A 55083-nucleotide genomic window follows, 5' to 3' on the forward strand; every position below is an offset into this window, starting at 1 on the left:
CGGGCACAACACCCTCGGGCAGGACCGCACCCGGCGTCGGGACGACGTGGTGGAGACGGATCCGCACCGGCGTGCCCAGCAGGATCTCGCCGGCGTCGAAGGCCATGCGGGCTTCATAGACGGTCGAGAAGACACGGCCCTCACCCTGGCTGCCCTCGATGGGCGACGTCAGGTGGAACAGGCCGATGATCATGTCCTGGGTCGGCATGGTGACGGGGCGACCGTCAGCCGGCTTGAGGATGTTGTTGCTCGACAGCATGAGGATGCGGGCCTCGGCCTGCGCCTCTGCGGAGAGCGGCACGTGCACGGCCATCTGGTCACCGTCGAAGTCCGCGTTGAAGGCGGTGCAGACGAGCGGGTGGATCTGGATGGCCTTGCCCTCGACGAGCTGAGGCTCGAAGGCCTGGATGCCGAGGCGGTGCAGCGTGGGTGCACGGTTGAGCAGAACCGGGTGCTCGGTGATGACCTCTTCGAGGACATCCCACACGACGGAACGGTGACGCTCGACCATGCGCTTGGCCGACTTGATGTTCTGCGCGTGGTCGAGGTCGACCAGACGCTTCATCACGAACGGCTTGAAGAGCTCGAGAGCCATCTGCTTGGGCAGACCACACTGGTGCAGCTTGAGCTGCGGGCCGACGACGATGACCGAACGGCCGGAGTAGTCGACGCGCTTGCCGAGGAGGTTCTGGCGGAAGCGCCCCTGCTTGCCCTTGAGCATGTCGGAGAGCGACTTCAGCGGACGGTTGCCGGGACCCGTGACCGGGCGACCACGACGGCCGTTGTCGAAGAGGCTGTCAACGGCCTCCTGCAGCATCCGCTTCTCGTTGTTGACGATGATCTCGGGAGCGCCGAGGTCAAGCAGTCGCTTGAGGCGGTTGTTGCGGTTGATGACGCGACGGTAGAGGTCGTTGAGGTCCGAGGTCGCGAAGCGGCCACCGTCGAGCTGCACCATCGGGCGCAGGTCCGGCGGGATGACCGGGACGGCGTCGAGAACCATGCCGGCCGGCTTGTTCGTCGTCGTCATGAAGGCCGAGACGACCTTGAGGCGCTTGAGCGAGCGGGTCTTCTTCTGACCCTTGCCGGTGGCGATGATCTCACGCAGGAGCTCGGCCTCGGCGTCGAGGTCGAAGGACTCCAGACGCTTCTGGATCGCCGCGGCACCCATGCCACCCTCGAAGTACAGACCAAAGCGGTCACGCATCTCGCGGTAGAGGATCTCGTCGCCCTCGAGGTCCTGGACCTTGAGGTTCTTGAACCGGTCCCACACCTGCGCGAGACGCTCGACCTGAGCGTCCGCACGCTTGCGGATCTGGTTCATCTCGCGCTCGGCGGAGTCGCGAACCTTGCGCTTGGCGTCGGACTTGGCGCCCTCGGCCTCGAGAGCGGCAATGTCGCCCTCGAGCTTCTTGGCGCGGGTGTCGACGTCGGCGTCGCGGCGGTTCTCCAGCTCCTTCTTCTCGACCTCGATCTGGGCCTCGAGCGAGGGCAGGTCGGTGTGACGCTGCTCCACGTCGACGCTCGTGATCATGTAGGCGGCGAAGTAGATGACCTTCTCGAGGTCCTTCGGCGCGAGGTCGAGCAGGTAGCCCAGGCGTGACGGGACGCCCTTGAAGTACCAGATGTGGGTGACGGGGGCGGCGAGCTCGATGTGGCCCATCCGCTCACGACGCACGGCCGCACGGGTCACCTCGACGCCGCAGCGCTCACAGATGATGCCCTTGAAGCGGACGCGCTTGTACTTGCCACACGCACACTCCCAGTCCCGGGTCGGACCGAAGATCTTCTCGCAGAAGAGTCCGTCCTTCTCAGGCTTGAGGGTGCGGTAGTTGATGGTTTCGGGCTTCTTCACCTCGCCATGGCTCCACTCACGGATGGAGTCGGCGGTGGCGAGGCCAATGCGCAGTTCGTCGAAGAAGTTGACGTCGAGCACGTGGTTCCTTCTCTCGTTGCTCTTGCTAAATCTGGAAGTTGGTCAGAAACAGGCTGGGGTATGCCGTGTGCTCACCACGCGCTGTCAGCGCGACGGGAGCACACGGCATACCGATCAGACCTCTTCGACCGAACTGGGCTCGCGACGCGACAGGTCGATCCCGAGCTCCTCCGCCGCACGGAAGACGTCTTCCTCGGCGTCGTGCATCTCGATCGCCTGGCCATCACTGGACAGGACCTCGACGTTGAGGCACAGGCTCTGCATTTCCTTGATGAGCACCTTGAAGGACTCGGGAATGCCGGGCTCGGGGATGTTGTCGCCCTTGACGATGGCCTCGTAGACCTTCACGCGACCGTTGACGTCGTCCGACTTGATGGTGAGCAGCTCCTGCAGCGCGTAAGCCGCGCCGTAGGCCTCCAGTGCCCAGACCTCCATCTCACCGAAGCGCTGGCCACCGAACTGGGCCTTACCGCCGAGCGGCTGCTGGGTGATCATCGAGTACGGGCCCGTGCTGCGCGCGTGGATCTTGTCGTCCACGAGGTGGTGCAGCTTGAGGATGTACATGTAGCCCACCGACACCGGCTCCGGGTACGGCTCGCCGGAGCGACCGTCGAAGAGCGGCGTCTTGCCGGAACCGTCGATGAGACGGACACCGTCACGGGTCTCGCGGGTGCTGTCGAGCAGACCGACGATCTCGTCCTCGCGGACACCATCGAACACGGGCGACGCGACACGAGTGCCGGGCTCCGCGGAACGGGCGTCGTCGGGGATGAGGTTGGCCCAGTCGGGGTTGCCCACGATCTCCCAGCCGCGGCTCGCGGCCCAACCCAGGTGCAGCTCGAGGATCTGGCCGATGTTCATTCGACCGGGGACACCGAGCGGGTTGAGCACGACGTCGACCGGCGTGCCGTCCTCGAGGAACGGCATGTCCTCGACGGGGAGGATCTTCGAGATGACGCCCTTGTTGCCGTGACGACCGGCGAGCTTGTCACCGTCCGTGATCTTGCGCTTGTTGGCAACGTGGACGCGCACCAGCTGGTTGACGCCCGGGGGCAGCTCGTCGCCCTCGTCCTTGTCGAACACCTTCACGCCGATGACCGTGCCGGTCTCGCCGTGGGGCACCTTGAGGGACGTGTCGCGAACCTCGCGAGCCTTCTCACCGAAGATCGCACGGAGCAGACGCTCCTCCGGGGTCAGCTCGGTCTCACCCTTGGGCGTGACCTTGCCGACGAGGAGGTCGCCATCGCGAACCTCGGCACCGATGCGGATGATCCCGCGCTCGTCGAGGTCCGCGAGGACCTCCTCGGAGACGTTGGGGATGTCCCGGGTGATCTCCTCCGGCCCGAGCTTGGTGTCGCGGGCGTCGACCTCGTGCTCCTCGATGTGAATCGAGGAGAGGACGTCGTCCTGCACCAGACGCTGGCTGAGGATGATCGCGTCTTCGTAGTTGTGGCCTTCCCACGGCATGAATGCCACGAGGAGGTTGCGACCCAGGGCCATCTCGCCACCGTCGGTCGCAGGACCGTCGGCGATGAGGCCACCCTTTTCGACGCGGTCACCCTCGGAGACGATGACGCGCTGGTTGTAGCTGTTGCCCTGGTTGGACCGGGTGAACTTGTCGATCCGGTACGTGCGGGACGTGCCGTCGTCGGCTGCGACGGTGACGAGGTCCGCAGAAACCTCAGTGACCACGCCCGCCTTCTCGGCGATGACGACGTCACCGGAGTCGACTGCGGCGCGCAGCTCCATGCCGGTTCCGACGAGCGGGGCCTCGGCCTTGACCAGCGGCACCGCCTGACGCTGCATGTTGGAACCCATGAGCGCACGGTTGGCGTCGTCGTGCTCGAGGAACGGGATGAGCGCGGTTGCGGCCGAGACCATCTGGCGAGCCGAGACATCGATGTAGTCGACGTCGTCAGCCGGGATGTACTCGACCTCGCCACCCTTGACGCGCACGAGCACGCGCTCGCTGGTGAAACGCTCACCAGCAGCGTCGAGCGCCGCGTTCGCCTGGGCGATGACGTGCTCGTCCTCTTCGTCGGCCGACAGGTAGTGGATCTCGTCGGTGACCCGACCCTTGGTGACCTTGCGGTACGGGGTCTCGATGAAGCCGAACGCGTTGATGCGGCCGTAGGACGCGAGCGAGCCGATGAGCCCAATGTTCGGGCCCTCAGGGGTCTCGATCGGGCACATGCGGCCGTAGTGCGACGGGTGAACGTCGCGCACGTCCATGCCGGCACGGTCACGGGACAGACCACCCGGGCCCAGCGCGGACAGGCGACGCTTGTGCGTCAGTCCGGAGAGCGGGTTGTTCTGGTCCATGAACTGCGACAGCTGCGAGGTTCCGAAGAACTCCTTGATCGAGGCCACCACGGGGCGGATGTTGATCAGGGTCTGCGGCGTGATCGCCTCGACGTCCTGGGTCGTCATCCGCTCGCGGACGACGCGCTCCATCCGGGACAGGCCCGTACGGACCTGGTTCTGGATGAGCTCGCCGACGTTGCGCAGGCGACGGTTGCCGAAGTGGTCGATGTCGTCGGTCTCGACGCGGATCGCGACGTCTTCACCCTTGCGACGGCCCGGGAGGGTCTCGTCACCGTTGTGGAGAGCCACGATGTACTTGATCGTCGCGACGATGTCGTTGACGTTCAGCGTCGAGTCGGTGAGCTCGCTCTCGATACCCAGCTTCTTGTTGATCTTGTAGCGACCAACCTTGGCAAGGTCGTAGCGCTTGCCGTTGAAGTAGAGGTTGTCGAGCAGGTTCTGCGCGGCCTCGCGGGTGGGCGGCTCGCCCGGACGAAGCTTGCGGTAGATGTCGAGCAGCGCGTCGTCCTGGCCCTCGGTGTTGTCCTTGTCGAGGGTGAGCTCGATGGACTCGTAACCGGCGAACTCCTCGCGGATCTGCGCCTCGGTCAGACCGAGCGCCTTGAGGAGGACTGTGACCGACTGCTTGCGCTTGCGGTCGACGCGGACGCCGACCATGTCGCGCTTGTCGATCTCGAACTCGATCCACGCGCCACGGCTCGGGATGATCTTCGCGGTGTAGATGTCCTTGTCGGACGTCTTGTCGGGGGTGCGCTCGAAGTAGACGCCCGGGCTTCGGACGAGCTGCGAGACGACGACACGCTCGGTGCCGTTGATGATGAACGTGCCTCGCTCGGTCATGAGCGGGAAGTCGCCCATGAACACGGTCTGGCTCTTGATCTCACCCGTGGTGTTGTTCATGAACTCCGCGGTGACGAACAGGGGCGCGGAGTAGGTCTGGTCGCGCTCCTTGCAGTCCTCGATGGAGTACTTGACCTCTTCGAAGCGGTGGTCGCGGAACGAGAGCGACATGGAGCCGCTGAAGTCCTCGATCGGGGAGATCTCTTCGAAGATGTCCTCGAGACCCGAACGCTCCGGGACGTCGTCGCGGCCGGCGGCGCGTGCCTGTGCGACACGCTCCTGCCAACGCTCGTTGCCGAGGAGCCAGTCAAAGCTCTCGGTCTGCAGGGCGAGGAGGTCGGGGACCTCCATGGGCTCACGGATCTTGCCGAACGAAAGTCGGCCCGAAGCCGTCAATGCGGTGGTCACGGTCTTGGACGCGGTGCGCGAGGCAGCCAAGGATGGTCCTTCCACTGGCCATGTGTTTTTACGGTGGTCGCACGACCCACGGCACCCGATCCCCTCTTCGTCGGTGAGCCGGACACGTGCAGTAGCCGAGATGCGGCGGGGGCACGGCGGAGGTCGCTCGACGAGAGCGGTGGAGGTCATGGGCAGGGCAAAGCAACAGTCTAGACCTAAAAGGGCGCAACAGTCCAACCCTGTCCAATCCCACAGGGTGCGTGGGACGCGGGTCCGGTCAGCCGTCGTGTGCGTGAAGCACACGGTGTGACCCGGAAAGGATGACTGGCGCAGGCGCGCACGTCAAGCGCCCACCCGGCATACACCGCCTTTTGGGCGGGAACTGAGCCTGGACATGCGGAACGGGCGGGACCGATCCAGTGGATCGATCCCGCCCGTTCGCGGAAGTGCTCAGCCTTGGTGGAGGCTCAGGTCACTTGACCTCGACGGTCGCGCCTGCGGCCTCGAGCTGCTCCTTGGCCTTGTCGGCCGTGGCCTTGTCGACCTTCTCGACGACAGCCTTGGGGGCTCCGTCAACGAGGTCCTTGGCCTCCTTGAGACCGAGGGAGGTCAGCGAACGGACCTCCTTGATGACGGCGATCTTCTTGTCGCCGGCAGCGGTCAGGATGACGTCGAACTCGTCCTGCTCGTCAGCGGCTGCGGCGGCGTCGCCGCCACCGGCTGCTGCGACACCGGCAACCGCGACGGGCGCGGCGGCGGTGACGTTGAAGGTCTCCTCGAACTGCTTCACGAACTCGGAGAGCTCGATGAGGGTCATCTCCTTGAAAGCCTCAAGGAGCTCGTCGGTGCTGAGCTTGGCCATGATGGCGCCTTTCTACTTCTGTGTATGCCGTGAGTGGCGGTGGTGTGTTTCCTGGAACCTCAGCAAAATGCTGGGGTCTCAGGCTTCGTCGCCACCCGTGGCGACGTTTTCGGTGGCCTCGACCGCAGGTGCGGCGTCGGCGGGGTTCTCCTCAGTGGCAACCTCGGCCTCGGCCTCGGGAGCGGCAACAGCCGGACCCTCGGACTCGACCTTGGCACGCAGCGCGTCGACGACCCGAGCGGTCTGCGACAGCGGCGCGGCGAAGAGGTAGACAGCCTGGGTGAGCGACGCGTTCATGGCGCCGGCCAGCTTGGCGAGAAGCACCTCGCGGGACTCGAGGTCCGCGAGCTTGGTGATCTCCTGCGCGGTGAGAGCCTTGCCGTCAAGCAGGCCGCTCTTGATCACGAGGAGGGGGTTTGCCTTGGCGAAGTCACGCAGGCTCTTGGCAGCCTCAACCGGGTCACCGTCGACAAATGCGATGGCGGACGGTCCCACGAGCTGGCCGTCGAAGGCCGTGACTCCGGCCTCCTTGGCGGCGAGCTCGGTCAGCGTGTTCTTGACCACGGCGTAGGTCGCGTTGCCACGAAGGGCGCCACGAAGGTCGGTGATCTGCTTCACCGAGAGCCCGCGGTACTCCGTCAGAACAGTGGCGTTGGAGCTACGGAACTTGTCCGCGAGCTCGGCAATCGCCGCCGTCTTGTCTGCACGAGACATTGGGCCTCCTTCCGTCTGGACGACCTCTGGCTGAAGGCCCGACAAAAAGAATGAGCCCCGGCGCACGGCGCGGGGCTCGAGGTGATGCAGTCGCGAGCGACGCACATCTTCGAATCTCGTCCTGCGCTGGTTGCCCGCTCTCGCGGAACCTTCGATCTGGTGCGGGTGCACCAGACAACCGGCGGTCTTTGGTCAAGGGACACAGTACGGGCGCATCGCCCCGACGACCAAATCGGTCGCCCTGTGATCGACTTCGTGCGGGGCACGAAGTCGATGGCTCAGCTGGAGGGGAAGCTCATCGGGCCGACCTGGTCGGCGGGAGGCTCCGTGATGTCGACCTTCTTGCCCCAGTCGCTGTAGGTGACCTTGATCGACTGGTCCGCGACCTTGGTCGAGATGGTGACCGGACGGTCGTCCTTGTCGAGGACGTAGGTCATCGTCAGGGCCTGCGCCGAGGCGCTAGGAGATGGGGCCGGGGTGGCGGTCGTGCCGAGCGCCTTGGCCGAGTCGACGGTGAACTCGTAGGTGGAGTTGCCGCCATCCTTGGACTTCAGCGTTGCCTTGGTGCCCTTGAGGTTCTCCGCCATCTTGGTCGGGTCGCTGATGCCTCCCTCGGCGATGCCCTTGAACATCTGGCTGACCGGGTCGCTGGCCTTGGGGTCGATCTTGACCCACGGCTTGGCCTGGCCGGGCAGACCCTTGAGGTAGACGAACTCGCCGACGGAGATGATCTCCATCTCGGAGCCCTCGACCGGGACCTTGGTGTGCTGCTGCAGCTTGCCGTCGACGTACTTGAAGTCGCCAGAGGCCTTTTCGCCGCCGGTGTCCATCGTCATGGTGCCGCTGCCGGCCTTCTCCATCGCCGCGACCATGCGGCCCGCGAGGTCGCCGGCGTCGACGGTGTCGCCCTTCGCCTGGCTCGCGCTGGAGTCGGCGGTGCCCTCGGACGAGCCGCAGGCGCCGAGCGCGAGCAGGCCGGTGAGGGCTAGGGCCGCGCCGCTGGAGCGGCGCATCGAGATCTTCATGGGTTCCCTCCCAGTTGAGTGCCTCGAGCGTAACGGCGCGGTCGGGTGAGCCGCGAACATGCTGGTCAGTAGGCCTTGAGGGACGAGACGAGCCAGCGGTTGCCCGACCTGGTCATCGTGGCGATGACGCGGTTCTGGTCGATCGACGGTTCCTTCTGGGTGTCGCTCGTGCGGGCCTGGTTGACGAACGCCTGGACCGTGACGGTGTCGTCGGTCTGCGACATGACGCCGGCCTCGTAGACGCGGGCCTTGACCACGGTCTTGTCCTTCTGGGCCAGCGGGACGATCGTCTTGGTCATCGTCTCGCCGAACTCCTGCTTGAAGGTGCCGGTGAGCAGTGCCTGGCTCGCGGGGAGCTGCTGGGTCATCGTTGAGTAGTTGTAGCTGAGAACCTGCTCGAGGGCGCTGCGAGCCGTGGCGGTGGCGGCGCTGGCAGCGCGGGCCCGCTCCCCCGGGTCCTTGTGCGTGACGACGAGGACCGTGGCCAAGAGGGCCAGACACAGCGCCAGGACGACTGCGGGCAGGGCGAGCGACCGCGAGATGGCCTGTCGCTCAACGGATGCAACGCCGTCGAGGTCGGACTCGGGCACGAGGTCCCGCTCGGCGTCGCCCTCGTCCTCGACACTGCTCTCGGACTCGACGACGTCCTCCTCGTCGACAGCGCCCTCTCCGTCCTCGAGGTCGACGTCGGAGTGGGGGGTTTCGGTGGCGTCCGGAGTCTGGGGGCCGGCGTCGAGCAGCCCTTCCTCACGGAGGGGTCGACGGCGCTGTCCGGCGACGCGGGGGCGACGGTTAGCCGACGAACTCAAGGCGCTCCACCTTCCACTGCTCACCGACGAGACGGAGACCGAGCTTGGTGCGATAGGTCTTCTTCTCGCCGTTCGGGATGACGGTGTTGCTCGTCGGCGCGATGACTCCGACGATGACGGTCGCGGAGTCGCGATCGCCGGCGACCAGAGCGGCCTCGGAGCGTTCGACCTTGCTCACCGACTTGTTGTCGACGATGACCTTCTTGAGCTCGTCGAGCTGGCTGGTGTAGCTGGAGAGGAACTCCCCCGTGGCACCGGCCTTGACCCGGTTGGTGTCCTCGTCAACCTTGCGGTAGTCGATGGTCGCGAAGTTCACGGCGTACTGGCGACCGGCCGCGAGGGCGTCGGACTGGGCCTGCTCGGTCGCGCGCGCGTTCCACCAGTCGCGGCCGCGCGTTGCCCCGGTGGCCAACGTCGCGATGAGCGCGATCGCCGCCAGGGCCCAGAGGAGCCTGGCGGTCGTCTGGCGGCTCATCGAGCGGCCTCCTGCATGATCCACGACCACGAGTCTGCCCCGGCCGCTCCCCCGGTCGGTGCCTGGGGTGCGAACACCTGCGGCGAGCCCTCGGCAGCAGCGGCATTGCCCAACGGCATCATCTGGTTCGCCATGGACAGAGGGTGGGACGATGCGACCCCGTCGCGCGGGCGGGGCGCGTTCTGGGCTCCGCGAACGTTCGAGGCCGACCCACGCGGCAGGGTGCACCCGGCCTTGGTGTTGGTGGGCGGGAGGTTCTCGGTGCGGTTGGGGTCGGTCTTCTGCGTGCCCTCGTAGCCCTTGGTGCAGGCCTTCGGTTCGAGCGGTGTCTGCAACCCGAAGTGGGCAGTGCCGTCGCCGGGCACGACCGTGAAGCCTCCCGCGACCGCCGCCGGATAGGTGACGAACATCTGCTCGATCCCATCGATGCGTGAGGTCGTCACCTGGCCGATGGTGATGAGGTTGGCAATGAGCACGGCGAGATTTGCCTGGTTGTCCTTGACGAGGGCCTCGAGCTCCTTGGACGCGACGACACCCCGGTCGAGGATGAGGCGCAGGTCGGTGTCGGACTGCTGCAGGGTCTCGGACAGGTTGGCGAAGTCGGTCGAGAAGTTCTTGATCTGGGGAGCCGTGTCGCGCTGCGTGTCTAGGACCGTCTTGCTCTGCTTGAGCAGGCGCACCGTCTCGGGCAGCGCGTCGATGGCTGCCTGCGTGAGGAGGTTGCCGTTGTCGATGAGGCGCGCCAGATCCGGTCCCGACCCCTCGAATCCCGCGCCCAGCTCGTCGATCACCGTGCGCAGGTCGTCCTGGTCGACCGACTTGACCGTCTTGTCGACGTGGAGCAGCAGTTCGTCGACCCGGATCGGGTATGCCGTGTCCTTGCGCGGGATCGTGTCTCCCGACGCGAGGACGGGGCCTCCGAAGGATCGTGGCTGGAGGTCGAGGTACTGCTCGCCGACCGCCGAGCGGTTCTCGATGACCGCGAGGGTGTCCTTGGGCACCTCGGACCCACGGTCCAGCTCGGCCTGGACGAGAACGCCGTCCTTCTCGAGCTCCAGGCCGGTCACCCGCCCGACCTTCACGCCGCGGTAGGTGACTTCGGATCCCACAAAGATCCCGCCGGACTGCGCGAAGCTCGCCGAGAACGATGCGCCACCCCCGAGGAGGCGTTGGGTGAGACCGATGTAGTTCGCCGACAGGATCGACACACCGACGATCGTGATGAGGAGGAAGGCCGCGAGCTGCGCCTTGGTGAAGTTGCGAATCATGCGGCACCCCCGCCGTAGAGCGCGGTCCACGACGTGTCGCGGCCGGTCTCGTCACTGAGGCAAAGGGGCGGACACAGGGGACTCTTGGTCGTCGCCGTCGGCGTCGGTACCGGCACCTTGGGCAACGGCACCGTCGGGACCGGAACCGAGGGAAGTGGCAGTGGCGGGAGGGTCCCGCCAGGGAGCGGGGAACCGGGCAGACCGTTGCCCAGCAGCTTGAGCTCACTGAGGTCGAGGTCCGCCGTGATCGAGAGGTTCACGAAGTCGCCCTTGATCGCCTCGAGCATCTTGTCCGGGAACGGATAGGTCAACAAGATCTCGAGGGACTGGGGCAGGGCGTCACCCGCCGCGTTGAGCTGGGTGAGGATCGGGGCGAGAAGCTTGAGGTTGGCGAGCATGTCGACCTTGGAACCCTGGATCACCTTGGTCCCGACGGCTCCCAGTCGACTGAGCGCCTGGAGCATCTGGGTGAGCTGGATGCGCTGGTCGGCGAGAACCTTGAGCCCCTTGGGGAGTTCCTCGAGCGTCTTGCCGATGAGCTCCTTCTGGGCCGCGAGCTTGGCAGAGAGCTGGTCGACCGCGTCGATGGCTCGCACGATCTCGCCCTTTTGGTCCTCGAGCCCACCGATGAAAGTGTTGAGCTGCCCGATGAGGTGCTTGATCTCGTCGGTGTTGCCCCGCAGCGCGTTGTTGAGCTCCTTCTCGATGACGGCGAGCTGGGCGATGCCACCACCGTTGAGGAGGAGAGACATCGCCGACAGGACCTCTTCGACCTCGGGGTTGCGGTTTGTGCGGTCGAGGGGGATCAGGTCGCCGTCGGAGAGCGTTCCGACACCCTTGCCGTCGGCGGGCCCCGAGAGGGAGATGTACTTCTCCCCCAACAACGAGGTCTGCTTGAGCTCGGCTGTCGCGTTGTCCGGCAGCTTGCTCGACTTCGGGATCGACAGGGTCACCCGGGCCGTCCAACCGTTGAGCTCGATGTCCTCCACCTGGCCCACGGACACCTCGTTGATCTTGACTGCGGACTTGGGGACGAGGTCAAGAACGTCGGCGAAGTCGACCTTGACCCGCATCGACGGCCCTTCGCCCTTGGCCCCACCGGGCAGTGGCAGGTCGAAGGCCCCGTTGCACGAGCTGAGGGTCAGGGTCACGACGACCGCGAGCGCTACGGCGCGCAAAGCGCGCACGGCATACGTCATGGCTTCTCCTTCGGAAGGAGGCCGCCGAGGGTCGAGTCGGCCCCGCGGATCGTCACGTCCACGGTGTCGGGCTTCGACGTCGCAGCAGCCGGCACGGGAGCCACGAGGGGTGCCACGCCGGGCGTGGTGAGGGCCGCGGGGATGGCCGACAGGCCCGGCAGGTTGAGCAGTCCGGGGATCAGGCCACCCTTGGGTATGAGGCTCTGGAGCAGGGTGCACAGGTTGGGGTTGGCGTTGCCGGAGCCGGTCGGCCCGGTGAGGAGGGAACACAGGACGAGGGCGGGATCGTCGAGGCCGACGATGTTGGTCCGGGTGTCGAGCGAGCCCGACGCCGAGTTGTAGGCGAGCCCGAGGTTGGACAGAGCCACCGGCGCGTTGTCCAACGTGGCCGCAAGGGCATCACGCTTGGACGCGACTGCCGTCGTCAGCTTGGTGAGCTGGTCCACGTCATCCGTGAGCACTGCCCGGTTGTCCTTGACGAAGCTCGAGATCTCGCTGAGCGCCACCGCGAGGTTCTTGAGGGCGGCCGAGAGGTCGTCGCGCTCGCCGTCGAGCTGGTCCGAGACCTTGGACAGGTCGGTGTTGAGACGGCGCACCTGCGCGTCATTGGTGGCGAGCATCCCGGTGAAGGTCTCGAGGTTTTTCACGGTCGCGAAGAGGTCGCCGCGCCCTTCCGCAAACGTCTGAACCGCCTGTGACAGACCGCGATTCATGTCGTTGAGGTTCTGGCCATTGCCCTTGAGGTTGCGCGCACTCGTGTCGAGCACGCGACTCAGCGCACCCTCCTTGTTGGCCCCTTCCGGGCCCAACGCGACCATGAGGTCGTCGAGGGACTGGGAGATGCGGTCGAGCTCGACCGGGACCGCGGTGCGTTCACGCGGGATCGCGGCACCGTTCTGCATGACAGGACCGGACGTGTATGCCGGGAGCAGCTGGACGTAGCGGTCACTCACGAGCGACGGCGCGACGACTGCTGCCTGGGCGTTCGCCGGAACCTTGATGTCCTCGTCGACCTCAAAAGTCACACGCACCGTCTCACCGCGCGGCTCGACCGCGGTCACCTTGCCGACCCGGACACCGAGCACGCGGACGTCGGAGCCGGCATACAGGCCGACCGCACGCGCGAAGTCGCCCGTCACCGTGACCTTCTCGCCACGGGGCCACCACACGAAGGCGGCCGCGACGAGGCCAACGACGACGAGCGCCGCGACGACCTTGCTGATGACTGAGCTCTTCATCGACCCACCGCCCCGACCGGAACCGTGAGGTTCTGGATGTAGGTGTCGAACCAGCGGCCGTTGCCGAGGGCGCTGGCGAAGACCCGCGTGAACGGGCCCATGGCCTCGATCGTCCTGGTCAGGTCGCCTTCGTGCTTGCGCAGCGTCGCGAGCACCTTGTTGAGCTCGGCCAGGGTCGGGGCGAGCTGGGCGCGGTTGTCGCGGACCAGCCCGGTGATCTGCACTGCCATGGCACTGGTGTTGGTGAAGAGGGTGTGGATCGCATCGCGGCGCTCGTAGAGCTCGGCGAGCAGCAGGTCACCGTCGGTGATGATCTTCTCGATGACCTTGTTCTGGTCCGCGAGCGTCGCCGAGACGGAGTTGGCCGCCTTGAGCAACGCCTTGAGCTCGGCGTCGCGCCCGGCGATCGTCTGCGACAGACGGGTCAGTCCGTCGAGGGCCAGCCTGACGTTGGCCGGGGTGTCGGTGAACTCGCTCGCGATGGTGTCGAGAGAGGTGGCGAGCTGCTTGGTGTCGATCCGCTCGGTCGTCTCCGTCAGGTCGGAGAAGGCGTTGATGATGTCGTAGCTCGACACCGTTCGCGAGAGCGGGATCGTCGTGCCCTCGGACATCTGGCCGCGGCCCTGGGGTTCGAGCGAGAGGTACTTCTGGCCCAGCAGGGTCCTCATCCGGATCGAGGCCCCGGACTGGGCGCCGAAGGACACGTCCTCGGTGATGCGGAAGTCGACGTCGACCTTGTTGCCGGCCAGTCTGATGTCGGTGACCTTGCCGACTTTCACGCCTGCGATCCTGACCTCGTCGCCGGAGCGCAGGCCGCCCGCCTCACTGAACGACGCGGCATACGCCTGGCCGCCGCCGATGAGGGGCAGTTTCGAGGCATTGAACGAGGCGAAGAGGACGAGGGCGATGGCCAGGATGCCCGCGATGCCGATGGGCAGCGGGTTCCGCTCACGGAAGGGCGTGTTCATCGGCACCTCGCAGCAGCAACGTTGTAGCCGAGCCCGCCGGGAGTGGGACCGGTGGGCAGCACGAGGTTCTTGACGTCGAACCGGCAGAGGTAGAAGTTGAACCACGACCCGTAGGACGCCGTGCGGGTGATCGTGTTGATCTTCCCCGGGGCACCGGTGATGAACTTCTCGTAGAGTTGGGTGTTGGCCGGCTTGTTGAGGTTCTTGGTGAGGGCGCCGAGCTGGGCGATGTCGGTCTTGATGTCGGGCCGTCCCGCTGCGAGCAGCTGCGCGGTCTCGTCCGCGACCGAGTTGATGTTGGTGAGCGACTCGCCGATGGCCTTGCGGTCGGCCGCCAACCCTGAGACGAAGCGCTGCAGCTGGATGAGGAGCTCGCCGAGGGCAGTGTCGTGCTGCTCCACGGTGGTGAGCACCGTGGTGAGGTTGGTGATCACCCGGCCGATGACCTTGTCGCGATCAGCCAGCGTGCCCGTGAGTGACGCCGTCTGCCCGAGGAGGGTGTTGATGTTGCCACCCTCGCCCTGGAGCACCGAGATGATCTGGGCAGACAACTCGTTGACGTCCTTGGGCGACAGCGCCGCGAAGAGCGGCTTGAACCCGTTGAACAGCACCGTGAGGTCGAGTGCGGGGTGAGTGCGTTCGAGCGGGATCCTCGCGCCACTCTTGAGTGTGGCCGCGCCGCCGGGCCCCTGGGTGAGCGCGATGTAGCGCTCGCCGACGAGGTTGCGGTACTTGATCGTTGCAACGGTTCCCTGCGTCAGCACGCTCGAGGTGAGGACGTCGAACGTCACGTCGGCGTGAGTGCGGTCGTCGGAGACCTTGATGTCCTTGACCGACCCGACGCGAACACCGGCGATGCGCACCTCGTGGCCCTTGGCGAGCCCGGTGACGTCGGTGAACACGGCGGTGTAGGCACTGCGGTCACCCGGCTGGATGTTGGCGATCGTGGCGGCCAGCGTCCCGGTCGCGAGGATCGTGACGATCGCGAAGATGACGAACTTCACGAGGCTCGAGGTCGTCTTCACTGGTTCACCACCGTCCCGCGCAGCATCGGCCCGGCCAGGAGCGTTGCCAGGGAGGCGTCCTCGTCGGGCCCGACACCGGTCAGGGCGCCGACGATCTGCTGCTCCTCGGCCGTTCCGGCAAGCCCGGACTCGACGCTGGGGATCCGGGCCGCGGTCGGAGCGAGGAAGGCCTCCGGCAGCACGGACTGGTTGGACCGGGTGGGTGACCCATCCGTGCCGTCCGCCATCTTTGGCGCTTGGTAGGGGTTGTTCTGCCCGCCCTTGGGCTTCGGCAGACCCTGACAGTTGGGGGCCCGCTTCTCGCCCCACGCAGGTTCCTCACCCGGGTGGTAGGCCTTGGACTGAGGGGGGAACTCGAGGGTGATGTGGAAGATGCCGTCGCGGACCACGTCGCGAACCTGGGGAAGCCAGGCCACCAGACCCTGGGTGAAGCAGGGATAGATCGGCGAGTGCTTGGCAAGCACCTGCAGGGTGGGGCGCTGGACCCGCCCCACCTGAATGATGCGGTTCTGGTTCGTCTCAAGGAATCCAGCTGTCGTGTTGGCGAACCCGGCTGTCCCGGCGAGGAATCCGGCCAGCTCGTTCTGCTTCTCCACGATCGTCGCGTTGGTCGTGAGCAAGGCCTTCGCCGCGCGGAGCAGCTCGGGTGCGGCGACGGCATACGTGCTCGCGAAGTCGGCCAGACCGGAGATGTCGGCCTGGATCGTGGGGAGGTGCGGGTTGAGCTGGGTGAAGTAGTCGTCGACCAGCACGAGGTTCTTGCCGAGCTTCGTGCCGCGACCATCGAGAGCAGTCGCGAGGGCGTTGAGAGTGGCCGAGAGCTTGGCCGGGTCGATTGATCGCAGGAGCGGCAGGAGGTCCTCGAAGACCTTCTCGAGCTCGATGGCCACAGTCGTGCGGTCCTGGGGGATCTCGTCCCCCGCGCGGATGGCGCGGCCCTGGTCGCCCTCGGGAGTGACGAGGTCGACGTAGCGCTCACCGAACAGGGTCTTGGGCAGCAGCCGCGCACTCACCTTGGCGGGGATGAGGCTGACCATCTCGGGCTTGAGGGCGAGGTGCAGGGTCGCCCCGTCCACACCCGCCTCGATGGACCGGACCTCACCGACGATGAGGCCGCGGATCTTGACGTCCGACGCCTCCTGAAGCTGGCTGCCGATGCGATCGGTGCGCAACGTCACCTCGACGACGTCGGTGAAGACCTTCTTGAACGACGCGATCGAAAGGGACAGGAGCAGGGCGATGATCAGCAGGAACGCCACACCATAGGTGCGGTGCCCGAGGCGTCCGAGGGTGGTGGATCCGGCCATGGCTATCCCGCGATCCTCACTGTGGTCGTTGCGCCCCACACCGCGAGGGAGAAGAAGAAGTCGACGAGGTTGACGGCCACGATGGACGTGCGCACGGCCTTGCCCACGGCGACACCGACACCGGCCGGGCCACCGCTCGCGGTGTAGCCGTAGTAGCAGTGGATCAAGATGATGATCACCGCGAAGACGAGGACCTTGAGGAACGAGTAGAAGATGTCTATCGGCGGTAAGAACAGATGGAAGTAGTGGTCGTACGTGCCCTTGGACTGCCCGAAGTAGTCCGTGACGATGAATCTCGTCGCGGCGTACGAGGACAGCAGACCGATGACGTAGAGCGGGATGACGGCGATGAAGCCCGCGATCATGCGCGTGGTCACGAGGAACGGCAGCGACGGGATCCCCATGACCTCAAGCGCATCGACCTCCTCGGAGATCCTCATGGCGCCGAGCTGCGCCGTGAAGCCACACCCCACGGTCGCGGCCAGGGACAGACCGGCGACGAGCGGGGCGATCTCGCGGGTGTTGAGGTAGGCCGCGAGGAAGCCGGCGAAGGCTCCCGTGCCGAGCTGGTTGAGGGACGAGTAGCCCTGCAACCCGACCTGGCTGCCGGTGAAGAAGGCCATGAAGGTGAGAACACCGACCGTGCCGGCGATGACACTGAGGGCGCCACTGCCCAGTGAGACCTCGGCGAGCAGTCGGAGGATCTCCTTCTTGTAGCGGCGGATGGTGCGTGGGCTCCAGGCGATCGAACGCACGTAGAAGTGCATCTGGTCGCTGAGGCTGTCGAGCGCCTTGCCCGGGCGCGCGATCAGGTCCTTGGTGCGGCTCATCATCGGCTCCCCATCAGATCTTCTGCGGGACGACTTGGAAGTAGATCGCCGAGATCACGAAGTTGATGACGAACAGCAACATGAACGTGATGACGACGCTCTGGTTGACCGCGTCGCCCACACCCTTGGGCCCGCCACCCGCCGTCAGTCCCTTGTAGGAGGCGACGATCGCCGCGACGGCGCCGAAGAGCAGGGCCTTGATCTCCGACGTCCACAGGTCGGCCAGCTGCGCGAGCGCCGTGAACGACGCGAGGTAGGCACCTGGCGTGCCGCCCTGGATGACGACGTTGAAGAAGTAGCCGCCGCCCACACCGACGACGGACACGAGCCCGTTGAGGAGGACCGCCACGAGCATGGTCGCGAGAACGCGGGGCACGACGAGGCGCTGGATCGGGCTGATGCCGAGAACCTCCATCGCGTCGAGCTCTTCCCGGATCTTGCGTGAGCCGAGGTCCGCACAGATGGCCGACCCACCGGCCCCCGCGATGAGGAGGGCTGTGACGATGGGTGACGCCTCACGGACGACGGCGAGCACGCTGGCCGCCCCGGTGAACGACTGAGCGCCGAGCTGGCGGGTGAGGGTGCCGAGCTGGAGGGCGATGACCGCACCGAAGGGGATCGACACCAGAGCCGTGGGGACAATCGTCACCGAGGCTATGAACCAGCTCTGCTGGATGAACTCCTTGGTCTGGAACGGCCGCTTGGGCAGGGCGACCAGGACGTCGAGGGCAAGCGCGAAGAGCGCGCCCGCCTGCTTGAAGGGGGCGGTGATCACATTCACGTGGTGGCCGCCTGATCGAGCACCACGGACTGGTTGACCCCGGGCACGCCGGCGTTGCCCGAGAGGAAGGATCCGGGGGCGGCGTGACGTTGTTGGCGCGGCACCAGTCCCCCGCAGGCTTCTCGGCCACGCGCACGGCCCCGTTGCTCGTGCTGAGCTGGAGCGGGATCGGGGGCAGCGGCGGCAGCTCCTGACCGGACTCGGACGCGAGCTCGTCGGCGTCCTTCTCCTCGGACATCCCGATCGGACCGATGGTCTGGGCGTTGAGGAACTGGCGGACCACGGGCTCCTCGGAGCTGAGCAGCATCTCGCGCGGACCGAACATCGCGAGGTGGCGGTGGTAGAGGAGGCCGATGTTGTCCGGGACGGTGCGAGCCGTGTTGATGTCGTGCGTGACGATGAGGAAGGTCGCGTCGATCTGCGCGTTGAGATCGATGAAGAGCTGGTTGATGTAGGACGTGCGCACCGGATCGAGGCCCGAGTCGGGCTCGTCGATGAGCAGGATCTCGGGATCGAGCACGAGGGCGCGGGCCAGACCTGCACGCTTGCGCATGCCACCGGAGATCTCGCCGGGCAGCTTGTCCTCGGCGCCGCTGAGACCAACGAGGTCCATCTTCTCGAGCACGATGCCGCGGATGACGGACTCGGACTTCTTGGTGTGCTCGCGCAGCGGGAAGGCGACGTTGTCGTAGAGGGTCATCGACCCAAAGAGCGCGCCGTCCTGGAAGAGCACGCCGAACAGTTTGCGCACCTCGTAGAGGTCGCGCTCTCGCAGGGTGACGAGGTCCTCGCCATTGATGACGATGGAGCCCTTGTCTGGCTTGAGCAGGCCGACGAGCGTCTTGAGGAAGACCGACTTGCCCGTTCCCGAAGGACCGAGCATGACCGAGATCTCGCCCGCGGGGAGGGTGAGGGTGACGTCGTTCCAGATCATCTGCGATCCGAAAGACTTCGTCAGTCCCTGGACGTCAATGGCGACACCCATGCAACACCTCTCTCCAGTCCCGTTGCGTGGCAGGGAATCGTCGCCGCGAGATGTGGAACCCGAGGCGACGGTGCAACAGGGCTTTGGTGAAGTTACCCCGGGGTTACCTCAGGCACAACCCTTGGCCCTCGAGAGCAAGACAGGTCACACCTGCCATGAGACGCCCTGCGGCATGACTCGTTGGAGTGAGAGGCTACATGGCCATTTCGGCCATATACCTGTCGGCGACGGCCCCGATCTGGTCAGCCGAGGGTGCCTGCGGCTCGCGCCAACCTGGACCGGACAACAACGAAGCGACCCCCGTTCACAAAGAACAGGGGTCGCTTCGTCTGCGAGGGGAAGATCAGGCGTCGGCCTGGCCATCCTCGTCCAGCAGGTTGCGGGTCTTGGTGAAGTCCACCGGGATGCCGGGGCCCATCGTCGTCGACATGGTCGCCTTGCTGATGTAGCGACCCTTCGAGGACGACGGCTTGAGGCGGAGGATCTCCTCGAGCGCGGCCGCGTAGTTCTCCACGAGCTTGGACTCGTCGAAGGAGGCCTTGCCGATGATGAAGTGGAGGTTGCTGTGCTTGTCGGCACGGAACTCGATCTTGCCGCCCTTGATGTCGGTCACGGCCTTGGCCGTGTCCATCGTGACGGTGCCGGTCTTCGGGTTCGGCATGAGGCCACGGGGACCGAGGACCTTGCCGAGACGACCGACCTTGCCCATGAGGTCCGGGGTGGCGACGATCGCGTCGAAGTCGAGCCAGCCGCCAGCGACCTTCTCGAGCAGGTCGTCGGAGCCGACGAAGTCAGCACCGGCGGCGCGAGCGGCCTCGGCCTTGTCGCCGTTGGCGAAGACGAGGACGCGGGCGGTCTTGCCCGTGCCGTGGGGAAGGTTCACGGTGCCGCGAACCATCTGGTCGGCCTTGCGCGGGTCGATGCCGAGACGCATGGCGACCTCGACGGTCTCGTCGTACTTGGCCTTCGCACCGGTCTTCGCGAGACGCACGGCCTCGAGCGGGGTGTAGGCGTTGTCGGCGTCGATCTTCTCCGCGGTGGCGCGGTAGCCCTTGCTGCGCTTCATGTTCTCTCCTGATTTTCAGAGATGGAGTTGTGGTGCGGGCCAGCGCTGGCCCTCCCACCCGCTTCGCTCAGTCAAGCGAAACGCTTTTCGGTATGCCGCCCGCTCGCGTGAGCGGGCGGCATACCGAACGTTGTTGGTGACCTCAGTTGAGGTCGGTCGTGATGCCCATCTGGCGAGCCGTGCCAGCAATGATCTTCATCGCGGCGTCGATGTCGTTGGCGTTGAGGTCCGGCATCTTCTGCTCGGCGATCTCGCGCACCTGGTCCGTGGTCAGCTTGGCGACCTTGGTCTTGTGCGGCTCGCCGGAGCCCTTCTGGACGCCTGCAGCCTTCTTGATCAGTTCGGACGCCGGGGGCGTCTTCGTGATGAAGGTGAAGGAACGGTCTTCGAAGACGGTGATGACGACGGGGATGATGTTGCCCCGCTGGTGCTCGGTCGCAGCGTTGTACGCCTTGACGAACTCCATGATGTTGACGCCGTGCTGACCGAGGGCGGGGCCCACGGGAGGAGCCGGGGTCGCCGCACCAGCCTGGATCTGCAGGTTGATGTAGCCGGAGACCTTTTTGCTCTTGGGAGGCATGCTGTGTGTCCTTTTGTTGGTTGTGGGCCCACGCCTTGGGCGATGACCCGGTTGCAGTGCGGTCGATCAGGTCAGAGCTTGGAGACCTGGCTGAACGACAGCTCGACCGGGGTTTCCCGACCGAAGATGGAGACGAGAACCTTGAGCTTCTGGCCCTCGGCGTTGATCTCGGAGATCGTCGCCGGCAAGGTCTCGAACGGGCCGTCCATGACAGTGACCGACTCGCCGACCTCGAACTCGACGAGCGGGGCCTGCGAGGCGGAACCCGCGCCGGAACCGGTCGAGCCACCGCCAGCGGCAGCAGCCGCAGCCAGCTCGAGCTCGGCCGGCTTGATCATCGTGTAGACCTCGTCGAGGCTGAGCGGCACCGGCTGGTGGGCGTTGCCGACGAAGCCCGTCACACCGGGCGTGTGGCGCACGGCGCCCCACGACTCGTCGGTGAGGTCCATGCGGACGATGACGTAACCAGGCATCCGGACCCGACGGACCAGCTTGCGCTGACCGCCCTTGATCTCGGTGACCTCTTCCATGGGGACCTCGATCTCAAAGATGAAGTCCTCCATGTTGAGGGACTGGATCCGGGTCTCGAGGTTGGTCTTCACGCGGTTCTCGTACCCCGCGTAGGAGTGGATGACGTACCAGTCGCCGAACTTCGAGGCCAGGTCTTCCTTGAAGGCCGCGATCGGGTCGAGGTCCGTGGGGATGACGTCGCCGTCCTCGTCGGACTCGGTCGTCGCTGCTTCGAGGGTGCCCTCGGTGGGAGCGTCGGTGTCTGCGCTGTCGTCCTCGTCGGCGTCGACGTCGACATCGGCTTCGGCTTCGTCGGAAGCGGTCTCGTCTGCCTCGTCGGTCTCGACGTTGTCGCGGGGACCGTCAGAGAGCGTGTCGAGGAACGCGGGGGCGGTGTCGCCAAGAGTCAGCGACTCACGCTGGGCAGCACTGTCGGACTCGTCGACGGCGAGCGTCTCGTGAGCCGCCGTCTCGTCGGCAGTATCGCCATCGGACGTCGTGTGGTCGGACACGTGCAGACCTACTTCCTGTGCAGCGTTGAGTTCAAACGTGGTGCGGGCGTGACCTCCCGGTCGCGACCGGGGGCTCAGCCGCCGTTGCCGAAGACCAGGGCGACGAGCTTGCCGAAGCCGAAGTCGAGGGCGGACACGAGCGCCATCATCACGGTCACGAAGACGATGACGACGAGCGTGTAGTTCCACAGTTCGTTGCGCGTGGGCCGAACGACCTTGCGCAACTCGTCGAGGATCTGGCTGATGAACAGACCCAGAGACCCGAAGAGCCGTGACACGGGGTTGCGACCGTCGCCCGAGCTCTTGCTCGCACGTCGAGAGTCGCGGGACTCGCCCACTTCCGTCACAGTTCCTCTTCTCCGAAATGATCTGAACCTGCAGGGCAGGAGGGACTCGAACCCCCAACCGCCGGTTTTGGAGACCGGTGCTCTACCAATTGAGCCACTGCCCTAGGAACGCACCCGCTGGGAGGGAGGTTCCGGAGGTGACAACAGGCATGACGAATCATGGTGCGATCACCGAGGAACCAGCATACGTGAAGCCCGGTCCCTACGCGAAACGCCCCGAGTCGAGGCGCACCCGGTCCATCCAGTCGACGAACAGCGCCTGGGTGAGGGCTGTTCGTTCGTACTGCGCGTTGTGGCCCGCCCGGTCCAGGACGGCGTAGGTCGATCGCGGGTAGTGCTCGATGAGCTCCCACTGGTCGCGGTAGCCGACCGACGCGTCCTGGCGTCCGAGCAGCCACAGGGTGGGCCGGTCGAAGGTCCGTCCGTCCTCGGGGAGGTGGCCGAGATCCCAGCCAGCATGGATTCGCGCCATGCCCTCGCGGTCCATGAGCGCCAGACCGGGCGCGACATCACGGGCGAACACGGCATACGTTCCGGCGGTTTGGACCACCGCGCCGTCCTCGAACTCGAGCCGGTCCGCGTCGGCGAGCGTGGCGAGGAAGTCCTCGTCACGTTCGAGGACCACCTCCGGCGCCTTGGTTCGCGCTGCCCGGTCGAGCACCGGTCCGATCGGGCACACGAGCGCGAGGCCGAGCACCTGGTCCGGACGCCGGCGCACGATCTCGCGTGAGACGTAGCCGCCATAGGACTCGCCCACCAGGAGGAAGGGGGCGCCGTCAAGGCGCTCGTCGAGCATGGCCTCGACCCGGTCGACGAGCTGCTTCGTCGAGACCGTGTCGCGCACCGGCGATGCGCCCATCGCGGGCAGGTCCGGGTAGATGCGGCGGTAGCCGACCTCGACCTCGAAGAGCGGTTCGAGGAAGCCGGTCATGAGGCGATGGTCCGGCGACCACCCGTGGATCGCAACGACCGGCGTCCCGTCTGCCGGTCCGTGTTCGACGACGTGCAGACCACTCGGTGACATGGGGTGATCCTTCCGCACAGGTTCTGGAACGATGGGCGGGTGACCGAGCAGACCACCCTCGCCCCCCTGTCGTCCCTCTCCCCCGCGGAACTCGAGGCCTTCCTCGAAACCCAGCGCACGGCATACGCCGAACTGCAGGGACACGGGCTCAAGCTCGACCTCACGCGAGGCAAGCCCTCGGCCGAACAGCTCGACCTCTGCAACGAGTTGCTCGAGCTGCCCAGGGGCTACAAGGACGCGAGCGGCACGGACACGCGCAACTACGGCGGACTGGCCGGACTGCCCGAGCTGCGGGCGATGTTCGCCGACCTCCTGTGGGTCGAGCCGGAGCAGGTCGTCGCGGGCGGCAACTCGAGCCTGACGATGATGCACGACTGCCTCGTCCAGCTGCTGCTGCACGGGGGACCCGACTCCCCCAAGCCCTGGTCGCAGGAGGAGACGGTGAAGTTCATCTGTCCCGTTCCCGGCTACGACCGCCACTTCACGATGCTCGCGTCCTACGGGATCGAGATGCTCAGTGTCCCGATGAACGACGACGGACCCGACGTCGAGGCAGTGCGCGAGCTCGTCAAGGACCCTGCGGTCAAGGGCATCTGGATCGTTCCGACCTACGCCAACCCGTCGGGTGGCACCTGCTCGCAGGAGGTCGCGAGCGCCCTGGCCTCCATGGACACGGCCGCGCCGGACTTCCGGATCTTCTGGGACAACGCCTACGCCTTCCACCACCTCACCGAGGACGAGGCCAAGAGCGCGGACATCATCACGCTGGCTTCCGGCTCCGGTCACCCCAACCGGCCGCTCATGTTTGCGTCGACCTCCAAGATCACCTTTGCCGGGGCGGGCGTCGCGTTCCTCGCCGCCTCACAGACCAACGTGGACTGGTACCTCGGCCACCAGCAGTACGCGTCGATCGGGCCGGACAAGGTCAACCAGCTGCGGCACATCCAGTTCTTCGGTTCGGCCGAGGGCGTGCGCGAGCACATGGCCCGGCACCGCGACATCCTCGCGCCCAAGTTTGGGGCGGTGGATGCGGCGCTCCAGTCGGCGCTCGCCGGGCGTGAGGTCGCAACCTGGTCAAAGCCCTCGGGAGGCTACTTCGTCAACCTCGACGTCCTTGACGGCACGGCGTCGCGCGTGGTCGAGCTCGCCAAGGCGGCCGGTATCTCACTGACCCCCGCCGGGGCCTCCTTCCCGAAGGGTGAGGATCCCCGCGACCGCAACATCCGGCTCGCTCCGTCGTTCCCCGTCCTGGCCGAGGTCGAGACCGCCATGGCCGGCGTCGCGACCTGCGTCCTGCTCGCCGCCGCCGAAAAGCTGGCGGGCGTGCAAGGCTGAGGCATGAGCGACCAGACTGGAACCGAAAGCTTCGACGACGACCTGGGCTCCGTGAGCCTCGACGACGCAGTGGATGCGGGCAGCGGCGAGCCCGACCTGCTCGACTCCAGTGAGGGCGACAACCTTCCCGCCACTCCTCCTGACCAGCAGTCGCGGGCCACGGAGTGGGGCACCACCGCTGCCGAGCAGGCACAGGGTGACTCCATCGACCAGCGCATCGCGCAGGAGGAGTCGGACCCCGACTCCGCCTATGGCGCACCGGACAACGAGTCGGGCCTCGACGGCCCGTCCGACGAGGTGGGTGGCGATGACGTCGACGCCATCGACGCTGCGGACGACTTCCTCGGCGACTCGGCAGCAGGCTCCGCCGATGCGGAGACGGCCGAGGAGTCGGCCATGCGCATCGTCGAGGAGTGAGCGCGAGCCCACTGCCGTCACGCACCGAGCGCGACCTCGGGACGCTGCCCAAGGCACACCTGCACCTCCACTTCACCGGGTCCATGCGGATCGAGACGGTGCGCGAGATGTCGGCGGGGCACGGTCTGCGACTTCCATCTGCCCTCGAGGCCGACTGGCCGGTGACGTTCGAGACCCGCGACGAACGCGGGTGGTTCCGCTTCCAGAGCCTGTATGACGCGGCGCGGGCCTGCGTGCGAGGTGAGGCCGACATGCGTCGGATCGTGCGCGAGGCGGCGCTGGACGATGGAGCCGAGGGCTCGCGGTGGCTGGAGATCCAGGTCGACCCGACCTCGTATGCGCCGTTCGTCGGTGGCATCACGCCTGCCCTCGAGATCGTGCTCGACGAGGCGGCTGCCGTGTCCCGGGAAGCGGGCGCGGCGCAGGTGAGCGTCATCGTCGCGGCTTCGCGGATGAGGCACGAGCTCGAGTCGCGAACCTTGGCCCGCTTGGCTGCTCGGTATGCCGGCGAAGGGCCGGGAGCCGTCGTGGGCTTCGGTCTGAGCAACGACGAGCGCCGTGGGGACACGGAGTCGTTTGCGGCGGCGTTCGCCATTGCTCGACGGGCGGGGTTGGCGTTGGTGCCACACGCCGGCGAGTTGTTGGGGCCGGATGCCGTGGAGCGCACCCTGACGTCGTTGCAGCCCGATCGGTTGGGGCACGGGGTGCGGTCGGTGGAGGATCCGCGGACGCTGGACCGGGTCGTGGCCGATGGGGTGGCGCTCGAGGTGTGCCCCGGAAGCAACCTGTCGCTCGGGGTCTATGACGAGCTCGAGGACGTGCCGTTGCGCCAGCTCGTGGACGCGGGCGCCACGGTGGCACTGGGTGCCGATGACCCCCTGATCTTCGGGTCGCGGTTGCAGGCGCAGTACGAAGTGGCCCGGCTGCTCGAATTCTCGGACGTGGAGCTGGCCGAGCTCGCGCGGGGCTCGCTGCGGGCGTCGCGAGCGCCAAAAGCGGTGCGGGACACGGCATACGCCGACATCGACGCCTGGCTGGAAGCCGAGCCGAACAGCTCCACCTGACCGAATCGGCCGGCGCCCAGACCTCGCACGGGGTCTCAGACGTGCCTTTGCTTCGGCGTGCGATGCAAAGGACGGGGGGTTCGTCCACAAGGGGGGTCCGGCGATCGCTGTTGTCCACAGAATCGGGATGGACTCTGGCGGGGTGGCGTGGGATCGCGCACCGTCGGGTCATGACTCCCGAACGAAGAGAAGCGAAACGGCAGGCCGATCTCGAGGCAGCCTTCCGCAGGCTCACGGTGGCCGATGCCGTGGGACTGGCGCTGCGCGACCACAGACGTCGGCTGGGACTGTCGCAGCGGGCGTACGCGGCCGTGCGTGGGCGACCGCCAGCAGCCATCGCTGCGCTGGAGTCGTCAGCAGGAAGCCTTCGTCTTGACGACGTGGTCGAGGCCCTCGAGGACACAGGCTTCGCCCTCGCCCTGGTGAAGGGCGTTGACGGGGATGGGAGCAATGTCACGGCCACTGTCGTGGAGGCGGGGTCCTGGCCGCTGACGGAACTGCTGGCGCGCGTGCGCGACGGGAGCCGGCGGTTCCCGGCACATCACGAGACCCGAGCCGTCGTCATCCCGCCGCGATGGTGGTGGCACCGGGAGTTCCTCGCAGGCCAGGGGCCCGAGCCGCAGTGGTACGCGCCACGACCGACACCGGAGCGAGGCCCGTCGCCCGAAGAACATGAGGACGACGCGGCCTGAGATCACCACGCAGCGACGGACTTGCTCCGGACACGGAAGAGCAAAGGCACTTCCAGAACGGCAGGTGCACAGGAGCGGCACCCGAACCTCCCTGCCGACGCGGCCTCTTCGACAAAGGGCTCAGCAGAAAGGCAGCTCAGCAGACGGGTGGAGGTCCGTCGCAGGCCGAGTGATCCGTCGGGGCATCGGCGGTGACCCGGGCAAGCAACGACCGGAACGTGGCCGCCTCGTCGTCGCTGAGCCCACCCAGGACGTCACGCTCCACGTCGCCCATGCGCTTGGACGACGCGCGCAGCACCCTCCTGCCCTTGGCCGAGAGCACGACCTGACGCGCTCGCCGGTCCGCCGGGTCGGGCCGCCGGGTGACCAGACCGCTCTTCTCCAGGTCATCGACGAGATAGGTCATCACCGTGCGGTCGATGCCGAGCCGCAACGCGATGGTGGCCTGGTTGCCGCAGGCGCCCTCGTCGGCGATGGACAGGATCTGGAAGCCGCGCGGCCCACCGGGCACCTCCTCGACCACACTGCGCGCGCCATCGAGATAGCGCCGCAGAAGCGCCCCCAACGCCTGACCGAGGTCGACGCTCCCGGCACGCGTCGGCGCGCTCTCGGGAACTGCAGTCACCTCGGTCACGTCCCTGAGCCTATCTCGAAACCGTGGATTTCTATCATCGTTTGTCACGATCGTCTGTTTTGCATACTATCGATCTTGCAGATGACATCTGCTCAGCGACCACGAACTCAGGAGCATGTAATGACCACGATCTTCCGGCTGGACTCCAGCATTCGCACCGAGGGCTCCGTCAGCCGCGCCGTTGCCGACACCCTCGAGGCCTCGATCATCGAGTCCGAAGGAACGGCCACGACGGTCATCCGTCGCGACGTCGCCTCTGACTCAGTGGCAACCGACGTGTGGGCGAGGTCCGCCTTCGCCGGCTACATTCCCGAGGCCGACTGGACGCCCGAACAGGCCTCGGCCAAGGCCTACGCCAACCAGCTCGCGGACGAGCTGTCAGCCGCCGACGTCGTCGTCGTGTCCACCTCGCTCTACAACTTCGGTGTCTCGCAGCACCTCAAGGCCTGGATCGACACGGTCATCACCGACCCGCGCTTCGGCCCGGGCGCCGAGACTCCAGTCAAGGGCAAGCCGGCATTCCTCGTTGTTGCACGTGGCGGCGGCTACGGCGAAGGCACCCCCCGCGAGGGCTGGGACCACGCCACGGCCTACCTGCAGCGCATCCTCTCCGACGTCTGGGGCCTCGACCTCGACATCATCGAGACCGAGCTGACCCTCGCCGAGGTCACCCCGCAGATGGCCGGCCTTCGCGACATCGCCCGCGCCCAGCTCGCCGAGTCCCACGAGAACGCGCGCACCGCCGGCCGCTCCGTGCACCTCAAGCTCCGCAGCGCCGCCTGACACTCGGCTTCGTGCCCCACCCGGACGGCGAGCGCCAGCGAGTTGTCCGTGCGGGGCACGAAGTCGGGAGGCGTGGCCCGGTCAGAGGTCGTGACCGACGAACACCGGCTCGTTGACCAGTGCGACCCCGAAGCGGTCGTGCACCCCGTCGCGCACCTGCCGGGCCAGTGCCGCGACATCCGCCGCCGTCGCCGACCCACGGTTGGTGACGGCGAGCGTGTGCTTCGTCGACAGGGCGGCAGGGCCCGGCATACCGAAGCCCTTTCCGAAACCCGCCTTGTCGATGAGCCACGCGGCGCTCGTCTTGACGGCGCCACTCTCGTCCGGGAAGCGCGGCGGGGTGGGGCCCTCGTCACCGAGCTCGGCGCGAACGCGTGACTCCAGAGCCTCGAAGCGGGCCGCAGACATGATCGGGTTGGTGAAGAACGATCCGCAGCTCCACGTGTCGTGGTCGGCGGAGTCGAGAACCATGCCGCGGCGGCGACGCTGCTCGAGCACGGCCTCACGCGCGTCGGTCAGCGGCACCCGTGCACCGACCTCGACGCCGAGTCCGGCGGCCAGGTCGGCATAGGCAATGGGCTGAGACAGGTCAGCGATCCTGAACTGGAACGTCACGTCGAGCACGACCAGCTGGCTGCTCGCCTTGAACAACGAGTGGCGATAGGTGAACTGGCACTCGGACGCAGTCAGGGTGCGAACGCTCTGGCTCTGTCGGTCGAACACGCGCACGCGGGCAATGGTCTGCGCCACCTCCTGGCCGTAGGCGCCGACGTTCTGCACCGGCGTCGCACCGGTGGAACCGGGTATGCCGCTCAGCGCTTCGATTCCCGACCACCCTTGCGCTACGGCCTGGGTGACGACGTCGTCCCAGGTCTCGCCAGCGGCCACGCGAACCATGGCGCCACCGCACGAGTCGTCGGACTCGACCTCGATGCCGGACGTCGCGATCTTCACGACCGTCCCCGCGAATCCGGCGTCAGCGATGACGAGGTTGGAGCCGCCACCGAGCACGAGCATCGGCTCGTCGGCGTCATCGACCTCACGGACGGCGTCGACGATCTCGTCGATCGACTCGGCGATGACGAGACGCTGCGCAGGGCCACCCACCCGCATGGTCGTGTAGTCGGACAGCGGGGCGTCGTGGAGTTCCTGCATCAGTCGAGCTGGACGATCGCCGTGCAGCGACCGAGCACCTTGGCGCCCTCTGCCGTGACGCTCAGGTCGACAGTCGCCCGGCGGGTCTCGGGGTCGACGGCTTTGACCGTGCCTTCGATGATGACCTCGGCGCCCGTGGCAGGCACGACGACGGGCTTGGTGAAGCGGGTCCCGAACTCGACGACCCTCCCCGCCTCCCCCGCCCAGTGGGACACGACCGAGCCGGCCGCGCCGAGCGTCCACATGCCGTGCGCGATGACGTCGGGCAGGCCGACGGACTTCGCGAAGTCCTCGTCCTGGTGGATGGGGTTCTGGTCGCCGGACGCGTTGGCGTAGGCGACGAGGGTGTCACGGCGCACGGGAACGGTCACCGGGCCGAAGACGTCACCAGCCGTGGTCTCTGCTGCGGTGCGAACAGTCATGGTCACTCCCCTCCTCGGACGACGATCGTGGACGTCGACGTGCACACCGGCTCGGCACCGGCAGTGAGCTCGGTGCGGGTGGTGATCATGGCGTGACCGCCGGCCATCCGGACGGAGTCGACCGTGAGGACACCGGTCAGCTCGTCCCCGGCGGTGATCGGGCGGTGGTGGACGAAGCGCTGCTCGCCGTGGACCACGCGGCTGTAGTCGATGCCCGCTTCGGGGTCGAGGATGTAGGCGCGGTCGCACTGCTGCGCGATGCTCACGGCATACGTCGGAGGGGCGATGACATCGGCGTGGCCTGCTGCCCGCGCCACCTCGGCGTCGTGGTGCACGGGGTCGGCCGAGCCCACCGCATCGGCGAAGGCGGCAATCTGAGCCGCACTCACGGCATACGGACCGCTTGGCGGATAGGACCGGCCCTCGAAGGCGACATTCACAGGCATGCCGTCACCCTACCCAGCCGGGACGACGTCAACGGTTGCCGCTCGAGCGGGCGCTCGCGAAGGCACCGTCGAGGATGTCGAGCCCCTCGCCCAGGAGGTCGTCGGGCATGGACAACGGCGGGAGGAAGCGCAGGACGTTGCCGAAGGTGCCGCAGGTCAGGGTCACGAGGCCCTGCTGGGCACAGGCTGCCTGGACGGCCGCGGCGAGCGGGGCGTCGGGCGTCTTCGAGTCCGCGTCGCTGACGAGTTCGACGGCGAGCATGGCGCCGCGCCCGCGGATCTCACCGATGACGCCGGGGTGGGCGGCGGACAGGGCTTCGAGGCGTGGGCGGATGATGCCCTCGACGGATCGGGCGCGACCGGCGAGGTCCTCGACCTCCATCGTCTCGATGGCGGCGAGCGCCGCGGCGCAGGCCACGGGATTCCCGCCGTAGGTGCCCCCGAGACCTCCCGGATGGACGGCGTCCATGAGGTCGGCCCGCCCCGTGACGGCGGCGAGCGGCAGGCCGCCAGCCATGCCCTTGGCGGTCGTCACGAGATCGGGTACCACTCCTTCGGCGTCGCAGGCGAACCAGTCGCCGGTGCGGCAGAAACCGGTCTGGATCTCGTCCGCGATGAAGACGATCCCGTTCTGGCGACACCAGTCGGCGACGGCGGAGAGGTATCCGGGGGGCGGCACGATGAAGCCGCCCTCGCCCTGGATGGGCTCGATGAGCACTGCGGCCACGTTGCCCTCGCCCACCTGCGCGTGGACCGAGTCGACCATCGCCGTGAAGGCCTCCTCGGCACACCGCTCAGGCCCGGTGGGCCAGCGGTAGGGGTAGGCCATCGGCACGCGATGGATGTCACCGGCGAACGGTCCGAAGCCCTGCTTGTAGGGCATGTTCTTGGCGGTGAGAGCCATCGTGAGGTTCGTGCGCCCGTGATAGGCGTGGTCGAAGACCACCACCGTCGACCGGCCGGTGGCGCAGCGGGCGATCTTCACCGCGTTCTCGACGGCCTCGGCGCCGGAGTTGAACAACGCCGAACGCTTCTCGTGCTCACCGGGCGTGTGACCAGCGAGCTTCTCGCAGACGGCGACGTACTCCTCGTAGGGCGTGATCATGAAACACGTGTGGGTGAAGTCCTTCACCTGGCGACGCACGGCCTCAACCACCCGCGGCGCCGCGTTGCCCACCGTCGTCACCGCGATGCCCGACCCGAAGTCGATGAGCTGGTTGCCGTCGACGTCGACGAGGATCCCGCCACCGGCACGTTCGACGTAGACGGGCAGGGCCGTGCTCACGCCCGCCGACACGGCAACGCGCTTGCGGGACTGCAGTGCCAGTGACCGCGGCCCGGGGATCGCCGTGGCCAGGATGCGGCGTTGTTCGATCCTCTCGCTCATCGGTCCTCCATGCCCCACGGTGACCCATATCCCTGCGGTTTGGGTGCCGCGAGCAGCTCGAGGAACGGTGCCGCGTCGAAGGCCTCCGGTCCGAGGACGCCGGTGCCGGACCAGACACCTGCGGCGAGCAGCTCCAACGCCACAACGGGGTTGATCGCGGTCTGCCACACCACGCACTGGGCGTCGTAGTCGCGCATCGAGTCGGCGTTGTCGACGACGTGGAAGAGGTAGGTGCGCCGGGGTTGTCCGTCCTTCCCGGTGCCGGTGACCCAGAGGCCGGCACACGTCTTGCCCTCCATGCGCGGCCCGATGGTCACCGGGTCGGGCAGTGCGGCGGCGACGACGTCACGCGGCGAGACCATGACCCCCTTGACGTCGATCGGCGTCGTCGAGTCCAGACCCAACGTGTGCAGAGTCTTGAGCATCGCGATCATCTCGGCGCCCAGGCCGTACTTGAAGGTCACCTTCTCGGCCTCGACCCAGCGCGGCATGAGAAGCACCTCCTCGTGCTCGACGTGGACGCACTCCACCGGACCGATGCCCTCGGGGAACTCGAACATCTCGGGATCGCTGAAGGCCGGGAGGGTGAAGAAGCCGCTCTCGACGTCGACAGTGCCGTCAGATTGCGTGGCTCGGGCGCGATCCCACACGACCGGAGGGTTGAGGCACTCCTCGATGATCGTCCACATCGAGAAGCCGGGAGCGAAGATCTCGTTGCCCTCGTCGTCGCGGATGACGAGGTTGGCGCCGTCGCGGGTGCCGAGCTCGTCGATGTGCGAGAAGAGGTGGTCCGCGGCGTAGCGGGCGAAGACGTCCGACAGGCCGGGCTCCACCCCGATCCCGAGCAGGGCCAGTCGCCCACCCTGCTCCCACGACTGCTGCTGGGCGAACTGGCGGTCGCCCAGCTTCACGTGGGCCTTGGCGTAGGGCTCCTCCGGGTGACGCTCCGACAGGCTCATCGCCATGTCGAGGTAGTCCGCCCCGGCCGCGAGCGCCCCCTCGAAGATCGGCATGACGAAGCGAGGGTCGACCGCGTTGAACACGTGGGTCGCCCGCACCTCGGCAGCGAGCTCGGTGACCGCCGCCGCCGACGACGCATCCACCTGGAGAGCCGTGAAGCGGGACTCCCCGGCGTTGCGGGACTGCACGGCCGCCACCGTCCGCTCGGCTCGCGTGAGGTCGTAGTCGGCGACGAACCACGCCTCGAAGAAGTCGCGTTCGGCCGCGATCCGCGCGGCGGCGTCACCGACCCCGCCGGCACCGATCATGAGAATGCGCATCGACAAGCGTCCTATCTCTTGCGGGCGTTGCCCACGAGTTGGCCGGCAACGACGAGGAGCACCGCGATGACGAACATCGAGAAACCAATCACGTTGGCCTGAGCGGGAATTCCGCGTAAGTAGGAGACGTAGACGAACTTCGGGAAGGTCGTCGTGTCGCCGGAGACAAAGTTGGTGATGATGAAGTCGTCGAAAGACAACGAGAACGACAACAGCGCGGCCGACACGATGCCCGGCAGCACGAGCGGGAAGGTGACGCGCCAGAACGTCCCGCCCGGCCCGGCATACAGATCCTGCGCAGCCTCTTCCAACCGCGGGTCGAGACTCTGCAGGCGAGCCTTCACCGTCACGACCACGAAGCTGATGCAGAACATGATGTGCGCGATGACGATCGTCCAGAAGCCCAGCCGCAGACCGAACCGCGAGAAGCCCTGCACGAAGATCGTCAGCAGGCTTGCACCGAGGACGATCTCGGGCGTGGCCATGGGGATGAAGATGAGCACGTTGCTCGTCGAGCGGCCACGGAAGCGGTGTCGCACAAGGGCAAACGCGAGCATCGTCCCGAGGATCGTGGCGACCACGGTGGCCAGCGCGCCGACCTGGATCGAGGTGACCAGCGCGTCACAGACCCCGGGCGCACCGCACGGGTCCTTCCAGTGCTTCAGCGTCGGACCGGACGCAGAGTTCCAGACAATGTTGGACTTGCGGTAGTCGTTGAACGAGAAGGCGAACGTGTAGGCGACCGGCACGAACAGGTAGAGCAGCACGATGATCGCCGCGATCATCGCGAACCGCGTGCGGAACCAGTCCTTGAGAGCGATCACAGCAGGTCCTCCGTCCCGAACTTGCGGATGTAGACGAAGACCATCGCCAGGATCATGGCCATCAACGTGAACGAGAGCGCCGCCGCGACCGGGAAGCCACCGAGCACCTTGAAGAACTGGCTCTCGATGACGTTGCCGACCATCTTGGTGCTCCGGTCGGACCCGAGGAGCTCGGCGTTGACGTAGTCGCCAGCGGCCGGGATGAACGTGAGCAGCGTGCCGGCGATGACACCGGGCATCGACATCGGCAGGGTCACCGTGCGAAAGGTCGTGAACCCGTTGGCATAGAGGTCTCCCCCGGCCTCGATGACCCGACTGTCCGCGCGTTCGAGCGAGGCATAGATCGGCAGCACCATGAACGGCAGGAAGTTGTAGGTGAGCCCTGCGACGACCGCCATCCAGGTCTCGGTGATCCGCCCTCCCGGCAGCACGTGCAGGAAGTTCAGGGTCTCTGCGACCGGCCCGTTGTCGGACAGGATCTGGCGCCAGGCGATGGTGCGCAGGATGAACGACGTGAAGAAGGGGGCGATGACGCAGATCATCATGACGTTGCGCCAGCGACCGGCCTTGAATGCCATCGCATAGGCGAGCGGGTAGGCCAGGACGAAGGCAAACAAGGTGGCCAGGCCGGCATACAACAGGGATCGTCCGAAGTGGCCGGCGAAGTCGGTCAGCGCCGTGAGGTAGTTCCCGCCGTTGACGTCCCGGTAGTAGTAGCCCGGGAACCCGGGGAAGCCCGACTGCAGCGACACGGTGAACAGCTGCACGAGCGGCAGCACGAAGAACACGAGCAGCCACAGCCCGCCCGGAAGAAGCAGCAGGTATGCCGTCCGCGAGCGTTTGCGTCCGGCGCCCGGATCCGGACCGGCCACACCCGTTCCGGCGCCGGCGACGTGCGCGACTCCCGCGGTCACGACGCGTCCACGCTCGCGGTCGGGGAGGCGGCATCGGCGGCATCGGCACCGGCGGCCGCGGCGGCGTCATCGACCGGGACACCGAAGGCGTGACCGGAGTTCCACTCGAGCCAGACCGCGTCGCCGGGCCGCAGATGGTTGCGCTCGATGTCGAGGTTCTGCTCGTAGACCGCCCAGGTGGCCCCCGACGGCGTTGTCACGAGGAACTGGGTCGCAACACCCGAGAAGCTCACGTCGACGACCGTGGCCTTGACGTCGTTGCCGCCTCCGACGGGCTGGGTCTCGGTGATGCGGACCTTCTCGGGACGCACCCCGAAGGTGATCGGCCCCTCGCTGACGCTGGAGCGGGCCTTGGGAATCCGCACCGTCGTTCCCGCCACCTCGACGACGAGGTTCGTGCCTTCCGTACCCGTCACGACGCCGTTGCCGAGGTTGGACTGCCCGAGGAAGTTGGCCACGAAGGACGTCTTGGGCAGGTCGTAGAGGACCTCCGGGTGTCCGAGCTGCTCGATGTGACCGAGGTTCATCACCGCGACGGTGTCGGCCATCGTCATGGCCTCTTCCTGGTCGTGGGTGACGTGGATGAAGGTCAACCCCACCTCGGTCTGGATCCGCTTGAGCTCCACCTGCATCTGGCGTCGCAGCTTGAGGTCGAGGGCGCCGAGCGGTTCGTCGAGCAGGAGGACCTCGGGTCGGTTGACCAGGGCACGGGCCACGGCCACGCGCTGCTGCTGGCCACCGGACAGCTGGCTCGGCTTGCGGGCAGCCAGGTGGGTCATCTGCACCAGCTCGAGTGCCTCGTCGGCCAACCTCACCGCGTCCTGCTCGCCTCGCCTCTTGGGCCCGAAGCTGACGTTGTCGCGGATGGTGAGGTGGGGAAAGAGCGCGTAGCTCTGGAAGACCGTGTTGACCGGGCGCTCGTAGGGTCGCGAGCCGGTGAGGTCCGTGTCGCCGATGAGGAGGCGACCGCTCGTGGGCTGCTCGAGGCCGGCCACCATGCGCAGGGTGGTCGTCTTGCCGCACCCGGACGGGCCGAGCAGGGCGAAGAACGACCCGCGAGGGACGTCGAGCGTGAGGTCGTCGACGGCCGTGAAGTCGCCGAAGACCTTGGTCACGGCGTCGAGGTGCAGGTCGCCCTGGGCCTGCCGGAAACCCCTGGAACCCTTGCCGCGTGCGCTGGAGAAGACACTCATCAGTTACCCACCACCTTGGCCCAGGCGGCGCTGTAGTCGGCGTCCTCCTGGGAGCTGAGAGCCCGGAAGCCCTGGATGTTGTTGTCCTTGAGGTACGCCGCGTCCGGGAAGATGAACGGGCTGCTGGCGAGATCCGGGTCGATCTTCTCCATCTCGGCCTGCGCACCCTGGACCGGGCAGACGTAGTTGACGTAGGCCGCGACCTGCGCCGCCACTGCAGGCTCGTAGTAGTAGTCCATGAGCGCCATGGCGTTGCGCCGGTGGGTCGAGGTGATGGGAACCATCATGTTGTCGCTCCAGAGCGTCCCGCCGGACTCAGGGATGACGAACTGCCAGTTGTCGTTCTCGGTCTCGGCCCGAAGGACGAAGAGGTCCCCGCTCCAGACGATGCCTGCGATCGCGTTGCCGGACTTGAGGTCCTCGATGTAGGAGTTGCCCTTGACCCGGCGGATGTAGCCGTCGGCGATCCGCTTGTCGATCTCGGCGACGGCGGCCTCGAACTGGGCCTTGCCGAAACCGCCGGAGATGTCGACGCCCTGGTTGAGCATGACCAGACCGAGGGTGTCGCGGAACTCGCTCAGGACGACGACCTTGCCCTTGAGGTCCTCGGCCCACAGGTCGTCGAGGGTCTTGAGGTCGCGGCCCACCTTGGACCGGTCGTAGCCGATCCCGGCGAACCCGCTCTGCCAGGTGAGGGAGTACTCCCGGCCGGGGTCGAACGAGACGTCCTTGAGGGCGTCGAGCAGGTTGGCCGCGTGGGGCATCCGGATGAGCTCGAGCGGTTGGGCCAGCTGGTCGCGGATCACCCGGTTGGCCATCCAGTCGGTGAAGACGAAGATGTCGCGCCCGATGTCCTGCTTGGCGCGCAGCTGCGGGGCGACCTTGTTGAAGTAGGAGTCGTTGTCGTCGACGTCCTCGGTGTAGGTCGCCTTGATGCCGGACTCCTTGATGAAGGCCTCCAGCGTCGGGTAGTTCTTGGCGTCCTCGTCGTAGTCGAGGTAAGCCGTCCAGTTGGCGAAGCGGACGACCTTGTCGGTCGCCGACACGTCCGTGGGGAGCTTCAGCTGGGCGGCACCCGATGCGGGTGGGGCTGGGGGTGCGCAGCCCGCCAACGTCGTGGCGACTCCACCCAGCACGCCGGCGCCGAGCAGCGACCGCCGCGTCACCGAGCGCGGTCGGGTCGACGCTCGGGCTGCACGGACCAGGTCCGCGACGACGGGGTCTGCAGGAGGACGAAAAGGCTTCATGTGCGCTCGCCTTGCTGGTCGGGGCGGGCCCAGGGAGCGGGTCCGGCACGGGGGAACGACGGGGTGGGACGGGTGTGACGAGGTGGGACTGGGGTCAGCTCTCGATGTTGGCCATGACGTGCTTGATCCGGGTGTAGTCCTCGAACCCGTACATCGACAGGTCCTTGCCATAGCCGGAGCGTTTGAAGCCACCGTGCGGCATCTCCGCGACGATGGGGATGTGGGTGTTGATCCACACACACCCGAAGTCGAGGGCCGCGCTCATCCGCATGGCCCGGCCGAAGTCCTTGGTCCACACGGAGGAGGCCAGCCCGTAGTCGACGCCATTGGCCCACTGCAGGGCCTGGGCCTCGTCGGTGAAGGACTGGACCGTGATCACCGGACCGAAGATCTCGTTCTGGATCTGCTCGTCGTCCTGACGCAGACCGGACAGGACCGTCGGCTCGAGGAAGTAGCCGTCACCGAGGCCGGCCAGCCGGTGCCCGCCCGCCACGAGGGACGCGTGGTCGGGAAGCCGATCGATGAAGCCACTGACGCGTTCGAGCTGGGCCACGTTGTTGACCGGACCGAGCAGCGCGTCCGGATCGTCCGGCATACCCACCTTGGCGTTGTTGCGCGCATAGTCGCCGAGGGCGGCGACGAAGTCGTCGTGGATGCGCGGTCCGACGAGGACACGCGTCGCGGCGGTGCAGTCCTGACCCGCGTTGAAGTAGCCGGCGACCGCGATCCCCTCGACGGCCGCCTCGATGTCGGCGTCGTCGAAGACGATGACCGGGGCCTTGCCGCCGAGCTCGAGGTGGACCCGCTTGACCTGCGGTGCCGCGCTGGCCGCGACCTCGGCTCCGGCTCGCACCGATCCGGTGATGGAAACCATTGCGGGAGTGCGGTGTTCGACGAGCAGGCGCCCGGTGCCGCGGTCTCCCGTGACGACGTTGAGCGTGCCAGCGGGCAGGAACTCGGAGGCGATCTCGGCCAGCAGGAGCGTCGTCTCGGGAGTGGTGTCACTCGGCTTGAGCACGACCGCGTTGCCGGCCGCGAGGGCCGGTGCGATCTTCCAGATCGCCATCATGAACGGGTAGTTCCACGGGGTGACCTGTCCGATGACACCGATCGGCTCGCGCCGGATCCACGAGGTGTGGCCGGCCATGTACTCCCCCGCGGCACGTCCTTCGAGGACGCGGGCAGCTCCGGCGAAGAAGCGCACCTGGTCGATCGCCGGCGGCAGCTCCTCGCTCGCCGTGAGCGCGTGCGGCTTGCCGGTGTTCTCGGCCTCGAGCTGGACGAACTCGTCGGCCCTGGCCTCGATCGCGTCGGCGAGGCGCAGAAGGGCCTGCTGCCGCTCGCTCGGCGTGGTGCGACCCCACTCACCGAACGCTGTGGTCGCTGCGGCGTATGCCGCGTCGATGTCGGCTTCGTTGCTCACCGCCGCGCTGGCCACGACGGCGCCCGTGGCCGGGTTGATGATGTCCTGCCTGGCCTCACCTCGGGCGTCCGTGTAGGCGCCGCCGACGAAGTTGCGCAGGACTCGGGGCTCACTCACGACCTGGACCTCCTTGGGGTCAATCGATGTCGCACTCTAGCCAGACGAAGCGTGGAAAAACCAGAGTTTGGCTGCAGTTGATCCGGAATCCATAGGTTGACTCCCTCGAAATGAGGGATACCGACAGTCATGTGGTTGCGCATGGCAGCAATCCGCGCCACCATGTCGGCGTGAGCCAAGCAGCCCGACCCAGCGCGGAGCCGTCCAAGACGCGTCTTGACGACGTGGCCAAACGCATCGTCGAGATCCTCCAGCGCGACGGTCGACGCTCCTACGCCGCCATCGCCAAGGAGGTCGGGCTGTCCGAGGCGGCCATCCGGACCCGGGTCCAGCGGCTCCTCGACGGCGGCGTCATGCAGATCGTCGCGGTCACCGACCCCTTGCAGCTGGGCTTTCGTCGTCAGGCGATGATCGGCGTCCGCACCGACGGTGACCTCCTGGCCGTCGCCGACAAGCTCACCGAGCTGCCCGAGGTCGACTATCTCGTGACGACCGCCGGCACGTTCGACCTCCTCTGCGAGGTCGTGTGCGAGGACGACGACCACCTGCTCGAGCTCATCACGCAGCGCATGCGTCGCATGCCCGGAGTCGTCTCGACCGAGACCTTCGTCTATCTCAAACTCAACAAGCAGCACTATGACTGGGGCACGCGATGACCGAACAGAGCACCGAACCGCAGACGACGCCTGCCGGCACGTCCTACCAGGACGCGGCCCGCGACCACCTCTGGATGCACTTCACCCGGCACTCGGTCTTCGAGGACGGCGGATCGGTCCCGGTCATCACCCGCGGTGAGGGACACACCATCTGGGACAACCAGGGCAAGTCCTACATCGACGGGCTCTCCGGGCTGTTCGTCGTCCAGGTCGGGCACGGGCGCGAGGAGCTCGCCGAGGCCGCCGCCGAGCAGGCCCGGAAGCTCGCGTTCTTCCCGCTGTGGTCCTATGCGCACCCGCCGGCCATCGCCCTCGCCGAACGGCTCGCCGCCGGCGCACCCGGCGACCTCAACCGGGTCTTCTTCACCACCGGTGGTGGTGAGGCCGTCGAGACCGCCTGGAAGCTCGCGAAGCAGTACTTCAAGCTCACCGGCAAGCCCAACAAGACCAAGGTGATCAGCCGAGCGGTCGCCTACCACGGGACACCTCACGGTGCCCTGTCGATCACCGGCATCCCGGCCGCCAAGGAGGCCTTCGAACCGCTGGTCCCCGGGGCACTCAAGGTGCCCAACACCAACCTCTACCGCGCGCCAGAGCACCTGCGCGACGACGAGAAGGCGTTCGGGCGCTGGGCTGCCGACCGCATCGCCGAGGCCATCGAGTTCGAGGGACCGGACACGGTCGCGGCTGTCTTCCTCGAGCCCGTCCAGAACTCCGGCGGCTGCTTCCCGCCGCCCCCCGGCTACTTCGAACGGGTGCGCGAGATCTGCGACGAGTACGACGTCCTCCTCGTCTCGGACGAGGTCATCTGCGCCTTCGGTCGCATCGGATCGATGTTTGCGTGCGACGACTTCGGCTATGTGCCCGACATCATCACGTGCGCCAAGGGCATGACCTCGGGCTACGCCCCGATCGGCGCCATGATCGCGAGCGACCGCCTCTTCGAACCCTTCAAGAAGGGCACGACGACGTTCCCCCACGGCTTCACCTTCGGCGGACACCCCGTCTCGGCAGCCGTCGCCATGGCCAACCTCGACATCTTCGAGCGGGAGGGTCTCAACCAGCGCGTCAAGGAACACGCCCCCACGTTCCGGGCCACGCTTGAGAAGCTGCTCGACCTGCCGCTCGTCGGCGACGTCCGCGGGGCCGGCTACTTCTATGGCATCGAGCTCGTCAAGGACAAGACCACCCGCGAGACGTTCAACGACGCCGAGTCGGAGCGACTGCTGCGTGGCTTCCTGTCCAAGGCCCTGTTCGAGGCCGGGCTCTACTGCCGCGCCGACGACCGGGGCGACCCCGTGATCCAGCTCGCGCCCCCACTCACCGTCGGGCCCGAGCAGTTCGACGACATCGAGCAGCGACTTCGCGGCGTCCTCATCGAGGCCGAGAACCACCTGTGAGACCGGCCGCGGGCTGAGGCGCCGCCGTGGAGACCTGGACCCAACCCCTGTGGTGGGAGAACGAGACGCGGGCACCCACGCACGCACCCGGCATACCCGATCGAGCGGACGTCACGATCGTCGGAGCCGGCTACACGGGTCTGTGGACCGCGTACTACCTCCTGCGGGAGCAGCCCGACCTCGACGTGCTCGTGCTCGAGGCCGGGCACGTGGGATTCGGCGCCAGTGGGCGCAACGGCGGTTGGGTGTCCTCACTGTGGCCGGTGGCTCCCGCACGGATCGCCGCCAGCCACGGCCGGGTGGCTGCACAGGCCATGCTCGCCGGGCTGCGCAGCACGGTCACGCACGTCGGGGAGGTCTGCCGTGAGGAAGGCATTGATGCCGACTTCGCCCACGGGGGCGTGATCATCGCCGCCCGTGGCAAGGCGCAGGCCCAGCGCGCGATGGCCTCGGTCTCCGAGAGCGAACAGTGGGGCGATGACACGCGATGGCTCGACCCTGCCGAGGCGCGCGACATCCTCGCGGTCGACGACCTCCACGGCGCCACGTGGTCACCGCACTGTGCCCGCATCCACCCGATGCGGCTCGCCCAGGGGCTGGCTGCCGCAGTGCGCCGTCGTGGCGGGCTCATCGTCGAGGGCGCACGGGTGCTCGACGCCCAGGCTGGCGCGGTGCGGGTCAGCGGAGGCGGGATCGTGCGCAGCGGCGCAGTGGTGCGCGCCACCGAGGCGTGGACGGCACGTTTGCCGAGGCTTCGCCGCAAGGTCGTCCCGGTGTACTCGCTCATGGTGGCGACGGCGCCGCTACCGGCGTCGGTGTGGGACGAGATCGGGCTGGCCCGTCGCGAGGTCTTCTCGGACCACGGGCACGTCATCATCTACGGCCAACGCACCGAGGACGACCGGATCGCCTTCGGGGGCCGAGGGGCGCCCTACCACTGGGGATCGGCCATCCACCCGAGGTTCGACGAGGACGCCACGGTCTTTGCGGCGCTGCGTCGCACCTTGAAGACGCTCCTGCCCCAGGTCGGTGACGTCGAATTCACCCATGCCTGGGGTGGGCCCCTGGCCGTGGCCCGCGACTGGCAGCCGTCCGTGGGTTTCGACGCCGACGCCCGGGTGGGTTGGGCAGGTGGCTACGTCGGCGACGGCGTGGCCGCGAGCAACCTCGCCGGTCGCACGCTGGCCGACCTCATCGGGGGACGCAACACGGCGCTGACGGCCCTTCCGTGGGTCGGTCACGTCTCACCCCGATGGGAACCGGAGCCGCTGCGCTATCTCGGCGTCAACGCCGGGCTTCGGCTGGCAGGTCTCGCGGACGCTCAGGAAGCTCGAACCGGTCGACCCACGCGGTTGACACCGCTCTTGGGGCGGCTGACGGGAGGCTGACGGGGGCCGGACATGACGAAGCCGCCCGACACCGTGAGGTGGGGCGGCTTCGGCGAGCGAGACGCTGGGGTCAGCGGGTCTCGCGGTGCTCGGTGTGCTTCTTGCAGCGGGGGCAGAACTTCGCCAGCTCGAGCCGGTCGGGGTCATTCCGACGGTTCTTCTTGGTGATGTAGTTGCGCTCCTTGCACTCCGTGCACGCCAGGGTGATCTTGGGGCGGACGTCAGTGGCCTTGGCCATCGGGGCAACCTGCTCTCGAAAAAGTTGATCGTGGTGTGATGCAAACTGTGTGTCGCGCTAGTTCACGAGGGGTTTCACGCGACGACCAGCACAACAGAATACGCGAGTGCGGGTATTCCCCGAAATCGCGCCGAGTAGCGGGAGCGGGGCTCGATCCCGCGACCTCACGATTATGAGTCGTGCGCTCTAACCAGCTGAGCTACCCCGCCTTGGGGGTCCGAGGTCACCACACGTGGTGATGGCCCTGACCAGAGCCCCCTGTCGGAATCGAACCGACGACCTTTTCCTTACCATGGAAACGCTCTACCGACTGAGCTAAGGGGGCGTTTCAGGCACCGGGTCAGACCCGGGCTGAGTGCGTCGGGAATGCTACACGGACACCTGCGCGGGGGTGAAATCCGGTCCCCCAAGTGGGCTGCCCGACGGCCTGCGGCTCACTCCGGAAGGCTGATCACGGTCATGCCCGCGGACGTCGCTGGGCGGTCCATCGCGGCGAGCGCAGTGCCGCCCCGGGCCAGGGCAATGACCTCCCCGACGAGCCGGTCCGGACGCAAAGTGCCGTCCTCGACGAGCGCCAGCATCGCGGCATACTCGTGCGCCGCCATGCCGTGCGAGCCGTAGATCTCGAGCTCGTGGGCGATCACTCGGTCCATCGGCAACGGCGGCGTGGCGGCGTCGCCGAGGAGCAGCCCGACCTGGACGTGCTTGCCTCGGCGCCGCAGGCAGCTCACCGACGCCACGGCCGTCTCCGGGGTCCCGAGGGCGTCGATCGAGACATGGGCTCCCCCACCGGTGAGGTCGCGGATGGCGGCGGCCGTGTCGGCCTCCTCACGGGCGTTGACCACGTGCTCGGCACCGAGCTCGCCTGCCCGGGCAAGAGCGGCCCCGGAGACGTCGACGGCCACGACGCGAGCGCCGAGGGCCGTGCCGATCATCACGGCCGACAGGCCGACACCGCCGCACCCGTGGACCGCGAGCCATTCGCCCTGGCGAAGCCGACCGTGCGCGGTGATGGCCCGGAAGGCGGTGGCGAAGCGGCACCCCAGGGACGCGGCCGTCACGAAGTCGATGGAGTCGGGCAGGGCCACCAGGTTCACGTCGGCCGCGCTGATGGCGACACGCTCGGCAAACGAGCCCGGCCCGGTGAAGCCCGGCTGGGTCTGGTCGGGGCAGACCTGGGCATCCCCGGCCACGCAGAGGTCGCACACGCCGCAGCCACACACGAACGGGACGGTGACACGATCGCCCACCTTCCAGAGCCTGACGTCGGCGCCGACCTCGGCAACCGTGCCCGCCAGCTCGTGGCCGGGAATCTGCGGCAGCGGGACCGGGTCGTGGCCCTTCCAGGCGTGCCAGTCCGACCGGCAGACACCCGTCGCTCGCACGGCGATCACCACACCGTTGCGGTCGCAGTCGGGCTCTGGCACCTCGACCAGCGCGGGAGTCTCGTCGTAGGCGGAGTAGGAGATGGCCTTCATCGCGCCGTGTCCCGGGTCAGCTGGCTGCTCTGCGTCATGCCCCAAGTCTCGCGCCTGCCGCCCTGGCGCCCCCGGCCAGTGGCACCCTTGCTGCATGACCGACGCCGAGAACCCACGCCCGGACGACGCCACCCTGACCGAAGGCATTCACGAGAGTGTCGACGAGGCGGCCGAGATGCAGGTGCGGGCGTTCTGGGACGTCGCTCGACTGCAGGCCCACCTCAGCGAGGTTCCGGCCTATTTCGGGCCCACTCCCCTGGACTCCGTTCCACCGCCCGCCTGGTCCTTCGGCGCGGGCGCGGAGCAGGCCGACGAGCTCCTCGGACTCGTGCTCGAAGGCACCAAGACGGCAACTGCGGGCGCCCTCTGGGACTACGAGGCCGAGGGCGAAGCCCTGCCTGAGATCGGCACGCTCAGCATCATCCTGGACTCCCTCGGGCGGCCCCGGGCACTCATCGAGACCACCGAGGTGCAGGTCGTCCCCTTCGACGAGATCACCGATGAGCAGGCAAGGCTCGAGGGCGAGGGTGACCTGTCGCTGGCGTACTGGCGCGAAGTGCACCAGCGCTTCTTCACCGAGGTGGCCGATCACGATCGCGGCTTCTCCAACGACATGCCCGTGGTGTGGGAGAGGTTCCGAGTCCTCTACTCCGACTGATCCGCGACTCACACGGGACGGACACCCACCCGGCGCAATCTCAGTAGCCCCGCCATTCCCCCTGACGCTCGAGCAACGTTGGCTTCAGCAGGGTCGAAGGTGACAACCGCAGCTCGGCGCGGTCCCGCGGGAAGACCTGTGCGGCCATCAGCACCCGGGCGTCAAGAAACTGGGTCGTGGGCGCGTCAGGGGGCATCCGAAGTGCGGGGGACTCTCCAACGGCCGCCAGGAAGAAGCCCCAGTCACCAAACGACGGAACATCCACGTGGTATGCCGTGGGGCGCAGTCCCGCGGCTCGCAACGAGGCCGCTGTGGTCCAGTAGGCCTCCCGTGCGAAGTAGGGCGAGCCTGCCTGCACGACCACGCGACCCTCGGGGGCGAGCGCAGTTCGGATGAGGCCGTAGGTCTCAACCGAGTAGAGCTTTGCAGTGGCGACGTCGTCGGCGTCCGGCATGTCGGCCACGATGACGTCGAACTGGTCGCGGTTGGAACGCAGCCAGGCGAACGCATCAGCGTTGACCACCTTGAGTCGGGGGTCAGCGAAGGCATCCGCATTGAGGCGCCGAAACGTCGCATTGGTGCGGGCAAGATCGACGACTGCCGGATCAAGATCCACCAGTGTGATGGCGTCAACATCGTTGTAGCGCAACAGTTCTCGCGCGGCGAGGCCATCGCCACCACCGAGCACGAGGACGCGCTGGTGCTGGCCCGTCATCGCGGGGTGAACGAGGGATTCGTGATAGCGGTACTCATCCATCGAGGAGAACTGGAGATCGCCGTTCAGGAAAAGTCGCATGTCGCCACCGCGCAGACTGTGGGTCACGACGATCTCCTGGTAGGCGCTGCGTTCCGCGTGGACGACGGGGTCCCGAAAGATCCGTTGTCGCGCCGTCGCCTCGAAAGACGACGCTTGGGCGGCCAACACCAGCAGCACGGCGAGACAGGCAAGCAGCGCCACCGCCAGAGCCGCCCTGACTCCCCGACGCACCTCACGTCGGAAGAGTCCCAACGTCACGGCTGCGCCCGCGGCGGCATTCACCGCGCCGACGACGAGCGTGCCCTCGAGCAGGCCCAGCCACGGAAGCAATACGAACGGAAAGGCCAGCCCCCCAACGAGCGCTCCGACGTAGTCCGCAGCGAAGAGATCGGCCACCGCCGATGAGGCCTCCTGCTCCCGGATGCGCTGCAGCATGGTCATGAGGAGGGGGATCTCGGCGCCGATGAGGAAGCCGATGGCGAGGGCAAGCAGGACGAGAACGGGCTGGTACAACGACCACCAGGCGAAGGCGGCATACAGCACGAGGACGCTCGTGCCGCCCACGAGCGCGAGGACGATCTCGACCCCTGCGAACGCGACAGCAGCATGAGCAGTCAGCGGTTTGGCCGCGAGCGACCCCACACCCATCGCGAAGACCATCAGCGCCAGGACGACGGACGCCTGGGTGATCGTGTTGCCGAGCAGATAGGACCCGAGTGCGACCAGGGCCAGTTCGTAGACCAACCCACAGGCCGCACACACGAAGACAGCGGTGAGGACGAGCGACCGGCGAACGCGTGCCGTCCGACCTTCGCGCGCTGGGTCCACAGTGACGTCGGTGACGTCGGCGCGTGAGGATCCCATCTCAGCTGATGGCGGCAGCCACGATGAGCGCGACCGAGAGGTGCGAACTGGCACCGACCCATGCCGCGGGGTGCCGCTCCTGATCGGTCACGAGATCTCCGAGTCGACCGGGAGTGAAGGCATCGATGACGACGAAGAAGACCGCCATGATGACCAGCCCGAGCAGCCCGTAGACAGCGGTGGAGATCAACCCGTGGGCCAACCCGTCGTAGCTGGAGCGGATCGCGGTGACAACGATGATCGCGACGGCGAGCATGTTGGACGACAGCAAGAGGGCGGCGTTGCCGTTGCGCTTGTCCCAGATGAGCTCTCGCAGGCTGCCGGGCGTCAGCGCGTCGACCACGCCGTATCCGGCTGCCATGAGGAGCAGTCCGACGGCGCCGAAGGCAGCGATCGCCCCGACATCGTTCAGCAGATCTCCAGCGTTCATCGTGTGCCTCTCAGGTGTGTTCGGGTCTCGACGGTGCGTGTCAGGGGTGCGGTCGGGGAGCTCATTTGCCGACGCCGGAGCCGCCACCGCGCACGCGGCTGCCGCCGGAGCCGTAGTAGCTGCGACCGGAGTCGCGATCACAGGCATCGCGCGCCTGCTGGTCCGTGGGAGTGGTACCAGTGATGGAGCGCTGGTCCTCCTTGTAGCGCTTCATGCACTGGCGGTCCTCGCCGCACCCGGAGAGCAGGGTCATCGAGGTGAGGACGACGAGCAGCGCGGTCAACGGGCGTCGCATGGGACTTCCTCCTGAAGAGCTGCCGGCGCGGCGGGGCTGGCCGGGCTGGCGGGGTTTGTCAACCGGATGTGGGTGCGGGTGCTCACGACTTGGCCGTGCTGCGGATAGGCATGCCACGTGCGCCATCGCACCTCACCGTCGACTCCGGTCTCGGCGTGAAGCGCGGTGACAGCGTAGGAGTTGCCCGGGAAGGAGGCACTGAGGGCACCGCGTCGCCCGCGCAGATCAGTGAGGAGCTGATCGACGCGGGCGCGCAGATCAGCCGCAGACAGCTCGACCACGGTCGTGGTCAGGTCATAGGTCAGCCCACCCTCCAGGGCACGACTCACGCCGGGGCTCGGCAGGGGGGTCGCGACGCCGGGGACACAGGCCACGGTCTCGATGAGGTCGGGGAGCCCGGCGCGCGACAACACGACCTGGTGCGATGCCCCGAGGATGCGCAGCTGCATGGGGAACCCCACGGGGCGCGCCGCGGCGAGTGCCGGCAGCGCGTCGTGATCCAGGGACCAACGCAGTTGCTCGGCGCTGGTGTCGAGATAGGGCAGATCAAGCCGGTGGTGCATCGTCACCTTCCCGGTAGGCCGTCACCAGGTCAGCAGGCACCGGGCTTCCCGTGCTGATCTCCCACGACAGCGCGCCGAAGCGCTCGAACGACAGGAACAGCCCCTCGTGCAGGTACTCCACGTAGTCGCACCTGCCCGACATGGCGTAGGGCGTGCGTCCCTCAGTGGAGTAATCCGCCACGCCCTTCTCGTGCCGCGTCCACCGCCGGCCGTCGACGGTGAGCCGACGCGCACCTGGCGTTGCGTTCAGGTCAGGGCGGGATGTCCAGAGCCTCACCAGGGACCATCGTCGATCTCGACCGACAGCCATTGCGCACCCAGCCCGGCACCCTCCAGAAGGTGCTCAGACCACGCATCGCCATCCTCACTGAGCCGGACCGAGCCGATGATGCGCGCGGGACGACCCTGCACGTGCACGATCACACCAGGTGCGAGGTCGGCGAGGGAGACGAGAGCGGCCATGGTTCCTTCCGGGTCGACGATCCGGGCTCGGACGCGTCCACGTGGAACCTCCTCCCCCGCAGGCATCGTAGACGGGATCGCAGGGTCAGCTTCCGGAGTTGTCCACAGGACGCCTGACACGCTCCGAGCCCTCGTCGCCGGAGCTGGCTTCCACGGCAGCAAGGATCTGGCGGGCCTCGATGAGGGATGGCCCGTACCACGTGATGAGCCGGCCGTTCACCAACCGAGTTGGGGTGCGGGAGAACGCTTCTGGCCCATCAGCCTCCGTGAAGACATAGGGTTCGTCGGGCAGCAGGACGAGGTCGGCACCGGCAGCGTCGAGCTGCTCCAGGTCGGCGTGCGGATAGCGCCCCACGGCACCGGCAGTCACCACCTCGAGTCCCAGACGCGCGAGCAGGTCGGCCGTGAAGGTGGGGTGGCCGACGACCATCCACGGGTCCCGCCAGATCGGCACGATGACCCGTGCGCCCGAGGTCGGGACCTCGCCGGACCACGCCTCCTCGGCCTCGGTGAGCCACTGCGGCGCAGCCCACCCACAGGCCTCCACGAGGAGCCGGCGCATCGACGCCAACGACTGCGGCACCGTCTCGATGTCGGTGACCCACACGGCAGTTCCCGCCGCACGCAGACGCGAGACGTCGAGCTCGCGGTTCTCCTCCTTGTTCGCGATGACGAGGTCGGGTTGGAGATCCGCGATGGCCGCGCGGTCGGGATTCTTCGTCCCCCGCACCCGGGTGACCTCGATGTCCGTCGGGTGCGTGCACCAGTCAGTTGCCCCCACGAGAGCGCCCGGGGTGGTCGCAGCCACCGCCTCGGTGAGCGAAGGGACGAGCGAGACCACACGGCATACGCCGTCGTCTGGCAGGTCCACGGCGTGACCGAGGTCATCGCGCAGCGTTCGGCTCATCGCCGAGCCTCAGGCGCGGCCGACGGCAAGGAAGGTCGCAAAGGTTCCGCGGCCCTGGTGGTCGCCACCGAGCTCCTTCTCGACCGAGCCGGCGTCGACCACCGAGACATCGTGGAATCCGCTGTCGCGCAACAGGTTTGCGAACGACGTACGGTCGAAGCCGTCATGGCCGGTGAAGTTCTCGTAGTTCGCGTGGAACGCGCCAGCCCGGTCGTCATCGAGCTCGACCACGGCGACCCAACCACCGGGACTCAGGAGCGCCTTGACGCGCTGGAGCAGGACGCCGACGTCGCGGACGTGGTGCAGCGCGAGCTGTGCCCACACCCCGTCGAAGCTGCCTTGGGGCGGCGGGTCGGTGACGAGGTCCAGCCGCTCAACCGTGAGGCGATCGGCCAGCCCCGCGCTCTCGATGTTGCTGCGGGCGACGTCGACCATGCCCGGGGAGGCGTCCGTGACGAGCACCGATCCGACGTGGTCGGCGAGGGCGATGCTCAGCTGACCGGTGCCGCCACCGATCTCGAGCACGCGCTCGGTCCCGGTGAGCCCCAACGTGTCGCGCAGCAGGACCGCTGTCGCACGCGCTCGCTCGAGCTTGGCCGGGTCGGCGTCCCACGTGCTCGCGGCGGCGTCGAAGTGGGCGTGATCGTGGCTGTGGTCGTGCCCGCTGGGACTCATGACTCTCACCCTGTCACGTCGCCCGGCGCGTCAGCCCACGGCCAGCCGCAGGGCCTTGCCGATGTCGCGAAGCGCGTCCATGACGTCGTCCCGACGATGACCCATCGGCACTTCCGACCACGTGGCGAGAACGGCGTATGCCGTGGCTCGCCTGCCGCTGTCGATGACACCCACGTCGGCGCGGACTCCGAGGTTGGTGCCGGTCTTGTTGACGAGGATCGGCCCGGCGTACTCCTCCGCGTGCGAGAGCGGGTCCTGGTGCCAGGCCGAGGCGACCATGGAGAGATCCATGCCGGGCGCCAGCCAACCGAGGACGCGATCGCCGACGGACCCCCGGGTGGTGCGCTCACTCCACATGCGAGCGAACACGTCGACGTGGTCGGAGGCGCAGCCGAGGCTGAGGTGGGGCGGATCGTCGGGGCCGCGCAGGCCGCGCACGACATCGACGAGGTCCGAGCCGCGAGGTGCCCACTGTGCCGCTCGCTCACGGATGGAGTCCTGCCCCAACAGGTCGATGAGGACGTTGGTGGCGAGGTTGTCGCTCACCGCCCCGACGAGGCGTGCCACGTCGGTGAGCGGGAGGACATCCGTTGAAAGGTGTTGCCACAAACCGGAATCCGCGACCGGCGCAACCGATCGACGGTCCAGCAGCTGATCGGCGGCGAGCCGGCCGTCGCGCAGGCGTTCGGCCAGCTCGATGAGGGCAAAGACCTTGCCCACGCTCGCTGTCGACAGCAGCCGATCGGGGTCGTGTGAGGCGAGAACCTCGCCACTGCCGAGGTCGACGATCCTGATGGACCAGTCGACCTCGGGCAGCAGCTCGAGATTCAGCGACACGTCAGCGAGGCGCCATCCGGAGGGAGCCATCGAGGCGGATCGTCTCGCCGTTGAGGTAGTCGTTGTCGATGATCGACAGGGCGAGCTTGGCGTACTCGTCGGGGCGACCGAGGCGCTTCGGGAACGGGACGCCGGCGGCGAGCGCGGCCCGGAACTCCTCGGCGACCGTGGCGAGCATCGGCGTCTCGACGATGCCGGGGGCGATCGTGCAGACGCGGACGCCGTACTGGCTGAGGTCGCGCGCGGCCGGGAGCGTGAGCCCGACGATGCCGCCCTTGGACGAGGCGTAGGCCGCCTGACCGACCTGGCCGTCGTAGGCCGCGATGCTGGCAGTGTTGATGATGACGCCTCGCTGGCCGTTCTCGTCGGCCTCGGTCTGGGCGATCGCCTCGGCCGCGATCGCGAGGACCGTGAACGAGCCGATGAGGTTGATCTCAACGATCTTGCGATACAGCGAGAGGTCGTGGACGCCCTTCTTGCCGAGGATGCGTGCACTGGGGCCGATGCCGGCGCAGTTGATGACCGTTCGCAGGGGTGCTGCGGCGTCGGCGCTGGCTTGGGTGACGGCGGCGCGGACCTGCTCCTCGTCGGTGACGTCGGTCGCGATGTAGGTGATGCCGTCGACCTCGGGAGCCTGCTCGATGCCCGAGGGAAGGTCGAGGGCGTAGACGTGAGCGCCCTGGGCTGCGAGGGCTGCTGCGGTGGCGCCGCCGAGGCCGGATGCGCCTCCGGTGACGATGGCGGAAGTGTGCTCGATCTGCATGGGCAACATCCTGTCACTGCAGGTGAATGTCACCGGCACCCCTACGCGTCGAGGCTCGCCAACCGTCGGCTTTCCGACGGAAGTTCGCAGTTCGGGCCGAAAGGGCCCACACTCGGAGGAATGACCACTGCATCCGCACACCGCAGGCCCCAGCACGCCAACAGCCCGTTTCGGCCTCAGGCCGAGGTGGCGATCGAACAGTTCGTGGCGGGCGACCGCGTCTGTCACGACTCGCACGGCCTGGGTCGCGTCCTAAGCATCGACACCGGCGGGGCCACCGTTGACTTCGGCGGCAGCACCTTGCGGATCGAGACGCCGTTCCGCAAGATGACCAAGCTCTAGCCTCGAGCCAAAGCGGCGGCCACCTCGTCGAAGCGACCACGCAGCCCCAGCCATGCGGCCATATGACGCAACGACCGGGACTGGCTGAGCGCCCCCGCCGTTAGGAACTGGGCGGATGCTCGGCGACACAGAAGAGGTTGCCCTCGGGGTCGGCCAACGTCGTCCACTGCACGTGCGGATGCTCGTCGAGGACGTCCCATTGCTTTGTTGCACCGATCGAGATCAGCCGGTCGACCTCTCGCGATCGCGTCTGCCACGGCACTGTGAGATCGAGGTGGATCGTGAGGCGGGTGGGGCGCGGACCGGTCAGCGGCTGGAAGAACATCGCGAAACCTCCCGGACCAGCGGGTGGCAGGTATACCGAATCGTCGTTGGGAGAGGGCGTGCCGCCTGTGACCCCCGCCCAGAACTTGGACAGTGCGCTGGGATCTGCGGCCTCGATGTTGATGGATCCAAGGGTGATCTGAGAAGCGTCCATGTGATTCACACTAGGCGGCACGCAGAAATTGCCAGCCCCGTATGGGTTCAGCTCAACGCCACTACCGTGCAGAGTCCGCACAACACTGCAGCAAGCGGAGTCATGACGGCACGCTCGGACTTGCTGCGCGATGCCAGGTTCATGCCGATACCGATGAAGAAGTAGCCCACGACGACCCACGTCGCCGTGCGCACCACCGCTTCCGGGAGACCGGTGTCCACGACGCGCGCGCGGGCAAGAACGACGGTGGCCAACAGCGCGTAGACAGCGATGGACACGGCACTGCCGAGGCGTAGTGAGGTGGGCAGGACTTGGTGCTGCCCTCCCCAGGCGAACCGACCCAGGGGAGCACCGAGCGCCAGGAACGCCTGGAACACCGCCAAGAGGCCAAGAAGCCCGCAGATCATTGCCGCAGCCATGGTGGTCATCTTTTCCTTCCCTTCCAGGGAGAGTACGTGTCGGGAACGACGTCCCCGAGACGTTTGGTGGGTGACGGGCGAGAGCCGTCAGAGGTGTCACTGCGCCTCGGCCGCGCGCGGCCCGGGAGGCCCAGCCCGCGACATCTTCGGTTGCGGGTGGCGTCAGTCAGCCCGACGACAGGAACTGGTGGAGCACAGAGAAGGTCTCAGCCTGTTGAAGCAGAGTGCGTCCGGCAGCCATGGAGGTGAGGGTGAAGCTGTGCCGACCGTCGAAGACACCTGGCATTCCCAGGCGCCCGAGCCACTCGATGTCGTGAGGTTCCTCGAACGCGGTCACCCATGGCCGCCAGTCCTCCCTCACCAACAGAGAGCGAGAAGTCGCGACCGCGATCGGCGCCGGGTCAACGAACGCCGAGAATGCCGCCGCGCTCTTCATCAGCGAATCGACGGGCAAGGCCCACGTCTCCCGTGTGCTTGGCGCCTTGGGCCTCACGAACAGGGTCCAGCTCGCCATCCTCGTGCACGACGCAGCGCACGACTGAACGGTCCTGTCACCCTTCCCGGCGCTGGGTGGCATCTCAGTGACCACTGTCTCGCGAGTGGCCAAACTCAGGGGCCAAGCCGACCGAAGCGGTGAGCAAGGTCCCTTGCGTCTGTGGGCGTCAGGAGGGGAAGTCGGGCCCTGCATCCAGACGGAGCTGGAGCAGGACGTCCAGAGCCACCGAGTCGCCGTCCCGCCCACCCGCTCCGACCTGGAGTGGGGCGTCGGTGGGCTCGACGTGGACGCCGGCCAACCGTCCGCGCAGGCTGGGCGCCACGACGAGGACGTACCAGCGGCCGTCCGTGCCAACGGCAGCCCGGCGGTCCCGTCGCACGTACCAGCCGACGACGTCGGTGCGAAGGGTCCCAGCCCCGCTGTAGGGGAAGGCCCGCAGCCGAGAGGGTTCGACGCCTGCCGACCGCATCTCCTCGGCGAAGGCCATCACCATCGGGGCCGTCCGTCGCGCCTCGGCCTCCGCCGCCCGCGCAGCCGCCGCGTAGTGGTACTCGGCGTTCTCTCGCGCCTCCCGTCGACGGACGGCGGCCGGGTCCGATGGCTCACTTTCCAAGCTCATCGGCCGATCATCCCAGTGAGTGCGGCCAGCTGTCGGCACGAGCGTCGGCAATGAGCAGTCGAAGCCGCCAAATGCGCGTTCTGCGAGAGTTCCACGAGCGGATCGCCAGACCCTTGTGACCTTGACGAGGCGATGGCACCGTTGCCCGGCAGTTGCCAGCCCGCGACAGGTGGACGACAGGTCCACGACCGGGGAACGGGCGACTCTCGACTGCATGACGACGAACGCCATCCCCCTTGCCTCTGGTCTCCCCCAGCTGACCATTGCTCGGCTCCGCCCCGGTGACACCGACACCGTGCATGCGGTCTTCGCCCAGCTGTCGCTGACCTCGGTCTGGCTGCGCTTCCAGACGGGTATGCCGCGTCTCACCGACACGATGGCCCGTCGCCTTGCGGCGGTGTCGCCAGGGCAGCACGAGGTGTTGGTGGCCGAGCTCGACGGGCAACCGGTCGGACTCGCCCGATGGATCCGCGACCCGCTGGACCCGGACACGGTCGAGGTTGCAGTCGAGGTGGCGGATGCCGTGCAGGGCCAAGGCATCGGTGGCCAGCTGCTGAGCGAGACCATGGCGTCCGCCCGGGCCGAGGGAGCGCGCGAGCTCGTGGCCTACGTCCATCGAGAGAACGGCACAGTCATCACGTGGCTTCGACGTCTGGGGGCCCCGGTGCCGACGTGCAGCGACGACCCGTTCCGACTTTCCCTGACCCCCGGACCGATGTCGGTGGCCCGTGGTTGCATGGAGCCGTGCGGGTCGGGGTGCTCGGACCCTTACGGGTCGAGGTCGACGCCCGGGTCTCGGCGCCCCGGGGCGCTCGTTCGCGCGATCTGCTCGCCGTCCTCGTGGCGCGACGCGGTCGCCCGGTCCCGACGGAGACGCTGCTCGACCTCGTCTGGGGCGACGACTCCCTCGGGCTGACTCCCACCGCTGTGCACACCGCGGTGGCCCGGCTGCGCCGCCAGACCGAGGCCGACCTGGTGCGTACCACGGACCTCGGTTACGCCATTTCCCACGACGTCGAGTGCGATGCGGACGTCTTCAGCGAGCTCGTGGCCGACACCAACGCTCTCGACGCGGCGCTGCGCGTGGACCGTCTGCGTGCCGCCCTCGCACTGTGGAGCGGGCCGAGTGCGTATGCCGGCGTGAGCGACCGCCTCGTCCTCGCCGAACGCGCCCGCCTGGACGACCTGCGCGACCGTGCGATCGCCCACCTCTCGGGCGCGCTCCTGGAGCTTGGTGGGGCACCCGAGGGCAGGGAGGCCCACGACCTCGCGCGAGCGCTCGTGAACGCCAACCCTCTCGACGAGAGCGCGGCAGCCTTGGCGATGCGTGCGGCATACCGATCCGAAGGACAGGCGGAGGCTCTCCAGATCCACGAAGACCTCCGACGTGCCCTGCGCGACGAGCTCGGCGTGAGGCCGGGCGCGCAGGTCCGTGACCTCCACGCGCGCGTGCTCGCGCAGGACCCGTCACTGGAGGCAGCCCACCAGCGATCCACTCCTGCCTCGCCGCTCACCTCACTGCACCCGGGTCGACTCGTGCCGATCCCGCCGTCGCCCACCATCGGTCGCCAGGACGACGTCGCGACGGTGCTCGACGCGCTCGCCTCGGGACGCCGACTCGTGACGGTGACGGGACCGGGCGGGGTCGGCAAGTCTCGGCTGCTGGCCGAGGTGGGGGCCGCCCTCGCCGGGTCACGCGAGGTCGCCCACATCGCCCTGGGCGGGCACGCTGCCCTGCCCGTCGACGAGCTCGCCGCCAGTGTGGCTCTCGCCGCCGGACTCCCCCTCGTGGACGACGACCCGGTGGCGGGGCTCGTCGCAGCGCTCCGCACCTCGACCGTGACGATCCTCGCCGACGAGGCCGAGTGGGTTCTGGAGTCGGCCGCCGCGCTCGCATCCGCCCTGCTGGCCGGTGCCCCCGGAGTGACCATCGTCGTGACCTCGCGGGCTCCCCTGTCCGTCGTCGGCGAGCGCATCGTCGTCCTCGAGCCACTCGCGACAGC

The 55083-nt window shown here is 67.5% G+C and carries 60 protein-coding genes, 3 tRNA genes and 1 pseudogene (2 of these 64 only partly in view); 13 read left to right on the forward strand and 51 right to left on the reverse strand.

Translation table 11 applies throughout. The features are described 5' to 3' along the window. From JNB_RS08195 to JNB_RS08300, 22 genes and pseudogenes are all read right to left on the reverse strand, one after another. On the reverse strand, positions 1-1933 hold the 5' end (the start) of the coding sequence (locus tag JNB_RS08195) for a DNA-directed RNA polymerase subunit beta' (protein WP_009775974.1). Its footprint begins 1961 nt before the window's first position; the window shows 1933 of its 3894 coding nt (coding positions 1-1933); the start codon lies at positions 1931-1933; its stop codon lies off the left edge, out of view. A gap of 114 nt (positions 1934-2047) precedes the next feature. Beyond that, positions 2048-5536, reverse strand: a complete 3489-nt coding sequence (gene rpoB, locus JNB_RS08200; RefSeq protein ID WP_009775975.1) for a DNA-directed RNA polymerase subunit beta — start codon at positions 5534-5536, stop codon at positions 2048-2050. Positions 5537-5969: 433 nt separating this feature from the next. Beyond that, positions 5970-6359 carry a 50S ribosomal protein L7/L12 gene (gene rplL, locus JNB_RS08205; RefSeq protein ID WP_009775976.1) on the reverse strand — a complete coding sequence of 130 codons (390 nt, stop codon included), beginning with the start codon at positions 6357-6359 and terminating at the stop codon, positions 5970-5972. 78 nt (positions 6360-6437) lie between these two features. Beyond that, complete coding sequence (rplJ, locus tag JNB_RS08210; protein ID WP_009775977.1) at positions 6438-7073, reverse strand: 50S ribosomal protein L10; 636 nt, start codon at positions 7071-7073, stop codon at positions 6438-6440. Between the two features lie 278 nt (positions 7074-7351). Next, positions 7352-8098, reverse strand: a complete 747-nt coding sequence (locus tag JNB_RS08215) for a hypothetical protein (protein WP_009775978.1) — start codon at positions 8096-8098, stop codon at positions 7352-7354. Between the two features lie 65 nt (positions 8099-8163). Then, positions 8164-8907: a hypothetical protein gene (locus JNB_RS20395; protein ID WP_009775979.1), complete on the reverse strand. Its 744-nt coding sequence runs from the start codon at positions 8905-8907 to the stop codon at positions 8164-8166. Then, positions 8891-9382: a hypothetical protein gene (locus JNB_RS08225; protein WP_009775980.1), complete on the reverse strand. Its 492-nt coding sequence runs from the start codon at positions 9380-9382 to the stop codon at positions 8891-8893. The genes JNB_RS20395 and JNB_RS08225 overlap by 17 nt, the downstream gene beginning before the upstream one ends. Further along, positions 9379-10650, reverse strand: coding sequence for an MCE family protein (locus JNB_RS08230; RefSeq protein ID WP_009775981.1), 1272 nt, complete (start codon positions 10648-10650; stop codon positions 9379-9381). The genes JNB_RS08225 and JNB_RS08230 overlap by 4 nt, the downstream gene beginning before the upstream one ends. Beyond that, entirely contained in the window at positions 10647-11849 is a 1203-nt protein-coding gene (locus tag JNB_RS08235; protein WP_009775982.1) for an MCE family protein, read from the reverse strand. Before JNB_RS08235 ends, JNB_RS08230 begins: the two co-directional genes overlap by 4 nt. Beyond that, positions 11846-13087: an MCE family protein gene (locus JNB_RS08240; protein ID WP_009775983.1), complete on the reverse strand. Its 1242-nt coding sequence runs from the start codon at positions 13085-13087 to the stop codon at positions 11846-11848. Before JNB_RS08240 ends, JNB_RS08235 begins: the two co-directional genes overlap by 4 nt. After that, positions 13084-14055, reverse strand: coding sequence for an MCE family protein (locus JNB_RS08245; RefSeq protein WP_009775984.1), 972 nt, complete (start codon positions 14053-14055; stop codon positions 13084-13086). Before JNB_RS08245 ends, JNB_RS08240 begins: the two co-directional genes overlap by 4 nt. Next, entirely contained in the window at positions 14052-15080 is a 1029-nt protein-coding gene (locus tag JNB_RS08250; protein ID WP_009775985.1) for an MlaD family protein, read from the reverse strand. Before JNB_RS08250 ends, JNB_RS08245 begins: the two co-directional genes overlap by 4 nt. After that, entirely contained in the window at positions 15077-16387 is a 1311-nt protein-coding gene (locus JNB_RS08255) for an MCE family protein (protein WP_009775986.1), read from the reverse strand. Before JNB_RS08255 ends, JNB_RS08250 begins: the two co-directional genes overlap by 4 nt. Before the next feature lie 2 nt (positions 16388-16389). Next, positions 16390-17220 carry an ABC transporter permease gene (locus JNB_RS08260; RefSeq protein ID WP_009775987.1) on the reverse strand — a complete coding sequence of 277 codons (831 nt, stop codon included), beginning with the start codon at positions 17218-17220 and terminating at the stop codon, positions 16390-16392. Positions 17221-17230: 10 nt separating this feature from the next. After that, on the reverse strand, positions 17231-17992 hold the full coding sequence (locus JNB_RS08265; protein ID WP_202795221.1) for an ABC transporter permease: 762 nt from the start codon (positions 17990-17992) through the stop codon (positions 17231-17233). A 448-nt stretch (positions 17993-18440) separates the two neighbouring features. Next, positions 18441-18983: pseudogene (locus tag JNB_RS22280) on the reverse strand (ABC transporter ATP-binding protein); the annotation flags it as partial. A gap of 343 nt (positions 18984-19326) precedes the next feature. Continuing rightward, a complete protein-coding gene (rplA, locus tag JNB_RS08275) occupies positions 19327-20049 on the reverse strand; it encodes a 50S ribosomal protein L1 (protein WP_009775990.1) in 723 nt (240 codons plus the stop codon). A gap of 142 nt (positions 20050-20191) precedes the next feature. Continuing rightward, on the reverse strand, positions 20192-20629 hold the full coding sequence (gene rplK / locus JNB_RS08280; protein WP_009775991.1) for a 50S ribosomal protein L11: 438 nt from the start codon (positions 20627-20629) through the stop codon (positions 20192-20194). 71 nt (positions 20630-20700) lie between these two features. Continuing rightward, positions 20701-21651 (reverse strand): transcription termination/antitermination protein NusG, encoded by a 951-nt coding sequence (nusG, locus tag JNB_RS08285; protein ID WP_009775992.1) that lies wholly within the window; start codon positions 21649-21651, stop codon positions 20701-20703. 74 nt (positions 21652-21725) lie between these two features. Continuing rightward, positions 21726-21998 carry a preprotein translocase subunit SecE gene (secE, locus tag JNB_RS08290; RefSeq protein ID WP_040883657.1) on the reverse strand — a complete coding sequence of 91 codons (273 nt, stop codon included), beginning with the start codon at positions 21996-21998 and terminating at the stop codon, positions 21726-21728. A gap of 31 nt (positions 21999-22029) precedes the next feature. Next, positions 22030-22102, reverse strand: a tRNA-Trp gene (locus JNB_RS08295). A gap of 98 nt (positions 22103-22200) precedes the next feature. Further along, positions 22201-23022, reverse strand: a complete 822-nt coding sequence (locus JNB_RS08300) for an alpha/beta fold hydrolase (RefSeq protein WP_009775994.1) — start codon at positions 23020-23022, stop codon at positions 22201-22203. Between the two features lie 39 nt (positions 23023-23061). Here JNB_RS08300 and JNB_RS08305 point away from each other — a divergent pair, with 39 nt between their 5' ends. The 4 genes from JNB_RS08305 (at position 23062) to JNB_RS08320 (ending at position 26530) form a co-directional block, all read left to right on the forward strand. Continuing rightward, positions 23062-24357, forward strand: a complete 1296-nt coding sequence (locus tag JNB_RS08305; RefSeq protein WP_009775995.1) for an aminotransferase class I/II-fold pyridoxal phosphate-dependent enzyme — start codon at positions 23062-23064, stop codon at positions 24355-24357. Between the two features lie 3 nt (positions 24358-24360). Further along, positions 24361-24774, forward strand: a complete 414-nt coding sequence (locus JNB_RS08310) for a hypothetical protein (protein WP_009775996.1) — start codon at positions 24361-24363, stop codon at positions 24772-24774. Then, positions 24771-25838, forward strand: a complete 1068-nt coding sequence (locus JNB_RS08315) for an adenosine deaminase (RefSeq protein WP_009775997.1) — start codon at positions 24771-24773, stop codon at positions 25836-25838. The genes JNB_RS08310 and JNB_RS08315 overlap by 4 nt, the downstream gene beginning before the upstream one ends. A 170-nt stretch (positions 25839-26008) precedes the next feature. Continuing rightward, on the forward strand, positions 26009-26530 hold the full coding sequence (locus JNB_RS08320) for a hypothetical protein (protein ID WP_009775998.1): 522 nt from the start codon (positions 26009-26011) through the stop codon (positions 26528-26530). A 136-nt stretch (positions 26531-26666) separates the two neighbouring features. Here the strand turns inward: JNB_RS08320 and JNB_RS08325 are convergent, their stop codons facing one another. Beyond that, on the reverse strand, positions 26667-27164 hold the full coding sequence (locus tag JNB_RS08325) for a MarR family winged helix-turn-helix transcriptional regulator (protein ID WP_009775999.1): 498 nt from the start codon (positions 27162-27164) through the stop codon (positions 26667-26669). Positions 27165-27284: 120 nt separating this feature from the next. Here JNB_RS08325 and JNB_RS08330 point away from each other — a divergent pair, with 120 nt between their 5' ends. Continuing rightward, positions 27285-27947, forward strand: a complete 663-nt coding sequence (locus tag JNB_RS08330; RefSeq protein WP_009776000.1) for an FMN-dependent NADH-azoreductase — start codon at positions 27285-27287, stop codon at positions 27945-27947. A gap of 81 nt (positions 27948-28028) precedes the next feature. On the opposite strand, the gene JNB_RS08335 is transcribed toward JNB_RS08330, so the two are convergent. From JNB_RS08335 to JNB_RS08380, 10 genes are all read right to left on the reverse strand, one after another. Further along, positions 28029-29102, reverse strand: coding sequence for a UDP-N-acetylmuramate dehydrogenase (locus JNB_RS08335; protein WP_009776001.1), 1074 nt, complete (start codon positions 29100-29102; stop codon positions 28029-28031). Then, a complete protein-coding gene (locus JNB_RS08340) occupies positions 29102-29524 on the reverse strand; it encodes a MaoC family dehydratase (protein WP_040883658.1) in 423 nt (140 codons plus the stop codon). Before JNB_RS08340 ends, JNB_RS08335 begins: the two co-directional genes overlap by 1 nt. A gap of 2 nt (positions 29525-29526) precedes the next feature. Next, entirely contained in the window at positions 29527-29970 is a 444-nt protein-coding gene (locus tag JNB_RS08345; protein WP_040883659.1) for a MaoC family dehydratase N-terminal domain-containing protein, read from the reverse strand. A gap of 28 nt (positions 29971-29998) precedes the next feature. After that, positions 29999-31357: a 4-aminobutyrate--2-oxoglutarate transaminase gene (gabT, locus tag JNB_RS08350; RefSeq protein WP_009776004.1), complete on the reverse strand. Its 1359-nt coding sequence runs from the start codon at positions 31355-31357 to the stop codon at positions 29999-30001. Continuing rightward, complete coding sequence (locus JNB_RS08355; RefSeq protein WP_009776005.1) at positions 31354-32637, reverse strand: saccharopine dehydrogenase family protein; 1284 nt, start codon at positions 32635-32637, stop codon at positions 31354-31356. Before JNB_RS08355 ends, gabT begins: the two co-directional genes overlap by 4 nt. 11 nt (positions 32638-32648) lie before the next feature. Continuing rightward, positions 32649-33461, reverse strand: a complete 813-nt coding sequence (locus JNB_RS08360) for an ABC transporter permease (protein WP_009776006.1) — start codon at positions 33459-33461, stop codon at positions 32649-32651. Further along, the gene (locus tag JNB_RS08365; protein WP_009776007.1) at positions 33458-34375 is read right to left on the reverse strand and encodes an ABC transporter permease; all 918 of its coding nucleotides are present in this window, start codon (positions 34373-34375) and stop codon (positions 33458-33460) included. The genes JNB_RS08360 and JNB_RS08365 overlap by 4 nt, the downstream gene beginning before the upstream one ends. After that, complete coding sequence (locus JNB_RS08370) at positions 34372-35568, reverse strand: ABC transporter ATP-binding protein (RefSeq protein WP_009776008.1); 1197 nt, start codon at positions 35566-35568, stop codon at positions 34372-34374. Before JNB_RS08370 ends, JNB_RS08365 begins: the two co-directional genes overlap by 4 nt. Then, positions 35568-36815 carry a PotD/PotF family extracellular solute-binding protein gene (locus JNB_RS08375; protein WP_009776009.1) on the reverse strand — a complete coding sequence of 416 codons (1248 nt, stop codon included), beginning with the start codon at positions 36813-36815 and terminating at the stop codon, positions 35568-35570. The genes JNB_RS08370 and JNB_RS08375 overlap by 1 nt, the downstream gene beginning before the upstream one ends. Positions 36816-36909: 94 nt before the next feature. Continuing rightward, a complete protein-coding gene (locus tag JNB_RS08380; protein WP_009776010.1) occupies positions 36910-38355 on the reverse strand; it encodes a gamma-aminobutyraldehyde dehydrogenase in 1446 nt (481 codons plus the stop codon). Positions 38356-38525: 170 nt separating this feature from the next. Here JNB_RS08380 and JNB_RS08385 point away from each other — a divergent pair, with 170 nt between their 5' ends. The 3 genes from JNB_RS08385 to JNB_RS08395 are packed head-to-tail and all read left to right on the forward strand — an operon-like array spanning position 38526 to position 41799. Then, on the forward strand, positions 38526-39011 hold the full coding sequence (locus JNB_RS08385) for an Lrp/AsnC family transcriptional regulator (protein WP_009776011.1): 486 nt from the start codon (positions 38526-38528) through the stop codon (positions 39009-39011). Beyond that, positions 39008-40411 carry an aspartate aminotransferase family protein gene (locus JNB_RS08390; protein ID WP_009776012.1) on the forward strand — a complete coding sequence of 468 codons (1404 nt, stop codon included), beginning with the start codon at positions 39008-39010 and terminating at the stop codon, positions 40409-40411. The genes JNB_RS08385 and JNB_RS08390 overlap by 4 nt, the downstream gene beginning before the upstream one ends. 26 nt (positions 40412-40437) lie before the next feature. Then, positions 40438-41799, forward strand: a complete 1362-nt coding sequence (locus tag JNB_RS08395) for an FAD-binding oxidoreductase (protein ID WP_009776013.1) — start codon at positions 40438-40440, stop codon at positions 41797-41799. 70 nt (positions 41800-41869) lie between these two features. Here the strand turns inward: JNB_RS08395 and rpmG are convergent, their stop codons facing one another. The 4 genes from rpmG to JNB_RS08415 form a co-directional block, all read right to left on the reverse strand. After that, a complete protein-coding gene (gene rpmG / locus JNB_RS08400; RefSeq protein ID WP_009776014.1) occupies positions 41870-42037 on the reverse strand; it encodes a 50S ribosomal protein L33 in 168 nt (55 codons plus the stop codon). A gap of 135 nt (positions 42038-42172) precedes the next feature. Further along, positions 42173-42246: transfer RNA gene (locus JNB_RS08405), tRNA-Met, on the reverse strand. Between the two features lie 43 nt (positions 42247-42289). After that, positions 42290-42362, reverse strand: a tRNA-Thr gene (locus tag JNB_RS08410). A 109-nt stretch (positions 42363-42471) separates the two neighbouring features. Continuing rightward, a complete protein-coding gene (locus JNB_RS08415) occupies positions 42472-43515 on the reverse strand; it encodes a zinc-dependent alcohol dehydrogenase family protein (protein ID WP_009776015.1) in 1044 nt (347 codons plus the stop codon). A gap of 94 nt (positions 43516-43609) precedes the next feature. Between JNB_RS08415 and JNB_RS08420 the strand changes: the two genes are divergently transcribed. Continuing rightward, positions 43610-44173, forward strand: coding sequence for an ASCH domain-containing protein (locus JNB_RS08420; RefSeq protein ID WP_009776016.1), 564 nt, complete (start codon positions 43610-43612; stop codon positions 44171-44173). Positions 44174-44213: 40 nt separating this feature from the next. On the opposite strand, the gene JNB_RS08425 is transcribed toward JNB_RS08420, so the two are convergent. The 10 genes from JNB_RS08425 to JNB_RS08465 all read right to left on the reverse strand — a co-directional run bounded on the left by JNB_RS08425 (position 44214) and on the right by JNB_RS08465 (position 50726). Further along, positions 44214-45794, reverse strand: a complete 1581-nt coding sequence (locus JNB_RS08425; protein WP_009776017.1) for a polyamine aminopropyltransferase — start codon at positions 45792-45794, stop codon at positions 44214-44216. Position 45795: 1 nt separating this feature from the next. Continuing rightward, on the reverse strand, positions 45796-46224 hold the full coding sequence (locus JNB_RS08430; RefSeq protein ID WP_009776018.1) for a DUF350 domain-containing protein: 429 nt from the start codon (positions 46222-46224) through the stop codon (positions 45796-45798). 61 nt (positions 46225-46285) lie between these two features. After that, entirely contained in the window at positions 46286-46519 is a 234-nt protein-coding gene (locus JNB_RS08435; RefSeq protein ID WP_009776019.1) for a hypothetical protein, read from the reverse strand. Beyond that, positions 46504-47082: a DUF2617 family protein gene (locus tag JNB_RS08440; RefSeq protein WP_009776020.1), complete on the reverse strand. Its 579-nt coding sequence runs from the start codon at positions 47080-47082 to the stop codon at positions 46504-46506. The genes JNB_RS08435 and JNB_RS08440 overlap by 16 nt, the downstream gene beginning before the upstream one ends. Further along, positions 47066-47392, reverse strand: coding sequence for a DUF4178 domain-containing protein (locus JNB_RS21885; RefSeq protein ID WP_083784447.1), 327 nt, complete (start codon positions 47390-47392; stop codon positions 47066-47068). The genes JNB_RS08440 and JNB_RS21885 overlap by 17 nt, the downstream gene beginning before the upstream one ends. Next, the gene (locus JNB_RS22155; protein WP_009776022.1) at positions 47356-47544 is read right to left on the reverse strand and encodes a DUF4178 domain-containing protein; all 189 of its coding nucleotides are present in this window, start codon (positions 47542-47544) and stop codon (positions 47356-47358) included. Before JNB_RS22155 ends, JNB_RS21885 begins: the two co-directional genes overlap by 37 nt. Positions 47545-47629: 85 nt before the next feature. After that, on the reverse strand, positions 47630-48451 hold the full coding sequence (locus tag JNB_RS08450; protein WP_009776023.1) for a helical backbone metal receptor: 822 nt from the start codon (positions 48449-48451) through the stop codon (positions 47630-47632). Between the two features lie 9 nt (positions 48452-48460). Next, positions 48461-49126 carry a class I SAM-dependent methyltransferase gene (locus tag JNB_RS08455; RefSeq protein ID WP_009776024.1) on the reverse strand — a complete coding sequence of 222 codons (666 nt, stop codon included), beginning with the start codon at positions 49124-49126 and terminating at the stop codon, positions 48461-48463. Positions 49127-49156: 30 nt separating this feature from the next. After that, the gene (locus tag JNB_RS08460; RefSeq protein ID WP_009776025.1) at positions 49157-49993 is read right to left on the reverse strand and encodes a serine hydrolase; all 837 of its coding nucleotides are present in this window, start codon (positions 49991-49993) and stop codon (positions 49157-49159) included. Beyond that, positions 49965-50726, reverse strand: a complete 762-nt coding sequence (locus tag JNB_RS08465) for an SDR family NAD(P)-dependent oxidoreductase (protein WP_040883660.1) — start codon at positions 50724-50726, stop codon at positions 49965-49967. The genes JNB_RS08460 and JNB_RS08465 overlap by 29 nt, the downstream gene beginning before the upstream one ends. Before the next feature lie 120 nt (positions 50727-50846). Between JNB_RS08465 and JNB_RS08470 the strand changes: the two genes are divergently transcribed. After that, entirely contained in the window at positions 50847-51068 is a 222-nt protein-coding gene (locus JNB_RS08470; protein ID WP_040883661.1) for a hypothetical protein, read from the forward strand. Between the two features lie 100 nt (positions 51069-51168). Here the strand turns inward: JNB_RS08470 and JNB_RS08475 are convergent, their stop codons facing one another. The 3 genes from JNB_RS08475 to JNB_RS21295 all read right to left on the reverse strand — a co-directional run bounded on the left by JNB_RS08475 (position 51169) and on the right by JNB_RS21295 (position 52419). Further along, positions 51169-51546, reverse strand: a complete 378-nt coding sequence (locus tag JNB_RS08475; protein ID WP_009776028.1) for a VOC family protein — start codon at positions 51544-51546, stop codon at positions 51169-51171. 47 nt (positions 51547-51593) lie between these two features. After that, positions 51594-51974 (reverse strand): hypothetical protein, encoded by a 381-nt coding sequence (locus tag JNB_RS08480; protein ID WP_009776029.1) that lies wholly within the window; start codon positions 51972-51974, stop codon positions 51594-51596. Positions 51975-52131: 157 nt separating this feature from the next. Continuing rightward, the gene (locus JNB_RS21295) at positions 52132-52419 is read right to left on the reverse strand and encodes a hypothetical protein (RefSeq protein WP_148232356.1); all 288 of its coding nucleotides are present in this window, start codon (positions 52417-52419) and stop codon (positions 52132-52134) included. On the opposite strand from JNB_RS21295, the gene JNB_RS20930 reads away from it, so the two are divergent. Next, a complete protein-coding gene (locus JNB_RS20930) occupies positions 52355-52507 on the forward strand; it encodes a LuxR C-terminal-related transcriptional regulator (protein ID WP_083784577.1) in 153 nt (50 codons plus the stop codon). The genes JNB_RS21295 and JNB_RS20930 overlap by 65 nt on opposite strands. A gap of 120 nt (positions 52508-52627) precedes the next feature. Here the strand turns inward: JNB_RS20930 and JNB_RS08490 are convergent, their stop codons facing one another. After that, a complete protein-coding gene (locus JNB_RS08490) occupies positions 52628-53080 on the reverse strand; it encodes a hypothetical protein (RefSeq protein WP_009776031.1) in 453 nt (150 codons plus the stop codon). A 214-nt stretch (positions 53081-53294) separates the two neighbouring features. Between JNB_RS08490 and JNB_RS21890 the strand changes: the two genes are divergently transcribed. Then, positions 53295-53996, forward strand: coding sequence for a GNAT family N-acetyltransferase (locus JNB_RS21890; RefSeq protein WP_040883662.1), 702 nt, complete (start codon positions 53295-53297; stop codon positions 53994-53996). Then, positions 53921-55083, forward strand: the start of a protein-coding gene (locus JNB_RS08510; protein ID WP_009776033.1) for a BTAD domain-containing putative transcriptional regulator. It continues 1663 nt past the right edge of the window; the window shows 1163 of its 2826 coding nt (coding positions 1-1163); it begins with the start codon at positions 53921-53923; its stop codon lies off the right edge, out of view. The genes JNB_RS21890 and JNB_RS08510 overlap by 76 nt, the downstream gene beginning before the upstream one ends.

The organism is Janibacter sp. HTCC2649, from assembly GCF_000152705.1.
Lineage (GTDB): Bacteria > Actinomycetota > Actinomycetes > Actinomycetales > Dermatophilaceae > Knoellia.

Coding starts and splice junctions, on each gene's coding strand:
- rplL (WP_009775976.1), bottom strand. CDS start 6,359: ATGGCCAAGCTCAGCACCGACGAGCTCCTTGAGGCTTTCAAGGAGATG.
- rplJ (WP_009775977.1), bottom strand. CDS start 7,073: ATGTCTCGTGCAGACAAGACGGCGGCGATTGCCGAGCTCGCGGACAAG.
- JNB_RS08215 (WP_009775978.1), bottom strand. CDS start 8,098: ATGAAGATCTCGATGCGCCGCTCCAGCGGCGCGGCCCTAGCCCTCACC.
- JNB_RS08225 (WP_009775980.1), bottom strand. CDS start 9,382: ATGAGCCGCCAGACGACCGCCAGGCTCCTCTGGGCCCTGGCGGCGATC.
- JNB_RS08230 (WP_009775981.1), bottom strand. CDS start 10,650: ATGATTCGCAACTTCACCAAGGCGCAGCTCGCGGCCTTCCTCCTCATC.
- JNB_RS08235 (WP_009775982.1), bottom strand. CDS start 11,849: ATGACGTATGCCGTGCGCGCTTTGCGCGCCGTAGCGCTCGCGGTCGTC.
- JNB_RS08240 (WP_009775983.1), bottom strand. CDS start 13,087: ATGAAGAGCTCAGTCATCAGCAAGGTCGTCGCGGCGCTCGTCGTCGTT.
- JNB_RS08245 (WP_009775984.1), bottom strand. CDS start 14,055: ATGAACACGCCCTTCCGTGAGCGGAACCCGCTGCCCATCGGCATCGCG.
- JNB_RS08255 (WP_009775986.1), bottom strand. CDS start 16,387: ATGGCCGGATCCACCACCCTCGGACGCCTCGGGCACCGCACCTATGGT.
- JNB_RS08260 (WP_009775987.1), bottom strand. CDS start 17,220: ATGATGAGCCGCACCAAGGACCTGATCGCGCGCCCGGGCAAGGCGCTC.
- rplA (WP_009775990.1), bottom strand. CDS start 20,049: ATGAAGCGCAGCAAGGGCTACCGCGCCACCGCGGAGAAGATCGACGCC.
- rplK (WP_009775991.1), bottom strand. CDS start 20,629: ATGCCTCCCAAGAGCAAAAAGGTCTCCGGCTACATCAACCTGCAGATC.
- JNB_RS08300 (WP_009775994.1), bottom strand. CDS start 23,022: ATGTCACCGAGTGGTCTGCACGTCGTCGAACACGGACCGGCAGACGGG.
- JNB_RS08310 (WP_009775996.1), top strand. CDS start 24,361: ATGAGCGACCAGACTGGAACCGAAAGCTTCGACGACGACCTGGGCTCC.
- JNB_RS08320 (WP_009775998.1), top strand. CDS start 26,009: ATGACTCCCGAACGAAGAGAAGCGAAACGGCAGGCCGATCTCGAGGCA.
- JNB_RS08330 (WP_009776000.1), top strand. CDS start 27,285: ATGACCACGATCTTCCGGCTGGACTCCAGCATTCGCACCGAGGGCTCC.
- JNB_RS08335 (WP_009776001.1), bottom strand. CDS start 29,102: ATGCAGGAACTCCACGACGCCCCGCTGTCCGACTACACGACCATGCGG.
- JNB_RS08340 (WP_040883658.1), bottom strand. CDS start 29,524: ATGACTGTTCGCACCGCAGCAGAGACCACGGCTGGTGACGTCTTCGGC.
- JNB_RS08345 (WP_040883659.1), bottom strand. CDS start 29,970: ATGCCTGTGAATGTCGCCTTCGAGGGCCGGTCCTATCCGCCAAGCGGT.
- gabT (WP_009776004.1), bottom strand. CDS start 31,357: ATGAGCGAGAGGATCGAACAACGCCGCATCCTGGCCACGGCGATCCCC.
- JNB_RS08355 (WP_009776005.1), bottom strand. CDS start 32,637: ATGCGCATTCTCATGATCGGTGCCGGCGGGGTCGGTGACGCCGCCGCG.
- JNB_RS08370 (WP_009776008.1), bottom strand. CDS start 35,568: ATGAGTGTCTTCTCCAGCGCACGCGGCAAGGGTTCCAGGGGTTTCCGG.
- JNB_RS08375 (WP_009776009.1), bottom strand. CDS start 36,815: ATGAAGCCTTTTCGTCCTCCTGCAGACCCCGTCGTCGCGGACCTGGTC.
- JNB_RS08390 (WP_009776012.1), top strand. CDS start 39,008: ATGACCGAACAGAGCACCGAACCGCAGACGACGCCTGCCGGCACGTCC.
- rpmG (WP_009776014.1), bottom strand. CDS start 42,037: ATGGCCAAGGCCACTGACGTCCGCCCCAAGATCACCCTGGCGTGCACG.
- JNB_RS08415 (WP_009776015.1), bottom strand. CDS start 43,515: ATGAAGGCCATCTCCTACTCCGCCTACGACGAGACTCCCGCGCTGGTC.
- JNB_RS08420 (WP_009776016.1), top strand. CDS start 43,610: ATGACCGACGCCGAGAACCCACGCCCGGACGACGCCACCCTGACCGAA.
- JNB_RS08425 (WP_009776017.1), bottom strand. CDS start 45,794: ATGGGATCCTCACGCGCCGACGTCACCGACGTCACTGTGGACCCAGCG.
- JNB_RS08430 (WP_009776018.1), bottom strand. CDS start 46,224: ATGAACGCTGGAGATCTGCTGAACGATGTCGGGGCGATCGCTGCCTTC.
- JNB_RS08435 (WP_009776019.1), bottom strand. CDS start 46,519: ATGCGACGCCCGTTGACCGCGCTGCTCGTCGTCCTCACCTCGATGACC.
- JNB_RS08440 (WP_009776020.1), bottom strand. CDS start 47,082: ATGCACCACCGGCTTGATCTGCCCTATCTCGACACCAGCGCCGAGCAA.
- JNB_RS21885 (WP_083784447.1), bottom strand. CDS start 47,392: ATGGCTGTCGGTCGAGATCGACGATGGTCCCTGGTGAGGCTCTGGACA.
- JNB_RS22155 (WP_009776022.1), bottom strand. CDS start 47,544: ATGGCCGCTCTCGTCTCCCTCGCCGACCTCGCACCTGGTGTGATCGTG.
- JNB_RS08450 (WP_009776023.1), bottom strand. CDS start 48,451: ATGAGCCGAACGCTGCGCGATGACCTCGGTCACGCCGTGGACCTGCCA.
- JNB_RS08455 (WP_009776024.1), bottom strand. CDS start 49,126: ATGAGTCCCAGCGGGCACGACCACAGCCACGATCACGCCCACTTCGAC.
- JNB_RS08460 (WP_009776025.1), bottom strand. CDS start 49,993: ATGGCTCCCTCCGGATGGCGCCTCGCTGACGTGTCGCTGAATCTCGAG.
- JNB_RS08465 (WP_040883660.1), bottom strand. CDS start 50,726: ATGCAGATCGAGCACACTTCCGCCATCGTCACCGGAGGCGCATCCGGC.
- JNB_RS08470 (WP_040883661.1), top strand. CDS start 50,847: ATGACCACTGCATCCGCACACCGCAGGCCCCAGCACGCCAACAGCCCG.
- JNB_RS08475 (WP_009776028.1), bottom strand. CDS start 51,546: ATGGACGCTTCTCAGATCACCCTTGGATCCATCAACATCGAGGCCGCA.
- JNB_RS08480 (WP_009776029.1), bottom strand. CDS start 51,974: ATGACCACCATGGCTGCGGCAATGATCTGCGGGCTTCTTGGCCTCTTG.
- JNB_RS08490 (WP_009776031.1), bottom strand. CDS start 53,080: ATGAGCTTGGAAAGTGAGCCATCGGACCCGGCCGCCGTCCGTCGACGG.
- JNB_RS21890 (WP_040883662.1), top strand. CDS start 53,295: ATGACGACGAACGCCATCCCCCTTGCCTCTGGTCTCCCCCAGCTGACC.